The sequence below is a fragment of the Rahnella laticis genome (assembly GCF_015644585.1).
GTDB lineage: Bacteria > Pseudomonadota > Gammaproteobacteria > Enterobacterales > Enterobacteriaceae > Rahnella > Rahnella laticis.
In genome coordinates this window covers 517,291-574,961 of record NZ_JADOBI010000002.1, presented here as the reverse complement: position 1 = coordinate 574,961, position 57,671 = coordinate 517,291, and the positions used below count along the sequence as shown (strand labels likewise).

Annotated in this window: 45 protein-coding genes (1 of these 45 running past the window's edge); 30 read left to right on the top strand and 15 right to left on the bottom strand. The window is 53.9% G+C overall.

Annotation, left to right across the window (positions count from 1 at the left end; genetic code table 11):
- Positions 1–62 carry the 5' end (the start) of an LVIVD repeat-containing protein gene (locus IV433_RS05825; RefSeq protein WP_195813413.1) on the bottom strand. 1,186 nt of this gene lie to the left of the window's left edge, so only the first 62 of its 1,248 coding nucleotides appear in the window; its start codon is at positions 60–62; its stop codon lies beyond the left edge, outside the window.
- Between the two features lie 9 nt (positions 63–71).
- Positions 72–1,139, bottom strand: a complete 1,068-nt coding sequence (locus IV433_RS05820) for a sugar ABC transporter substrate-binding protein (RefSeq protein WP_195813412.1) — start codon at positions 1,137–1,139, stop codon at positions 72–74.
- 223 nt (positions 1,140–1,362) lie between these two features.
- On the opposite strand from IV433_RS05820, the gene IV433_RS05815 reads away from it, so the two are divergent.
- Positions 1,363–2,445, top strand: coding sequence for an oxidoreductase (locus IV433_RS05815; RefSeq protein WP_195813411.1), 1,083 nt, complete (start codon positions 1,363–1,365; stop codon positions 2,443–2,445).
- Positions 2,446–2,536: 91 nt separating this feature from the next.
- On the opposite strand, the gene IV433_RS05810 is transcribed toward IV433_RS05815, so the two are convergent.
- A complete protein-coding gene (locus tag IV433_RS05810) occupies positions 2,537–3,079 on the bottom strand; it encodes an NAD(P)H-dependent oxidoreductase (protein ID WP_195813410.1) in 543 nt (180 codons plus the stop codon).
- Between the two features lie 122 nt (positions 3,080–3,201).
- On the opposite strand from IV433_RS05810, the gene IV433_RS05805 reads away from it, so the two are divergent.
- The 13 genes from IV433_RS05805 to IV433_RS05745 all read left to right on the top strand — a co-directional run bounded on the left by IV433_RS05805 (position 3,202) and on the right by IV433_RS05745 (position 20,935).
- Positions 3,202–3,555, top strand: a complete 354-nt coding sequence (locus tag IV433_RS05805) for a winged helix-turn-helix transcriptional regulator (RefSeq protein WP_195813409.1) — start codon at positions 3,202–3,204, stop codon at positions 3,553–3,555.
- Between the two features lie 195 nt (positions 3,556–3,750).
- Positions 3,751–4,716 carry a VirK/YbjX family protein gene (locus IV433_RS05800; protein WP_195813408.1) on the top strand — a complete coding sequence of 322 codons (966 nt, stop codon included), beginning with the start codon at positions 3,751–3,753 and terminating at the stop codon, positions 4,714–4,716.
- 389 nt (positions 4,717–5,105) lie between these two features.
- On the top strand, positions 5,106–6,671 hold the full coding sequence (locus IV433_RS05795) for an MFS transporter (RefSeq protein ID WP_195813407.1): 1,566 nt from the start codon (positions 5,106–5,108) through the stop codon (positions 6,669–6,671).
- Positions 6,672–6,756: 85 nt separating this feature from the next.
- Positions 6,757–8,925, top strand: coding sequence for a right-handed parallel beta-helix repeat-containing protein (locus IV433_RS05790; protein ID WP_195813406.1), 2,169 nt, complete (start codon positions 6,757–6,759; stop codon positions 8,923–8,925).
- A gap of 66 nt (positions 8,926–8,991) precedes the next feature.
- A complete protein-coding gene (locus tag IV433_RS05785; RefSeq protein WP_152323925.1) occupies positions 8,992–9,672 on the top strand; it encodes an oligogalacturonate-specific porin KdgM family protein in 681 nt (226 codons plus the stop codon).
- 194 nt (positions 9,673–9,866) lie between these two features.
- Positions 9,867–11,087, top strand: a complete 1,221-nt coding sequence (locus tag IV433_RS05780) for a glycoside hydrolase family 5 protein (RefSeq protein WP_195813405.1) — start codon at positions 9,867–9,869, stop codon at positions 11,085–11,087.
- 322 nt (positions 11,088–11,409) lie between these two features.
- Positions 11,410–11,655, top strand: a complete 246-nt coding sequence (locus tag IV433_RS05775; RefSeq protein ID WP_195813404.1) for a hypothetical protein — start codon at positions 11,410–11,412, stop codon at positions 11,653–11,655.
- A gap of 319 nt (positions 11,656–11,974) precedes the next feature.
- A complete protein-coding gene (gene mgtA / locus IV433_RS05770; protein WP_195813403.1) occupies positions 11,975–14,680 on the top strand; it encodes a magnesium-translocating P-type ATPase in 2,706 nt (901 codons plus the stop codon).
- 113 nt (positions 14,681–14,793) lie between these two features.
- Positions 14,794–16,461, top strand: coding sequence for a Na/Pi cotransporter family protein (locus tag IV433_RS05765; RefSeq protein ID WP_195813402.1), 1,668 nt, complete (start codon positions 14,794–14,796; stop codon positions 16,459–16,461).
- Positions 16,462–16,491: 30 nt separating this feature from the next.
- Positions 16,492–16,845, top strand: a complete 354-nt coding sequence (locus tag IV433_RS05760) for a DUF2493 domain-containing protein (RefSeq protein WP_195813401.1) — start codon at positions 16,492–16,494, stop codon at positions 16,843–16,845.
- Between the two features lie 206 nt (positions 16,846–17,051).
- Positions 17,052–17,834: a trehalose-phosphatase gene (otsB, locus tag IV433_RS05755; protein ID WP_370530249.1), complete on the top strand. Its 783-nt coding sequence runs from the start codon at positions 17,052–17,054 to the stop codon at positions 17,832–17,834.
- A complete protein-coding gene (gene otsA, locus IV433_RS05750) occupies positions 17,831–19,237 on the top strand; it encodes an alpha,alpha-trehalose-phosphate synthase (protein WP_195813399.1) in 1,407 nt (468 codons plus the stop codon). The genes otsB and otsA overlap by 4 nt, the downstream gene beginning before the upstream one ends.
- A 72-nt stretch (positions 19,238–19,309) precedes the next feature.
- Positions 19,310–20,935: an alpha,alpha-trehalase gene (locus IV433_RS05745; protein WP_195813398.1), complete on the top strand. Its 1,626-nt coding sequence runs from the start codon at positions 19,310–19,312 to the stop codon at positions 20,933–20,935.
- Here the strand turns inward: IV433_RS05745 and IV433_RS05740 are convergent.
- Positions 20,926–21,816: a LysR substrate-binding domain-containing protein gene (locus IV433_RS05740; protein WP_195813397.1), complete on the bottom strand. Its 891-nt coding sequence runs from the start codon at positions 21,814–21,816 to the stop codon at positions 20,926–20,928. The genes IV433_RS05745 and IV433_RS05740 overlap by 10 nt on opposite strands.
- Positions 21,817–21,953: 137 nt before the next feature.
- On the opposite strand from IV433_RS05740, the gene IV433_RS05735 reads away from it, so the two are divergent.
- Positions 21,954–22,676, top strand: coding sequence for a sulfite exporter TauE/SafE family protein (locus tag IV433_RS05735; protein WP_229893261.1), 723 nt, complete (start codon positions 21,954–21,956; stop codon positions 22,674–22,676).
- Positions 22,677–22,742: 66 nt separating this feature from the next.
- Here IV433_RS05735 and IV433_RS05730 read toward each other — a convergent pair whose 3' ends face one another.
- Entirely contained in the window at positions 22,743–23,204 is a 462-nt protein-coding gene (locus IV433_RS05730; protein ID WP_195813396.1) for a GNAT family N-acetyltransferase, read from the bottom strand.
- Between the two features lie 160 nt (positions 23,205–23,364).
- On the opposite strand from IV433_RS05730, the gene IV433_RS05725 reads away from it, so the two are divergent.
- Complete coding sequence (locus tag IV433_RS05725; RefSeq protein WP_195813395.1) at positions 23,365–23,745, top strand: YebG family protein; 381 nt, start codon at positions 23,365–23,367, stop codon at positions 23,743–23,745.
- 127 nt (positions 23,746–23,872) lie between these two features.
- Here IV433_RS05725 and IV433_RS05720 read toward each other — a convergent pair whose 3' ends face one another.
- Together IV433_RS05720 and IV433_RS05715 are read right to left on the bottom strand one after the other, a co-directional pair.
- Positions 23,873–24,904, bottom strand: coding sequence for a methyltransferase (locus IV433_RS05720; protein ID WP_326838642.1), 1,032 nt, complete (start codon positions 24,902–24,904; stop codon positions 23,873–23,875).
- A 270-nt stretch (positions 24,905–25,174) separates the two neighbouring features.
- Positions 25,175–25,579, bottom strand: coding sequence for a GFA family protein (locus IV433_RS05715; RefSeq protein ID WP_195813394.1), 405 nt, complete (start codon positions 25,577–25,579; stop codon positions 25,175–25,177).
- A gap of 179 nt (positions 25,580–25,758) precedes the next feature.
- Between IV433_RS05715 and IV433_RS05710 the strand changes: the two genes are divergently transcribed.
- Positions 25,759–26,688, top strand: coding sequence for a nucleoside recognition domain-containing protein (locus IV433_RS05710; protein WP_195813393.1), 930 nt, complete (start codon positions 25,759–25,761; stop codon positions 26,686–26,688).
- A 19-nt stretch (positions 26,689–26,707) separates the two neighbouring features.
- Positions 26,708–28,144 carry a glycoside hydrolase family 1 protein gene (locus IV433_RS05705; protein ID WP_195813392.1) on the top strand — a complete coding sequence of 479 codons (1,437 nt, stop codon included), beginning with the start codon at positions 26,708–26,710 and terminating at the stop codon, positions 28,142–28,144.
- An 81-nt stretch (positions 28,145–28,225) separates the two neighbouring features.
- Here IV433_RS05705 and IV433_RS05700 read toward each other — a convergent pair whose 3' ends face one another.
- Positions 28,226–29,431: a CynX/NimT family MFS transporter gene (locus IV433_RS05700; RefSeq protein ID WP_195813391.1), complete on the bottom strand. Its 1,206-nt coding sequence runs from the start codon at positions 29,429–29,431 to the stop codon at positions 28,226–28,228.
- A gap of 306 nt (positions 29,432–29,737) precedes the next feature.
- Between IV433_RS05700 and IV433_RS05695 the strand changes: the two genes are divergently transcribed.
- Together IV433_RS05695 and IV433_RS05690 are read left to right on the top strand one after the other, a co-directional pair.
- The gene (locus IV433_RS05695; protein WP_370530243.1) at positions 29,738–38,278 is read left to right on the top strand and encodes a GH36-type glycosyl hydrolase domain-containing protein; all 8,541 of its coding nucleotides are present in this window, start codon (positions 29,738–29,740) and stop codon (positions 38,276–38,278) included.
- A gap of 180 nt (positions 38,279–38,458) precedes the next feature.
- Positions 38,459–38,977 carry a hypothetical protein gene (locus tag IV433_RS05690; protein WP_229893226.1) on the top strand — a complete coding sequence of 173 codons (519 nt, stop codon included), beginning with the start codon at positions 38,459–38,461 and terminating at the stop codon, positions 38,975–38,977.
- 7 nt (positions 38,978–38,984) lie between these two features.
- Here IV433_RS05690 and IV433_RS05685 read toward each other — a convergent pair whose 3' ends face one another.
- The gene (locus tag IV433_RS05685) at positions 38,985–39,632 is read right to left on the bottom strand and encodes a hypothetical protein (protein WP_195813390.1); all 648 of its coding nucleotides are present in this window, start codon (positions 39,630–39,632) and stop codon (positions 38,985–38,987) included.
- A 172-nt stretch (positions 39,633–39,804) separates the two neighbouring features.
- Here IV433_RS05685 and IV433_RS05680 point away from each other — a divergent pair, with 172 nt between their 5' ends.
- From IV433_RS05680 to IV433_RS05670, 3 genes are read left to right on the top strand one after another with little or no spacing between them, the layout of a single operon-like run.
- The gene (locus IV433_RS05680; protein ID WP_195813389.1) at positions 39,805–40,128 is read left to right on the top strand and encodes an antibiotic biosynthesis monooxygenase family protein; all 324 of its coding nucleotides are present in this window, start codon (positions 39,805–39,807) and stop codon (positions 40,126–40,128) included.
- Positions 40,121–40,513, top strand: coding sequence for an amino acid-binding protein (locus IV433_RS05675; RefSeq protein WP_195813388.1), 393 nt, complete (start codon positions 40,121–40,123; stop codon positions 40,511–40,513). The genes IV433_RS05680 and IV433_RS05675 overlap by 8 nt, the downstream gene beginning before the upstream one ends.
- Before the next feature lie 36 nt (positions 40,514–40,549).
- Positions 40,550–41,209, top strand: coding sequence for an ArsR/SmtB family transcription factor (locus tag IV433_RS05670; protein ID WP_255533962.1), 660 nt, complete (start codon positions 40,550–40,552; stop codon positions 41,207–41,209).
- A 52-nt stretch (positions 41,210–41,261) separates the two neighbouring features.
- On the opposite strand, the gene IV433_RS05665 is transcribed toward IV433_RS05670, so the two are convergent.
- The 4 genes from IV433_RS05665 to IV433_RS05650 all read right to left on the bottom strand — a co-directional run bounded on the left by IV433_RS05665 (position 41,262) and on the right by IV433_RS05650 (position 46,756).
- Positions 41,262–42,290, bottom strand: a complete 1,029-nt coding sequence (locus IV433_RS05665) for a substrate-binding domain-containing protein (RefSeq protein ID WP_195813386.1) — start codon at positions 42,288–42,290, stop codon at positions 41,262–41,264.
- Positions 42,291–42,320: 30 nt separating this feature from the next.
- Complete coding sequence (locus tag IV433_RS05660; protein WP_195813535.1) at positions 42,321–43,730, bottom strand: sucrose-6-phosphate hydrolase; 1,410 nt, start codon at positions 43,728–43,730, stop codon at positions 42,321–42,323.
- Entirely contained in the window at positions 43,730–45,100 is a 1,371-nt protein-coding gene (locus tag IV433_RS05655) for a sucrose-specific PTS transporter subunit IIBC (RefSeq protein ID WP_195813385.1), read from the bottom strand. Before IV433_RS05655 ends, IV433_RS05660 begins: the two co-directional genes overlap by 1 nt.
- 75 nt (positions 45,101–45,175) lie before the next feature.
- Positions 45,176–46,756, bottom strand: a complete 1,581-nt coding sequence (locus IV433_RS05650) for a carbohydrate porin (protein WP_195813384.1) — start codon at positions 46,754–46,756, stop codon at positions 45,176–45,178.
- Between the two features lie 254 nt (positions 46,757–47,010).
- Here IV433_RS05650 and IV433_RS05645 point away from each other — a divergent pair, with 254 nt between their 5' ends.
- The 4 genes from IV433_RS05645 to IV433_RS05630 all read left to right on the top strand — a co-directional run bounded on the left by IV433_RS05645 (position 47,011) and on the right by IV433_RS05630 (position 51,420).
- Positions 47,011–47,955, top strand: a complete 945-nt coding sequence (locus IV433_RS05645) for an aminoimidazole riboside kinase (protein WP_195813383.1) — start codon at positions 47,011–47,013, stop codon at positions 47,953–47,955.
- A 387-nt stretch (positions 47,956–48,342) separates the two neighbouring features.
- A complete protein-coding gene (locus IV433_RS05640; RefSeq protein ID WP_195813382.1) occupies positions 48,343–49,884 on the top strand; it encodes a peptide MFS transporter in 1,542 nt (513 codons plus the stop codon).
- A gap of 150 nt (positions 49,885–50,034) precedes the next feature.
- Complete coding sequence (locus IV433_RS05635) at positions 50,035–50,640, top strand: TetR/AcrR family transcriptional regulator (RefSeq protein WP_195813381.1); 606 nt, start codon at positions 50,035–50,037, stop codon at positions 50,638–50,640.
- A gap of 99 nt (positions 50,641–50,739) precedes the next feature.
- The gene (locus tag IV433_RS05630) at positions 50,740–51,420 is read left to right on the top strand and encodes a type 1 glutamine amidotransferase domain-containing protein (protein WP_195813380.1); all 681 of its coding nucleotides are present in this window, start codon (positions 50,740–50,742) and stop codon (positions 51,418–51,420) included.
- Between the two features lie 61 nt (positions 51,421–51,481).
- Here IV433_RS05630 and IV433_RS05625 read toward each other — a convergent pair whose 3' ends face one another.
- Positions 51,482–52,696, bottom strand: coding sequence for an MFS transporter (locus tag IV433_RS05625; protein WP_195813379.1), 1,215 nt, complete (start codon positions 52,694–52,696; stop codon positions 51,482–51,484).
- Positions 52,697–53,780: 1,084 nt separating this feature from the next.
- On the opposite strand from IV433_RS05625, the gene IV433_RS05620 reads away from it, so the two are divergent.
- From IV433_RS05620 to dcuR, 3 genes are all read left to right on the top strand, one after another.
- Entirely contained in the window at positions 53,781–54,098 is a 318-nt protein-coding gene (locus IV433_RS05620; protein WP_195813378.1) for an RcnB family protein, read from the top strand.
- 252 nt (positions 54,099–54,350) lie between these two features.
- Positions 54,351–55,970: a sensor histidine kinase gene (locus IV433_RS05615; protein WP_195813377.1), complete on the top strand. Its 1,620-nt coding sequence runs from the start codon at positions 54,351–54,353 to the stop codon at positions 55,968–55,970.
- Positions 55,967–56,686, top strand: a complete 720-nt coding sequence (dcuR, locus tag IV433_RS05610; RefSeq protein WP_195813376.1) for a two-component system response regulator DcuR — start codon at positions 55,967–55,969, stop codon at positions 56,684–56,686. The genes IV433_RS05615 and dcuR overlap by 4 nt, the downstream gene beginning before the upstream one ends.
- Here the strand turns inward: dcuR and IV433_RS05605 are convergent.
- Entirely contained in the window at positions 56,667–57,635 is a 969-nt protein-coding gene (locus IV433_RS05605) for an FAD:protein FMN transferase (protein WP_195813375.1), read from the bottom strand. The genes dcuR and IV433_RS05605 overlap by 20 nt on opposite strands.
- Between the last annotated feature and the right edge of the window lie 36 nt (positions 57,636–57,671).

Here is a 57,671-nt window from a genome sequence, read left to right as displayed (position 1 = left end):
CTGTGACCGATCAGCCGCATGTTGCGGCTGAATTCCGGTTGCGGAAGAGATTGAGTTGTCATGTTCCGGCCTTATTTCTTATTTTTGGCTTCGAGGGTGGCGAACCACGGGGCGATGAAATCATCCGATTTACCCCAGCCCGGAATGACTTTCGCCAGCGACGCGACGTTGACGGCATCCGGATTGCTGATCAGCAACGCCTGCGGAATGGCAGAAGCTTTGAAATCATAGGTAGCAGGCGTTTTCTCGCCGGCAATTTTATTGGCAACCAGACGCAGGTTAATCGCGCCGATCAGTTTCGGATCGACCGCCGCGCTCAGCTTCCACGGGCTGTTTGCCTCTCGCATCAGGCCGATATCCTGATTGGAAATGTCGATGCTGTAGAGTTTGATTTCCGTGCGGCCATTTTCCTGCAAGGCTTTGTACGCGCCCTGACTGAACGCATCCCACGTCCCCCAGATGGCGTCAATTTTGCCTTTCGGGTACTTCGCCAGAATCGCGCCAATTTTGTTGGCCGTGTCGCCCTGAACGTCCGAAGACACCGCGCCGACGGATTCGAGTTCGTGAATTCCCGGCTGGTCTTTCAGCAGCTTTTTATAGGCATCCTGACGACGTTCCATTGGCGGAAAACCGGCGACCCACAGTTTGACGATATTGGCTTTGCCGTTGAAATCCTTCACCAGCTGGCCCACGGACATTTCGGTTAACGACGCATCGTCCTGCTGGGTAACGGTTACGCCGGGAATGTCGCCGTTGACGGCGGTATCAAAAACCGACACCGCGATGCCGCTGGCGGTAATGCGCTTGAGCAATTCGGTGGAATACGGATCGCGTCCCTGAGACAAAATAATGCCGTCGTACTTCTGGCTGATGGCCTGATTGACGAAATCCTGGAATTTGGCGTCATCGCCGTTACTCAGAAACGTGCTGACCTGAAAACCTAACTTGCGGCCTTCCTGGATCGCACCGGAGACAAATTGCGTGGTGTTATCGTCCGAGCCCAGATTGCGGATCACCGCAATGCGCACCGGCCCTTTATGATCGGCAATGGCTTTTGGTATCGCGGCGGAGTCTGCCGCAAAAGCAGGAAAGACCGACAACAAACTTAATGCCAGCAATGAAGAGGTGAACAGTTTCATTTCAATTACCCTGTGTGTGGTTAATCATCATTCGAACGGGAAGACAATTCATGCAGGCCTTTGGGGAGGCTTTTAGAATGCGTTAATGAATTGATTGTCCGAGTTTTGATGACAGGGTAGTGATTGGCAACGAACTAAAAGGCATAAGTTAATGCCAAAGATTATTAGCCATCCGGATGTCCGGGCGTAGGATGTTAACAGCTTCTAATTTAAGGATTTCCCCATGAGCGATACTGATATCCGCGTGGTTACCGGCCCCGCAAACTACTTTTCATTCCCCGGCGCGATTGATCGTCTGGCGCAGTTTTACACACCGGAACAACTGGATAACGCGCTGTGGATTTACGGCGAACGCGCACTGGCAGCAGCGCAGGACTATCTGCCCGAAGCCTTCAGCGCATCGCAGGCGAAGCGCGTATTGTTCAGCGCCCATTGCAGCGAAACCGAAGTCCGGCGCATCGCGGCAATTGGCGGGGAAGACCGTCAGGTCGTGATTGGGATCGGCGGCGGCGCAGTGCTGGATACCGCGAAAGTCGTGGCCCGTCGCCTTGGATTACCGGTTGTTGCCATTCCCACTATCGCCGCCACCTGCGCCGCCTGGACGCCGCTTTCCGTGTGGTACAACGATGAAGGGCAGGCGTTGCGTTATGAAATTTTCAACGACGCCAACCATCTGGTGCTGGTCGAACCGCGCATTATTCTCAGTGCGCCGAAGGAATATCTGCTGGCCGGTATCGGCGATACGCTGGCGAAATGGTACGAAGCAGTGGTGCTCAGCCCGCAGCCGGAAATTCTGCCTTTAACGGTGCAGCTTGGCCTGAACACGGCGCTGACGACCCGCGACGTTCTGCTCAGCGAAAGTGAAGCGGCGTTGCAGGCGCAGGACGACAATCAGCTGACGCAATCTTTCCTCAACGTACTGGACGCAATCATTGCCGGTGGCGGGCTGGTCGGCGGTCTGGGCGATCGCTATACCCGCATTGCCGCCGCGCACTCAGTGCATAACGGTCTGACGGCGCTGCCACAAACCGACGCCTTCCTGCACGGTACCAAAGTGGCTTACGGCATTCTGGTGCAGAGCGCACTGCTGAATCAGCCGGAAGTGGTTCAACAACTGAAAGCGCTGTACCGCGTGCTGGATCTGCCGGTCAGTCTGGCGCAGTTGCAGGTGGATATTCATGACGAAGCGCAGATCTCACGCCTGATTGAACGCACCTTGCAGACTGGTGAATCCATTCATCTGTTGCCGGGAAATCCGAATGCAGAACAGCTGCGTCTGGCGTTTGAATTTGTGGAAAACTTTTAACTTATGGAAAACCTTTAATTTATGGATAATAAATAGTGCGGCGGTGTCTTAATATTCCGAAAATAAAAACCCGGCATTTTCCGGGTTTAATTTATAAAGCTGACGATAAAGACTGAAGATAGTCAATATAGCCTTTCGCGCTTTTCTCCAGTTCTTCTTGCGAAATTCCATCTTCCGCGCCGTAAAAAGCATAGAAGGGAAGGTAATTTGCCTCTACATATCTTGCCGTCATTTCGAAAGGCAAAAGTATTTCTGTTAACGAATGCTGATAACGTCCTTCAGGCGCAAAATCCTCTTCCTTAATACCGGCGCTCACGGCCAGAGAAAACTTCCGGTTTCTGAGCTTGTACCCGCTGGTGGAGCCGTACGCCCAGCCATAGGTGAAGACTTCATCGAGCCATTGTTTCAGCAGCGGCGGGCTGTTAAACCAGTACAGCGGAAATTGCAGAACAATGCTGTCGTGCTGTTCAATTAACTGCTGTTCTTTTTGGACATCAATAATCCCGTCGGGATAAGCCTGATAAAGATTATGGACTGTATATAAATCTGGGTATTGGGTTAATTCCTGCATCCATCGTTTATTGATAACAGATTCATTCAGATTTGGATGAATAACCACAATGAGCGTTTTCAAATAATATCTCCCTTTATTCGATGAAATAATTCAGTGCCTGTTTGATGTTTGCATCATAGGGAGCTTTAATTTAAAGTACAATACTGTCATTTATGATAGGTACTATACAAAAGGATAGTGTAATGAATGCAGAAGCGGTCGATATTTCCTGCGAGCTTCAGGAAGAAACAGGGTTCGCGTATACGCTTTCGCTGGTCAGCGGAAAATATAAAATGATCATCCTTTACTCACTGACCGGGGCTACGCCTGTGGTGCGTTTCAATGAGCTAAAACGCCGTCTGGGGAAAATTTCATTCAGAACGCTTAGCCTCACGCTGAAAGAGCTGGAGAGCGACGGTTTGATCATCAGAAAGGAATATCCGCAAATTCCGCCCAAAGTGGAATACAGCCTTTCTGAAAGAGGCCAGTCGCTGATCCCGGTTTTAGACATGATGTGTGAGTGGGGAAACGTCCACAGCAATGACTCGCTGAACTGACGGATAAACAGCGCCAGATTACATAGCCGGTGAATGTGCAGAAAAAGCGGGGCGCTGTGTAAAGAAATCGTAAAGTAAACCGCAGTTAAACGATATGCACTTAATCCTGAACCCTCAGTCCTCTTTAAATCCACGTTGTTAAAATGTTTAAAAATCGGGTGATACCGTGATTATTTCAGGCAGCGGAAATAAATCATGGAACACTCGTCCCTCAATCAAACCGAATCCCTTAACGAAACAACGACAAAAAATGCCAGCGGATTCAACCTGTTTATGGATCTGCTGAGTGGTGCGCGCGTGCCTGATAATTTGTGGCGCGACCGGATGTTCCGCGTCAAATATTTCGTTCGCACCTTATTACATCCTCTGGACACCCTGAAAGTTCTCGACAAGATGGCCGCAGAACCGGTCTGGCGCGAGGCATTTACCGTTCAGACCAAACTGCCGAGCAAAATTCACAAACCCTATTTGTACCTCGGTTTACCGTCTGCTGGTCGCGCAGACGCGCTGGTTGACCATTACGCATTCGTCAGCGGTCTGGAAAATGCGTCATTACGTAATACCTTCCTCAGCGCGATGGGCAATACCGTCACGCAATTTACCGGCAAAGACGGCGAGGCATTCCGCGTGGTGCTCGGTTCCATCGGTAAATCTGAGCGTGAAGGTGAAGCCAACATGTTCCTGTATATGGAAGACACATTGCTGGCAGCGCTGACGTTCAGCGTGGTACAACGCCCGGAAGGGCCGACGATCGTGGTCGGCGGTTTCCAGGGCGCACACCGTTCAACGCCGCATGAAGTGATTAAACAGGCGACCAAATCCTGTTACGGGCTGTTTCCTAAACGTCTGTTACTGGAAAGCCTGCAACGCATTGCAGAAATGACCGGTGTGAAACGCATTCTGGCCGTCAGCGATACCGGGCACGTTTTCCGCAGCCTGCGTTACCGTCACCGTAAGAAAAATGTGTTTGTCGCCAGCTATAACGAATTCTGGGGTTCCATCAGTGCGACGGTGTATTCATCGGCGTTATATGACGTTCCGCTGGAACTGCCACGCAAAACCATGGAAGAGATCCCGAGCAAAAAGCGTTCCGAATACCGTAAACGCTATACCTTGCTCGATGAACTCAGTGAAAGCACAGCGACACTGCTGAAAGCCTGATATTCCGGGCGATTTATGAATCAGAATGACCCGCTGTAGCCCGCAATAAGGCCAGGGAATGGCCTGTTTTACCCCTTTCATGCACGACCTTTCACCTTAAAATGAAAAGAAATTCTCAGATTTTTCTCCAGGTTAAGTCATGGTTTTGATTAGTAATAGTCAGCAAACCATTCAACTCCAAACTAATGCAAAATGAACATTCTCGCGAATTGTGATTTTTTGATGGACGGGAATGTTACACGTATCGCAAAATTGCCTGACAAATTACCCGCCGCGCTTTCAAATGTGAACTGATTCACATCTATTCATTCATTCCGCCTATATAAAACGCTATCTCTATAAAAACGAAACAGCGGTTCATATTTCTAAACTCTCTGGCGGAACGACACATGAACACAGAAAAACCAATTTTATTTAAACATCAGCTGGCGTATGGCGGTGGGAATTTACTGGGCAGCGGGGCGCTGGCGATTGCCGGGATCTGGCTGCTTTATTTCTACACCACGTTTTGCGGCCTGACCCTGCTTCAGGCTTCTGCCATCTTCTCAGTTGCCAGCATTATTGACGCCATCAGTAACCCGCTGATGGGTTACCTCTCGGATAACTTTGGTAAAACGCGCCTCGGCAAACGCTTTGGCCGCCGCCGTTTCTTCATTTTGCTCGGCGTACCGCTGATGATGTTCTACCCGCTGCTGTGGGTCGAAGGCTTCGGATTCTGGTATTACCTGTCCACCTACGTGCTGTTCGAGCTGATTTATACCTCGGTCATGGTGCCGTATGAAACGCTCGCGACCGAAATGACTACCGACTTCTCGGCCCGTTCTAAACTGACCGGCTACAAGGCGATTTTCGGTAAAGTGGCAAACTTCCTGGCAGCTTTCATTCCCGGCCAGTTCATCCTGATTTACGGCAAAGACTCCGCGCAGCCGTTCTTCTTCACGGCGCTGACGTACGGGGTGATCCTGTGCGTTGCCATCGGCCTGCTGTATTTATCATCCTGGGAACGCCCGGTGGAAGAGACCACGCCGGTTGACGAAACCAAAATGAGCCTCGGCAAAACCATGCTGACGCTGGTACGCGATATGAAGTCGACGTTCCACCTGCGCGTATTCCGTAAGCATCTGGGCATGTATCTGTGCGGGTTTGGGGCAGAATGGCTCTTCGCGTCGGTCTTCACCTACTTCATCATTTTCGTTCTGCAATATGACCCGACCATGGTCGCCGGGCTGAGCAGCCTGAACTCCATTCTGCAACTGTTCTCTACCGCGATTTTCATCGGTATCTGCGTGAAACACGGTTTCAGCAAGCCATACATTCTGGCGCTGGGCATCGTGGTGTTTTCCGTTCTTTGCTACAGCCTGCTGCATTTCCTGCACCTGCCGCAACAGTACGCGACCGTGGCGATGCTGACCATTACCGTGATTTTCGGTATCGGCACCGGCGGCGTTTACTACATCCCGTGGACGGTTTACACCTTCCTGGCTGATGTGGATGAAGCCTTTACCGGCCGTCGTCGCGAAGGGATCTACGCTGGGGCGATGACCTTCTCCGGCAAGCTGATGCGCTCGGTGATCGTGTTTGTGATGGGCGCCATTCTGAGCTTCTACGGCTTCCAGTCCAAATCGCATACCCAGCCGGAAAGTGCAGTGATGGCGATTGCGCTAGTGTTCTGCATCGGAGTCATCGGCCTTGCGCTGATGGCGATGCTGTTCAGTAACCAGATGAAACTGAACCGTAAAACGCATCTGGTGGTGCTCGGTGAAGTGGCACGTATCAAGGCGGGCGGCGCCATTGGCCATATCAAGCCGGACGCACGCGCGGTCATGGAAGAGCTGATCGGCCATCCGTATGAAGAATGCTGGGGCAACAGCGCGGTATGCCGCAAAATCTTCAACACGCCCGCCGTCAGCGTGGACGTGCCTAAACCGCTGACCGGCACCACGCAGCAGCCGTAATTTCAGAAAACCCTGTAAACAGAACTCACCGACAGGCCGGGATAACCGGCCAGCGACCCCGTATTTTTTAAGGATGAGAAAAACTATGTGGGAATACAAACTGGCTGTGGTCGCGCGCTCCTTCGGGATTTGTGCACACAGCGTAGCCGCCGCATTGCCTGAACCGGAAAATCTGCGCTGGCACAGCATCACATTTGGTCAGTCCACCGACGTCAATTTCGCCACCAACGTATTGCCGGAAAAAATCGGCATGAACGAAGTGCGTCTGGCAGATGATAAGCCCGTTCCCGCAACGGGTATTCCGCTGACCACGCCGTTTACGCTGGAAAGCCGTGGCGGCAAAGTGGGGAACAGCCACGACGGCCTGACCTATTTCTATACGCGTCTGCCCGCAGAGGCGAATTTTCAGCTGGAAGCCGATATCACGCTCGATCAGTTTGGCCCGGAAAACGGCGCGAAACCGGCCGGTCAGGAAGGCGCGGGATTACTGGTGCGCGACATCCTCGGCGCATCGCGCGAGCCGGTCACCAGACCGGGCATTGAGGAGTTACCGGCAGCCTCAAATATGGTGATGAACAGCGTGATGGCCGTGGGCGATAAGCCGCCGGTCGTGGCGTTGATTGCACGGCAGGGCGTCAGACAGCCGTGGGGAAATACCGGGATCGGCATTGTGCGCGAGGAATACCACCCGCTGACCACGCCCGCGCATTTCTCGCTGCGGCTGACGCGAACGGACAGCGGTTTTGATGTTGCCTATGCGCCGCAGGGCAGCGACCAGTGGACGGTAAAATCCGCTGAAGGCGCAGACCGGGTCACACAGCTGGATAAAACCGGGTATTACGTCGGCTTCTTCGCCTCGCGCAATGCCAAAATCACGATCAGTCACGCGAAGCTGACACTCAGCGAAGCGCATTCCCTGCCTTCTGCGGCTTACGTGACACCGTCACTGAAACCGCGCATTGAAATCATGTCCTCGCCGGTCATCGCGCGCCGCGACAGCGTATTTCAGCTGCGCACTAACGGCGACGGCCAGTTGCAGATAGATGAAGGTAATAAGCCGTTGTTACGGCAGAAAACCGTTCAGGGTGGAGAAGTGGTTGCCGTGCCGTTCCACGCCGGGCAGCCTTCCACCACGCTGAAAGTGACGTTCACGCCCGAAAGCGGAAAACCGCTGACGCAGGAATTTGCGGTTCGTATGGCGCTGGTCAGCAATCCTGATGCGCTTTATGTCTCGCCGCAGGGCACGGCTGAAAACGACGGTTCGCAGGCGCATCCGCTGGATTTCGCCAGTGCGGTAAATCTGTTAGCACCCGGCGGCACACTGTGGCTGGCGGACGGTGACTATCCGGCCAGCGTGATCCCCGCCACCGCCAGCGGCACTCAGGCAAAACTGAAAACGCTGCGTCCGCTGGGCGAAAATGCGGTGTTTAACGGTTTAAAACTCGAAGCCAGTTTCTGGAATGTGCAGGGCATTACCGTCACGCAGAAAAGTTTTCATATTGCCGGAAGTCACAACCATATCGATCGCGTTAAAGCCCATCACGCCGACGATACCGGCATCTGGGTCGCCTCGCCGGACGGCATTGGCCGGGCGTTGTGGGCCAGCCATAACCTCATCAGCAATTCTGAATCCTGGGGAAATCAGGATCCGGGGCGTAAAAATGCCGATGGTTTTGCGGTCAAAATGCGCGTGGGCGAGGGTAACCGGCTGGTGAACTGCTATTCGCATGACAACGTGGATGACGGATTCGACCTGTTCAACAAAATCGAAGACGGCCCGAACGGCAGCGTCACGATCGAAAACAGCTTGTCGGTTCACAATGGCAGCAACGGATTTAAGCTCGGCGGAGAAGGCCTGCCGGTGGCGCACCGCGTGCTTAACAGCGTGGCGGTGGAAAACGGTATGGACGGCTTCACCGACAACTTCAACCCCGGCGCGCTTTACGTTGAAGGCAACCGCGCGGTGGACAACAAACGCTTCAACTTCCTGTTCCGTCCGTCGCCGTACACCACTGCGGACAAGCAGGGTGTCTTCAAAGACAATATTTCATTGCGTAACGCGCCGGGAAAATATGACGATTCTGTCAGCGGAAATATCGATGAGAGTAATTATTTTTATCTGAATAACAAAAGCGCGAATACGCTGAATAAAGAATTGATGCCGGGAGAGTTTATTTCTCTCAGGCTGCCGGATCCGGTTACCCGTCTTTCTGACGGCGGATTTAATTACGCTGACTTTTTGAAACGAAAATAAAGCAGCGTGATGAATAACAAGCATTACTTATAAAATAAAAAACTCAATATCTCTGGGACTTAAAAAATGAAAAATAACAGACTGCTGATCTGCGGTCTGCTGCTGGCCAGCGCCAGCAGCCAGGCCGTAACGATCGATCTTCGCCATGAATGGCTCGATGACAGTAAACAACATAAAGACAGGGCGTTAGTTTCACACCGGTTTGCCAATGGTTTTGGTTTTTCACTGGAAGCTAAGTGGAAATCCGGTGGTGACAACCCCAATAAACCCTTTAATAATCTGGTGGATAACGGCACTGAAAGCACCATCAGCTATCAGTATAAAGTGACGCCCGCGTTCTTCCTGCAACCGGGTTTTACGCTCGAATCCAGCTCTGACAGCAGCATCTACAAACCGTTTTTAACCGCCGGATATACCTTCGACAGCGGCATTTACTTTAATGCACGCTATCGTTACGAATATACCCGTTATACCAAAGAAAATACCGAAGACCGTAAAACCAATCGCGGTGAAATCTGGCTGGGATATCGTCTTGCCGACTGGCGCTTTGAATATAACTATATTTATAAGCACAGTGACCAGATTTTATATGACAACGATAAATGGGATTATGAGCAGGATCTGAAGGTCGCTTATAATATTAATAAAAACTGGACGCCATATGTTCAGGTCGGTGATGTTTCTGTCAGAAAAACTACCGACGAACGTCAGACGCGTTTCCGTTTAGGGATTCAATATTCGTTCTGATAAATACCGGAATGAATGCCGGAATATGCCGCCGGTCAGTTTGCGCTGACCGGCATTTTTCGTTTCACTCCGTGCGCCCGTTCAAATTTCCGGTGAGGGAGCATGCGGTTTTGCCATGATTTCGCTAGTGTGGCGCATTCACGTAGATGATGACGTCACTACGAATCAAAAAACTGACTGATGAAACGGAATTTATGACTCTGAAAATCACACCTGCAAAACTGCCCTTAGCCGCCTTGTTACTCAGCATCCTGGTTTCAGCGCCAGCCAGCGCCGCCGATGAAATCGCTTTCTGGAATACGCCTGAATATGGCGGCAACAGTTTCAACCGCCTGCCGCCGGACGACGCGTATTTTTCGGCGCTGCGGGGCTATGGCGCAAGCTGGGTGCGCCTGTCTTACGACAAATGGAAACCCGCGCAGCGTGATTTCCTGCTGGGAGACGCCGACCATTATCAGGGGCTGGTGCCGGAAGATCTGGCCACGTTGAAAGCTGCGCTCAAACGTGCGCACGCCGCCGGGCTGAAAGTAGTGATCACGCCGCTGTCGCTGCCGGGGATGCGCTGGTCGCAGAACAACGGCAACAAATTTGACGGGCGGCTTTGGCAGGATAAAAAATACTGGCAGCAGAGCGCGGATTTCTGGCGTGACCTTGCCCGAGAGCTGAAAGATACGCCCGGCGTAGCGGCCTATAATCTCATCAACGAACCGGCCCCGGAGAAAAATGGCGGGGTGAAGGAACATGCGTCACAGGCCGATATGCAGCGCTGGTATCAGCAGCATCAGGGCACCGCGCGTGATTTACCGGCGTTTTATACCCTGCTGATTCAGGCCATTCGCGAGGTGGATCCGGTTACGCCGGTGATGGTGGACAGCGGCTGGTACGCTGCCGCCGACAGTTTCGGTTACTGGCCTGAGCCGCTCAAAGACCCGCGCGTGCTGTACAGTTTCCATATGTATGAACCCTATGAAGCGACCAGCGGACCCAATCTCAAACGCGACCGGCCTTTTACGTATCCGGGCGATGTTCCTTTCAGCGGAAAGCCTGAAAGATGGGATGCAAAACGCGTGGCGGATTATCTTCAGCAACCTTTCGACTGGGCGAAACAGCAGGGCATTCCTGCCAGCCGCATGGTCGCCGGTGAGTTTGGCTGCGTGAGGATGCTGAACGACTGCCGCCAGTATCTGGATGACGTGCTTTCCGTGCTCGACAAAAATCAGGCGCACTGGGCCTTTTACAGTTTTCGCGAAGACAGTTGGGACGCGATGGATTACGAACTGGGCAAAGGCAAAGTGCCGTGGTCATACTGGCAGGCGATTGAACAAAATAAGCCGGACAATCTGAAACGCCGCGCAACGCCGGAGTTCGAACCGATCAGCCGCAGGCTGGCAGAAAGTCTGCCATCGTCGAAATAATAAGGTTGTTGATGTTCGTTTATATTTCGCCGTAACCTCGCCCAAATATAAACGAACACTTTTAATAGCGGTTTACGGGTTGACAATAATATACAGCATGCGTAAATTGCACGTGCCGGATGTTGCGGCCTTTCCTCACTTAACATAAGAGACTAATGGACACTGTATCTAGTAGCTTCCCGAATGACGCTGAACCGGCGCTTCGGAATATTAAACATGAAATCGACTGTGATCATTTCATCGTTTGGGTGCGCCTCGCCAGAGCCTGATGCTCTTGTGTTATCTCACCTCAACCTGAGTGTTTACGGTCCCGGGGTGTGTTATGAACTTCAAATCAATCCTTTATCCTGATGTCAAAACCCTGACATCACTTCTGCGTGTCCGTCCGTCCCGAGACAGGGTTCTGGCTGCGCGCGGCAAAGACTCGCATTCAATTTTTTCTTCTAAAATCAGCAACATGAATCTTCGCGTGACCACCTGGCGCGTCAGTCCTGTGACCGGCCAGCTTGAACAGCGTTGCATCATGGCTGACAGCGAAGAACCTCAAAGTCGGTTTTCCCCCGCCTGATTTAGCCCGTGGTTTATCCCGCGCTGGATCTCGTCCTTATTACTGCCTGATCGTTTTCCGGCAGGAATATCGCTGATTTAATTCCGTTGGACTGTTTCGACTGTGTTATTTCAGAGAATAATTCCGCCCGGCGAAACCTGAAGCAGAAATAAAAGACAAACAATAAGGCTTGCTCTGTTTATCTTAAAATAAACAGCGGATAGCCCTGCATAAAATAAATGAAAATACCGATCGTTTCGACGATACGGGCAATATTCTGCCGCCTGAAATAAGGCTTACAGATATTACGCCCCTATTGTTGCGCGACAGGAGCACCACCATGACTGTACAAAACAACACCACACAAGAAAAAAAGAAACAACAGACGCTCTCCATGCGTGCCGCGCAGGAAGCGAAAAACGGCGTCGCGGTGACGCTGATTAACGTTAACGCCACCCGCGACGGCCTGACGGAAGCCAGTGCCGCCACGCGTCTGGAGAAAGAAGGTTACAACGAAGTCGCCCATGACAAGCCGCCTCACGCGCTGATTCAGATGGTGAAGGCCTTTAACAACCCGTTCATCTATGTATTAGCCGTGCTGGCCGTCATCAGCTTCTTCACCGATTTCTGGTTCCCGCTGCGCGCCGGAGAAGAAACCGATCTGACCGGGGTTTACATCATCGGCACGATGGTGGTGCTGAGCGGGCTCGTCCGTTTCTGGCAGGAATATCGCTCGGCGAAATCAGCGGAAGCGCTGAAAGCCATGGTCAGAACCACGGCCACGGTGCTGCGCCGTGACCGCATGGGAAAAGCCGGTTCGCTGCGTGAAATCCCGATGCGCGAACTGGTCGTCGGCGACATCGTGCAGCTTTATGCGGGCGATATGATCCCGGCGGATGTCCGTCTGATTGAATCGCGGGATCTGTTCATCAGCCAGGCCGTGCTGACCGGTGAAGCGTTGCCGGTTGAAAAGTACGACACGCTGGGCGACGTGGCGCAAAAATCGGCCAGCGACGTAAGTGCGGAAAATGAAAACCTGCTGGATATTCCCAACATTTGTTTCATGGGCACCAACGTCGTCAGCGGCACGGCGCAGGCCGTCGTCGTGGCGACCGGGGCAAGAACGTATTTTGGCTCGCTGGCGAAAGCCATTGTCGGCACCCGCGTGCAGACGGCGTTTGATCGCGGCGTGAACAGCGTCAGCGGGTTACTGATCCGCTTCATGCTGGTGATGGTGCCGGTGGTCTTCCTGATCAACGGCATCATGAAAGGCGAATGGTGGGATGCGATGCTGTTTGCCGTTGCGGTCGCCGTCGGGCTGACGCCGGAAATGCTGCCAATGATCGTCAGCGCCAATCTGGCGAAGGGCGCGGTGGCGATGGCAAAACGCAAAGTGGTCGTCAAACGTCTGAACGCCATTCAGAACCTCGGCGCGATGGACATTCTGTGTACCGATAAAACCGGCACGCTGACGCAGGACAAAATCATTCTTGAGCACCACATCGACACAAAAGGAGCAAAAGACGAATCCGTGCTGGCGCTGGCATGGCTGAACAGTTATCACCAGAGCGGCATCAAAAACCTGATGGATCAGGCGGTTCTGCACTTCTCCGAAAATGGCGTTTCACAATTCACACGGCCTCAGGGTTACAGCAAAGTGGATGAAATGCCGTTCGATTTCGTCCGCCGCCGTCTGTCGATTGTGGTGAAAGATGCGAAGGAAAATCATCTGCTGATCTGTAAAGGTGCGGTAGAGGAGATGCTGAGTATTTCCACCCACATGCAGGAAAACGGCGCGGTGGTGGAGCTGACTCCGGCACGCCGTGAGGCACTGCTGGCGCTGGCGAATGACTACAACCAGGAAGGGTTCCGCGTGCTGGTGGTGGCGACCCGCGACATCCGCAAAAGTGAGGCGAAAAAACAGTATGGCACAACCGATGAGCACGACCTGATCCTGCAAGGATTCCTGACCTTCCTTGATCCGCCGAAAGAATCTGCCGGCCCGGCCATTGCGGCGCTGCGTGATATCGGCGTGGGCGTGAAAGTGCTTACCGGCGATAACGCCGTCGTGACCAGCCGCATCTGTCATCAGGTGGGATTAGCTCCGGGCGAACCGCTGCTCGGGCCGCAGATTGAACGCCTCGATGACGCCACGCTGCGTGAGCTGGTGGAAGAGCGCACGGTGTTTGCAAAACTGACGCCGCTGCAAAAATCGCGGGTGCTGAAAGCGTTGCAGGCCAACGGCCACACGGTCGGATTCCTCGGTGACGGTATCAACGATGCACCGGCATTGCGTGACGCAGACGTCGGGATTTCCGTCGACAGCGGTACGGATATCGCCAAAGAATCTGCCGATATCATCCTGCTGGAAAAAAGCCTGATGGTGCTGGAAGAGGGCGTGCTGAAAGGGCGCGAAACGTTCGGGAATATCATGAAGTACCTGAACATGACCGCCAGCTCCAACTTTGGCAACGTGTTTTCCGTTCTGGTCGCCAGTGCGTTTATTCCGTTCCTGCCAATGCTGGCGATTCAGTTACTGCTGCAAAATCTGATGTATGACATCTCCCAGCTGGCGCTGCCGTGGGACAAAATTGACAAGGAGTTCCTGAAAAAACCGCGTAAATGGGATGCCAAAAACATTGGCCGTTTCATGGTGTGGATTGGGCCGACGTCGTCCATTTTCGACATGACGACGTTTGCCCTGATGTGGTACGTGTTCAGCGCCAACAGTGAACATATGCAGACGCTGTTCCAGTCCGGCTGGTTTGTGGAAGGGCTGCTCTCCCAGACGCTGGTGGTGCATATGCTGCGTACCCAGAAAATCCCGTTCATCCAGAGCACAGCGGCGTGGCCGGTGATGCTGATGACCGGGCTGGTGATGGCGGTCGGTATCTATGTGCCGTTCTCTCCGCTGGGGCCGATCGTCGGGTTACAGGCGCTGCCGTGGCAGTACTTCCCGTGGCTGGCCGGTACGCTGCTGGCGTACTGCTGCGTCGCACAGGGCATGAAAACGTTCTACATCCGTCGTTTTAAACAGTGGTTCTGATGTCCTGATTTCTCATTAAAACCTGACCGGTGCCGCAGCGCTTTGCGGCACCGTTTTAAGACTGAAAATAGCACCACGCTTCACAATGACAACCCTGAAAAAGGGGAGCGATTATGTTTGCAACAACCCAATCTGGCACCACCTTACTGATCAACCTGGCAGGCGCAATTGCCCTGCTGCTGTGGGGTTCCCACATGATTTCCTCCGCGCTGCAACGCGGATTCGGGACACCGTTACGCCACTGGATGGGGCGTCATCTTAAACATCGCGGGATGGCATTGCTGTCCGGCGTAGGCATTACCTGCCTTTTGCAAAGCAGCACCGCCGTCAGCCTGATGGCCACCTCGTTTACCGCCGCCGGAACGCTGAGCCTCGCGCCTGCGCTGGCCGTGATGCTCGGTGCCAACGTCGGTTCGACACTGGTGGTTCAGCTGATGAGTTTCAACACCGCGATTGCGGTTCCGTTGCTGATGCTGAGCGGATTTATCGTCTTTAAAATGCGCGACCATACCGGCTTTGAAAGCGCCGGTTGCGCGATGATTGGCCTCGGGCTGATGCTGCTGGCGCTGAGCCTGCTGGGCGCAACGCTCGGACACATCGAATCCACGCCGGTGTTCCGCGCTGTGATGTCCGGGTTACAGGGCGATACGCTGATCGCGCTGTCCGTGGCGGTGATCCTCACGTTAGTTTGCCATTCGAGCGTGGCGGTGATTTTACTGATCGCCTCGCTGGCAGCGACGGGCGTCATGACGCCGGTCACCGCCATGGTGCTGGTGCTCGGTGCGAACATCGGTGGCGCGCTGCCGCCGGTGCTGAATGCCGGAACAGCCGTCGCCCGCCGCCTGCCCGTGGGCAATCTGCTGATCCGCTGCGCCGGTTGCGTGGTGGCGCTGGCCTTTATGCCGTTGCTGGCGCGTCTTGCAGATAATTTTGCGCTGTCCACGCCCCAACTGGTGGTGTGGTTTCATACCGCGTTCAGCGCCGTGCTGGCGCTGGTATTTATCGGCCTGACGGGGCCAGTCGCCCGCCTGCTTGAGCGGCTTTTCCCGGAAGAGGCGCGAGCCGGTGATCCGGGTATGCCGGTGTACCTCGACGAAACCGGGCTGGATATTGCGTACATCGGTTTATCCAATTCCGTGCGTGAATCCCTGCGCGCGGCCGACATGCTCAACATTATGCTCGACCGCTTGCAGGTACTGTTTCAGAACCCGGAGAAGGGCAGCCGCACGGAAATCCGTCAGCTGGATCAGTCGCTGGATATGCTGAGTGCGGCGATCCGGGCGTATCTGGCCGATCTGGCGCACGACGGGTTGAGCGACGCCGATGCTGACCGCGCGCAGGAAATTTTGATGTTTGTGATTAACGTCGAACATGCGGGTGACATTCTCTCCAGCAGCCTGGCGGAGCTGGCTGCCCGCAGGACGCGGCGCGGCGAGACGTTCAGCGAGTTCGAGCGCAACAATATTGCGCTGCTGCATACGGAAATCCTCACCAGCCAGCGTCTGGCCGTGACCGCATTTCTGGGCGAAGACCACGACGCGGCGCATCAGCTGGTGGCGCGAAAAGAGGTGATTCGCCAGATTGAAGCCACCGCCAGTCGTGAGCATTTTAAAAAGCTGCGCGATGATAAAAATGCGTGGGCGGAATCCGGCGATATTTTCCAGCGTGTTTTACGCGATTACCGCCGCGTACATCATCATATTGCCGCCGTGGCTTATCCGGTTATTGACCGGCGGGGAGATGAATTACGGGCCATCATTGAAAATAACGCAGACGTGTAAATCCCATAATAAAAACAACAGGAAAAGTTCATGAGAGTGCTTATTTGTTCAGGCCGGTTTTATACCGGAATCAGTACGCTGACGCGGGTACTGGATTTATATTCGCAATCGCAAAATATCCGTGTACTGATCCACGGCGGACATCAGTCCTCCGGCGGTGCAATCGAGCGCTGGGCGCGGGATGCGGGCGTTCATATCGTGCGCTATCCCGCCAACTGGGCGGCGCACGGTAAATATGCAGAAATCCGCCGGAATATTTTCATGTTAGAAGACAGCCGCCCGGATATTATTCTGGCATTTTCTGGCGGAGAGGATACCGCCGATTGTATCGGGCTGGCGAAAAGCAAAGGAATTAAAGTGATTGAAATTGAACAGTATCTGTAATGACAAAAATTCCGGGAGTTAAGTGCAATTTTTTACGAATATTCGGGAAACCGGTTTCTGGATTATTCTGATAGTCCCTGCAAACGCTTTATAAGAGGTTATATTTATTCAATTGTAGAGAGGTTGCGCCGCGCTGTTTTCGTTAACAGTGAAAACGATTCAGCGCAACCGGCTACGTATACAGGAGATTAAAATTGACCACAGAACTGAAGGATACCACCACAGAGACGCCCCCGATCCCCGCCCTCAGTGGCGGGAATTATGCTTTCTTTTTTGATGTTGACGGCACGCTCGCCGAAATCTGCGCCGAGCCGGACGCCGTCACCATTCCCGCTTCCGTTCGCGATAATCTGAAAACGCTGGCCGCGGCCACCTCGGGCGCACTGGCGCTGATCTCAGGGCGTCCGGTTGAACAGCTTGACCAGCTTTCCGCGCCGCTCCGGTTACCGGCGGCGGGCGTGCATGGCGCCGAACTGCGCGACGCCGCAGGGAATCTGCACCGCGTGACGTTGCCTGAGGATGTGGCGCTTGCGTTGCAAAAACAGCTCGAGCAGGGCATGGCCGAAATGCCGGGCACGTTGCTCGAAGCCAAAGGTATGGCGTTTGCCCTGCATTACCGTCAGGCACCGGCTTTTCAGCAGCAGGTTCTGCAACTGGCCGAATCGGCAGTCGCCGCGTATCCCGACCTGATGCTTCAGCGCGGAAAATGCGTGGCGGAAATTAAGCCGCGCGGCAACGATAAAGGCTCCGCAATCACGACGTTTATGCAACAGGCACCGTTCGCGGGGCGTATCCCGGTGTTTGTCGGCGATGACCTGACCGATGAAAAGGGCTTTCAGGTCGTCAATGCCATGAAGGGGATTTCCGTGAAAGTCGGAGAGGGTTCCAGCCATGCGCGCTACCGTCTGAGACGCGTCAGCGATGTATATCAGTGGCTGGAAGCGTTACAACGTCACTTAACCACCAATAATAAGGAGACAACACTATGAGCCGCCTGGTTGTCGTATCTAACCGTATTGCTATTCCTGACGGGTCAAAATCCGCGGGTGGGCTTGCCGTCGGTATTATGGATGCGCTGAAAAACACGTCCGGGCTGTGGTTTGGCTGGAACGGAGAAATCAGTGAAATCTCCGGCGAAGAGGAAGATGATCTCAGTCTGGTGGAAGAGGACGGAATCACCTACGCCTCGGTTCCGCTCAATCAAAACGATTACGATCTGTATTACTGCCAGTTTTCGAATGCCGTACTCTGGCCAGCGCTTCATTACCGCATCGACCTGGTGGATTTCCAGCGTGAAGCCTGGGAAGGCTACTGCCGCGTCAATGATCTGCTGGCGAGAAGATTGCAACCACTGATAAAACCCGACGATATTTTGTGGATCCATGACTACCATTTGCTTCCTTTTGCCGCCGCGCTGCGCAAACTTGGCGTAAAAAACCGCATCGGCTTTTTCCTGCATATTCCTTTCCCTACACCCGAAATTTTTAATGCCGTGCCAACGCATAACGAACTGCTGGAGATGATGTCGCATTTCGATTTGCTGGGCTTCCAGACCGAAGGCGACCGTCAGGCCTTTCTGGATAATCTCGGCGAGCTGACCACCTTGCAGCCGTCCAATACCTGTCTGCATCAGGCGTTCGGCAATACGTTCCAGACCGGGGTTTATCCGATCAGCATTGCGCCAGACAGCATCCGCAAAATGGCGGAAGGGCCGTTGCCGCCGAAAATGGCCGCCATGGAACGCGAGCTGCGCGAGGCGAAAAACATTATTTCCTGCGAACGACTCGATTACACTAAGGGGCTGCCGGAGCGTTTTCTGGCGTTCGAGGCACTGCTGGAGAAATTCCCGCAGCATCGCGGCAAAGTGCGGTATTCCCAAATTGCGCCAACGTCGCGTGGCGATGTGCAGGCGTATCAGGATTTGCGTCACCAGCTTGAAACTGAAGTCGGACGCATCAACGGGAAATACGGCAGCCTGAACCAGACGCCGCTGTTCTATCTCAATCAGCATTTCCAGCGCAGTTTGCTGATGAAACTGTTCCGCCTGACCGACGTCGGGCTGGTCACGCCATTGCGCGACGGCATGAATCTGGTGGCGAAAGAGTACGTCGCGGCGCAGGACCCTGAAGACCCCGGCGTGCTGGTGTTGTCGCAGTTTGCCGGTGCGGCGAATGAACTGACGGCGGCGCTGATTGTCAACCCGTATGACCGTGACGACGTGGCCGCCGCGCTTGATAAAGCGCTGACGATGCCGCTGGGAGAGCGCCGTGAACGCTACAACGACATGATGGATGTCCTGCGTAAAAACGATATTACGCACTGGGGCGAAAGCTATTTGCAGGATTTGCTGGCCATTTCACCCCACGACGTCGCGCACAACGCCGTCGCCTGAGAAAAACTTCTCTAAACACAGCCCTGAACCAGGGCTGTGTCATTTTTAACGCAATGCAGAGGCTTGTCGCATATGCAAAACGCTAAATTACAGACGAACGAATTCCCTGAACTGGAACCTATTGAACTGATCCTCGACCGGATGATGGACGCCGAGCCGGAACCGGAAATGATCGAAGGCTTGCCGCCATCCGATGCCTTGACTCCGGCGGATCGCTACATGGAACTGTTCACCGCCGTACAGTCTTCGCACCTGTTTGAAGACAGCAAAACTTTCCCGGACTGCCCGCCGAAAATGGATCCGCTGGACATTCTGCTGCGCTACCGCCGGATAAAAAATCATCCCGGCTTTAACCTGCAACGCTTTGTTGATGCGCACTTTTCCTTACCGGCCCATCACGGCGATGAATACGTCAGCGATCCGGGCGACTCCCTGAAAGAGCACATCGATAAACTCTGGCCGGTGCTGACGCGCCAGCCGGAAGATCATGTACCGTGGTCGTCGCTGTTGCCGCTGCCACAGGCGTATATCGTGCCGGGCGGACGTTTCAGCGAAACCTATTACTGGGATTCCTACTTCACCATGCTGGGGCTGGCGGAAAGCGGCCGCAATGATTTGCTGCGCACCATGGCGGATAATTTTGCCTGGATGATTGAGATGTACGGGCATATTCCCAACGGCAACCGGACGTATTATCTCAGCCGTTCGCAGCCCCCGGTATTTGCCCTGATGGTCGAACTGTTCGAGGAGGACGGCGTGCGCGGTGCGCGACGTTATCTGGATCATCTGCTGAAAGAGTATGAATTCTGGATGGACGGCGCGGAATCGCTGATGCCCAATCAGGCGTACCGTCACGTGGTTTGCCTGCCGGACGGCACGCTGCTGAACCGCTACTGGGACGACAGGGATACGCCGCGTGATGAATCGTGGCGCGAAGACGTGGAGACGGCGAAGCATTCCAGCCGCCCGGCTAATGAGGTTTACCGCGATCTGCGCGCCGGTGCGGCCTCCGGCTGGGATTATTCCTCACGCTGGCTGCGCGATCCGGACAGACTGGCGAGTATCCGCACCACACAGTTTATTCCGGTCGATCTCAACGCATTCCTCTACAAACTGGAAAGTGCAATCTCGAATATCTCCGGCCTGAAAGGCAACCGCGAGACGCAGGCGCTGTTCCGTAAGAAAGCGGAGATCCGCCGCGACGCCATTACCCGCTATCTGTGGGATGACGAAGACGGATGCTTCCGCGATTATGACTGGCACCGTCAGCAACTGGCGCTGTTTTCTGCCGCCAGCGTGGTGCCGCTGTTCGTCGGGCTTGCGACGCACGGACAGGCCGAAAGAGTCGCCGCAGTGGTGCGCGAACGCCTGCTGACTTCCGGCGGTTTGCTGGCGACGGAGTTTGAAACCGGCGAACAATGGGATAAACCAAACGGCTGGGCACCGCTGCAATGGATGGCGATCCAGGGTTTCAAACTGTACGGCAATGACGCGCTGGGTGACGAAATCGCCCGCAGCTGGCTGCGCACGGTGAATCAGTTTTATCAGAAACATCACAAGCTGATTGAGAAATACCACATCTCCGGCAGCGCCGCGCGCGAAGGGGGCGGCGGCGAATATCCGCTTCAGGACGGTTTCGGCTGGACCAACGGCGTTGTCCGACGCCTGATCGGGCTGTATGGCGAGAATTACGAGTAAAGGTCTGACGCGCCCTGAATCACCAGCCAGCGCTCAAACTCCTGATGGAGCAGTGTTTTCTGCACGCCGACCGGCGTCAGGGCGTGATACTGGCAGGGCGCGACCGTGATCTGCGGGAACAGCGGCACAAGATTTCCGCGGCTGATTTCCGCAGATAACGTACTGACCGGCCCCAGCCCGACGCCAATCCCTTCAAGCATCGCGTGCAGCGAAACATGAAAGTGATCGTAACGCCGGAATCCGCTGAGCGGCGCGTTTTGCAAACCGGCAACCGCCAGCCACTGATTCCAGTGCCCCGGCCGCGTCAGGGTTTCAATCCTCGGACAATTCAGCACATCCTCCGGCTTTCGCAACGCAAAGCGTTTAAGCATCTCAGGCGAGGCCATCAGACAATGCGTGTCCTGCAAAAACGGAATCGCCGAATATTCTGTCGCGCTGATTTCGCGGCGGATCAGCAAATCATAATGCCCGACGATATGCAGCTGCTCAGTATTGGCAGTAGAGATTTGCAGATTAGCCTGCGGGAAACGGGCGTAGAAATCGTCCACACGCGGCAGCAGCCACTTCAGGCTTAACGTGGTCGGCACACTGACGTTAAAAACGTTGTTCCGCCCGCCGTTGCCGTAGCGCAGGGCGATATCCGATAACGTATCAAAGGCGCTGCCCAGCTCACGTGCCAGCTCCAGCGCATACGGCGTCGGCACCCGCCGCTGGCCTTCTTTGCTGAATAAATTCACCCCGAACCATTTTTCAACCACCTGAATATGGCGGCTGACTGCGCCGTGCGTAATACACAACTCCTGCGCCGCAGCAGTATAGCTGCCCGCATGGCAGGCAACGAAGAAAGCCCGTAAAGACGTCAGAGGAGGAAGGGCGTGCATGGCGACTCCTTTATTCACAACGTTTTAATCGCAACATTTTACTCACTGAAGTGTGACTTTTTATCACGGGTTCAGGTTTTTCCTTAACGCTATTATCGCGGCGGTGAATATCCCGAAAAGGAAAATACGACGTGATGATGTATGGAGTCATAATTGTGATTGGCGTTCTGGCGGGCATGATCAGCGGCATTGTCGGCACAGGTTCTTCTATCATGCTGCTTCCCGCGCTGGCTTATACTTTTGGCCCGAAAACAGCGATCCCTGTTATGGCCGTCGCGGCCATTGTGGGGAATATTTCGCGCGTCATCCTCTGGCGCAAAGACATCAACCTGAAAGCATTCTTTTTGTACGCCGTGCCGGGCATTCCAGCGGCCATACTCGGCGCGAACACGCTGTGGGCGCTGCCAGCGACGCTTTCTAATCTTCTTATCGGTCTTTTTTTCCTGCTGCTGATCCCGTTGCGACATTGGGCCAGAAAGAAAACGCTGTCGCTCAGTGACGGACAACTGGCGCTGAGCGGCGCGCTGGTGGGGTTTCTGACCGGCGTGGTGTTTTCGACCGGTCCGCTGACAATCCCGGTTTTTGCCGGTTACGGGCTGGCGAAGGGCGCGTTATTGTCAACGGAAGCGGCGGCGTCGTTTGCCATTTATCTGGCGAAAGCGTCCACTTTTCGTGCCATCGGCGCGATGCCGGGATCGGTTTTACTGAGCGGATTGCTGGTTGGCCTGACGCTGGTTGCGGGGATGATGATCGGCAAAAAGTTCGTGGTCAAAATGTCGGATAAAACTTTCCACCGCTTCGTTGACGGTATGTTAATGCTGGCGGGGCTGTCACTGTTTTGGGATGCCGTGAATCCGTAAATTCACGGTTACAACAGACGGGACAGTTTGCCAGTTTTCAGATAATCGCTACCGCAAAGATTGAACCTAGCTGTCTTTCTTCAGATAAATATCAGGCCGGGTTATCGCCCACGCATAATCTGGCCGGTTTACCGGTTCATAACCGAATTTTTCATATAACCATGGCGCGGTGGTGGTGAACAACACCATGCGGCGCACGCGCGCGGAAACCGGATGCGACTGGCAGCATTCCACCAGCCAGCCACCGAGGTTGTTACCCTGATATTCTTCCAGCACATAGACGTCGCACAGGTAAGCAAAGGTGGCGTAATCGGTGATGAGGCGGGCGAAACCGATTTGTTTTTCGCCTTCAAACAGACCAAAGTTGAGGCTGTGTTCCACGGAATCGCGCACGGTTTGCTCGTCAATTCCGGCAGCCCACGTTGAGCGGGTCAGGTAACGATGGATCGCCGGAATATCCTGCGCGGCTTTATCCGTGGTGATATGAAATGCGCCTTTTGTCCACTGGTATACGTCGGTTTCTGTCACTGTGTTCTCCGCGAGTTTCGGTTGTTTTAATGATCACCGTACGAATGTAGCGCAGGCCGGTCGAGATTTCATACAGTCGGGCTGTAAAAAGCTGGCCGAATGATGTATCCTGCACTCATCATTAATATGCTGTATATAATTACAGTATAAGGAGCGAGTCATGGCTGTTGAAACAAAATTTGTTGTCGTCAGAAAAGGTGAAGAGAAAATGACATTTGCCAATAAAAAAGATGCAGACGCTTACGACAAGATGCTCGATATGGCAGATACCTTCACCGAGTGGCTGTCACAGAGCGGGCTTGAGATCGACGAAGTGCTGGCGGAAAACATAGCGCTGCACCTCGCTGAGCAAAAAGATGCCGTTCAGCATATCCTGCGCACCAGTAAAATGCCGGAAGCCGCAGCGGTCGTCGTTCAGGAAACTGCTGAAGAAACCGCAGAGCCTGTCACCGCAGAAGCAGCTGAACCGGAAGCTGAGGCTGAAGCAGAAGAAAAAGCAGCACCCGCACCGAAAAAAGCCCGCGCTGTAAAAGCCGCCTGACATGTCTTTGTCATAAAGAGCGTCATAAAGAGCGGCATAAAGAACGCCAGAAACAGAAAGGGCACGCACCGGCGATATCCCGCGTGCCCCTTTGTCACTGCATTTTCTCAACGTTTCCTGCCAGAAATCAGCGAATTTCCGCTTCAACAATTGAGACGTAGCAGCCTGTATCAATAATGCGGTTCAGCCTGAGATCAGCACTCGCCAGCAGTGCTTTGATTTCATCTTCGGAACGCGTTTGCCCGCCATCAAAACTTGCCAGCAAAAGCAGATCGACTTCCTTGCCACCGTGCCAGGCGTTTCCGCGCGGAATGACCGGTTCCATGATGAGCAGCTTCGAACCGGCATGCATGGCATTGCGGCAGGTGCGCAGTATTTTACGCGCCTGTTCTTCCGGCCAGTCCATCGTGATGTATTTCAACATATAAAAATCCGCCGTCGGGCAGGATTCAAAGAAACTGCCGGGATGCAATTCCCAGCGGGAATCATCGCCCAGTTCACAGAGACGGTTTTTAGGTAACACCTGCGGCTGATCGAATAAAATACCGTGCAGTGTCGGATTATCTTGCAACACTTTTAATAATAATCCGCCCATGCCACCGGCAATATCCACGACGGTTGATTTATCAGGAAAATGATAACTCCGGACGATAAAGTTATTTTCAACCGAAGACATGGAAGACATTCCGCGATCAAAATCATTAATACCGTCATGCGCACTTTCCCGCGCCCAATATTCATAGAAATTCATGCCGTAACGATTTTTAAAGGCGGATTCGCCGCGAATATTTTCAATGACATTGCCGAGCGGAAGCCAGAGTGTTTCATGCGTCAGCATTAATACCGCTGCACGCAGGGAACCGGGGACGTCCGAACGTAAAAATTCAGCGGAAGGCGTCAGGGAAAACTCACCGTTTTCATGCTCCTTAAAGATATTCTTAGACGCCACCATCCGCATCACGCGGTAGAGTTGCCGCGGGTTGACGCCCAGTTCTTTGCCCAGCACATCGGGCGTTTTCGGGCCTTTGACCAGACAATCGGCAACGCATAACTCCGCCACGGCGCGCAATGACGCCTGAAAAGTATATCCCATTGCCTGCTCTAATAAATGCAAAGCAGCCGAATCACTTTCTGAAATAGCAACAGTTGTGTTAGTCACAATAATTCTCCACGCAAAATTGAAATGCGAATAAATTTGCAAAACTACGTTGCAATTTTATTTGTCCATAGAGAGAAATTATTCTCGGGGAAAACAGTAGGACAGAAAAAGAGAAACAACAATGTCAGGATAAATTCAGAAAAGATAAATCCGTAAAGATAACGGGCCGCTGTCATTTAAACGGGACGCGACTTTATTTGATAAAATAAAAATGGCGTTACAAGAACGCCATTTTATTCATTTCCCGTCGCTAATTCCTGAGCCCCGTATTTATTTCGGTTCGTAACGAATATATCCCGCCACGCCGCCTTTACCGCCATCTTTCGGATGATTAATGCCGTCGCTGACGCTGACTACCGGGAAGTCAAACGGCGATACGCCTTCGATGCAGGCGACATTAACGCCATAAAATTCAGGATTGGAACGGCGCTGGTGGAAGGTGTAAATCCCGCATACAGAACAGAAATAATGTGCGGCTTCGCCGGTGTTAAACCGGTATTCGGTGAGCTTATCCTTGCCCTTAATGACGTCCACTTCCTGAGCCGGGACGACGACCGCGCCACGCATACGGCAGAACGAACAATTGCAGCGGAGCACGTTGTTATAGCCATCGGTCAGTACGGCGCTGAAGACAACCGAACCGCAATGACATTGGGCGGACACTTTATCTGACATGGAAATCTCCTGAGATCATCCGGCAAATGAGCGGGTTAGCCGGTTCACCGTGTTGACTGTTTTCATCGAAGCTGACAGGCGTTCAGTTACGTTAGCCGCTTTTTTATCATTGCTCAACCGCATGACAACACGTCGGGTTGGCGCTATGTTACTGGCAATTTATTTTTGCGGAGCGGGTAATGGACATTATCGGGATCATTCTCTCGGCGGGGAAAGCCTCAGTTAACGTGGCGCTTTACACGCTGATCCCAATCATGGTGGTCATGCTGATCATCATGAAGTACCTGGAAGTTCGTGGCGTTCTCGACGGGATTGTCCGGCTGGTGACACCGGTTTTACGCCCTTTTGGCGTCACGGGCATGGCCGTATTTGCCCTGATCCAGCTGAATTTTGTGAGTTTCGCCGCACCGCTGGCATCCCTGGCGATGATGGAAAAGAGAGGGACGTCTGACCGCCATCTCGCCGCCACGCTGGCAATGCTTTTCGCCATGGGGCAGGGCAACGTGTTTTATCCGCTTATTCCTTACGGCCTGCACTGGGGCGCGGCGATTATCATTTCAATTGCCGGCGGGCTCGGCGCGGCCAGTGCGACGTACTATCTGTTTGGCCGCCGTCTTTCGGCCACCGCGCTGGAACGCGAGGGCAATCCGCTGGAAGACAAAGCCGGCAAAGGACTGATCGCCATCATTAATGGCGCGGGTTCGGATGCAATCCGTCTGGCGCTGGGTTCCGTGCCAATGCTGATCCTCTCGCTGACCGTGGTCGGTATTTTAAAAGAAGCCGGAGCGATTGAGTTTCTGACCCGTCTGCTCGGGCCGGTGTTGGGGTATTTCAGTATCTCGGACGTGTACGTTCTGCCCGCGCTGACCAAAATGCTGGCAGGCGGCACCGCCTATTACGGCGTGGTGTCTGACCTGATCCATCGCGGGCTGTTTTCCCCGCAGCAGGTCAATGCCTCCAGCGGTTTTCTGATCCAGACGCTCGATTTGCCCGGTATCGGTATTTTTCTGGGGATCGCCAGCCGCTTCGTCCGGTTGTTCCGCTATGCGCTGCCGGGCGCGATCATCGGCATCCTCATTCGCAGCATGATTCACGCATGGGTATTTTGACTGTTCAAGGGAGTTTTTTATGAAAGAGAAGTTTCCGCAAGGCTTTATGTGGGGCGGCGCAACGGCAGCCAATCAGGTGGAAGGCGCGTACGATCAGGACGGCAAAGGGCTGTCGATTGTCGATGCCATTCCTGGCGGTAAAGACCGGTTACGCATTGTTTCTTCGCCGGAATTTGATTTCACGCTGGATACCGCGAAACACACCTATCCGAACCACAAGGGCATCGATCACTACCATCGTTTTGAGGAAGATATTGCCCTGTTTGCGGAAATGGGTTTCAAATGTTACCGCTTTTCAATCGCCTGGACGCGTATCTACCCGAACGGCATCGAGCAACAGCCGAACGAAGCCGGTCTGGCGCACTATGACAAAGTGATCGACGCCTGTATCGCACACGGTATCGAGCCGGTCATCACTATTTCCCATTATGAAATGCCGCTGCATCTGGCGACCGAATTCGGTGGCTGGAAAAACCGTGAACTGATCGGCCACTTCGAGCGTTTTGCGCGCACGGTGCTGACGCGCTTTGGTCATAAAGTGAAATACTGGATGACTTTCAACGAGATCAACAGTGCGGCGCATTTCCCGATCATGAGCCAGGGGCTGACGGTCAAAACCGGCGCTCTGGAGGCGCAGGCCAAATTCCAGGCATGGCATAACCAGTTCGTGGCCAGCAGTCTGGCGGTCAAAATTGCCCACGAAACGAATGCTCAGATTCAGATCGGCTGCATGATCCTGTTCGCCACGAACTACGCCTATGACTGCAATCCGGTGAATCAGCTGGAAACCCTGAAAGAGTCGCAGGCGTTTAACTTCTACTGCGCGGACGTGCAGGCAGGCGGTAAATATCCGTACTACGCCAGACGTTTGTGGGAATCGCAGGGCGTCGTGCTGGACATTCAGCCGGACGATCTGGCGCTGATTAAACAGCACACGGTGGACTACATTGGTTTTAGCTATTACATGTCTTCAACCATCAACAAAACCAATCCCGACGCGGTGTCTGCGCAGGGCAATCTGCTCGGCGGCGCGCGTAACCCGTTCCTCGAAGCCAGCGACTGGGGCTGGGAAATCGATCCGGTTGGCCTGCGCATCGCGCTGAACCAGCTTTATGACCGCTACGAAAAGCCGCTGTTTATTGTTGAGAACGGATTAGGTGCCGTCGATAAGCCGGATGAAAACCACTTTATCGCCGATGATTACCGCATCAACTACCTGCGCCAGCATATCGCTGCAATGGCTGAAGCCATTGAAGACGGCGTGGAACTAATGGGTTACACGCCGTGGGGCTGTATCGATCTGGTGAGTATGTCCACCGGCGAAATGAGCAAACGCTACGGCCTGATTTATGTCGATCTCGATGACAAAATCTCCGGCACCGGCAACCGTTACAAGAAGAAATCTTTCCACTGGTACCAGAAAGTGATCGCCACCAACGGCGCAGATATCAGCTAAAACGGTGATGTGACAAATTACGAAAAAAACGGGCGGAGAAATCCGCCTGAATTTTTTTAATAACAAATTTTAGAAGCAACGTTATCCTATCTGTCTGGCGCGCCCTGCCAGCGGGGCAATCACCAGCTGTAGCGCGTTAACTGCCGTCAGCACAATCAAAGGCACCGTCCAGCCGTGGCTGACTTCGTGCAGCATGCCAAAAACTAACGGCCCCAGCGCCGCCACGCCATACCCCACGCATTGCGCCATCCCGGAAAGTGCTGCTGCCTGACGGTGATCGGTCGCCCGCAGATTAAATAACGACAGGCAAATCACCATGGAAGCGCCAGCGCCAAGACCGGCAATAACCAGCCACAGTAAGGGCAGAGCAGGGAAGACCAGCAGCCCCGCTAATCCGGTGAAAATGGCCAGCGAGGCGATGAAACTGATCCCGCGCTGATCGCGGTATTTTTTCAGCGCCGACATGCAGACCAGATTGGCCACAATCGCCACCGCCTGGTAGGCAAATAACATCCAGCCCGCGCTTTCCTGGCTGATGCCGTGTGAACTGGCGTAGGGCGTGAACCAGTCGATCAGGGTGTAAAAAACCATCGACTGAAGCGCCATAAACAATGAAACCTGCCAGCCCAGCATGGATTTCCACGGCGATCTCAACCGGCCAGAAGCCGCCTGCTGATGCGGTAATTCACGCGGTTGCGCATTTTTCAGCAGCGGCAGCCAGGCGACGGTGGCGATAAGGGCGGGGACAATCCAGATGCCGAGCGAAAGTTTCCAGCCAAAGCCGCTGACGTGCTGCAAAGGGGCCGCGATGCCGGAGGCAAGACTGGCAGTAATCGCCATGGTTGAAGCATACAGGCCAATATATTTGGCGGTATGCTGTTTGAAATCGCGCTTTATTAACGGCGGAAGCAGCACGTTTGCCGCAGCAATCCCGGTGCTGAGGATCACGGTTCCGGCCCACAGGCCGCTGGCATACGGTGTCACGCGCACCACAGAACCCAGCGTGATCAGGCAAACCGCGACCCATAAACTTTTCTCCAGCCCGGCTTTGTTTCCCGCCCACGAAGCCAGCGGCGCAACAGCCGCAAACAGGAACAGAGGAATAAAATTGAGCAGCCCGGCGGCTGAAGCACTCAGGCCAAACGTCGCGCAAATATCTGCCAGAACCGGACCGGTAGCGGTGATCGGAGAACGTAAATTCGCTGCCGTCAGCAGGATAAGAAACAGGAAAAAAGCAGAATTAGAAATAAACGAAGGACGCGCCGACGACGTCTGAGGCTGAGTCATAGATACACCGCACATTGAGCAGGATTATCCTGCAGAAAGTGCGTTGGTTGACGTTAACGCTTACGCAAAAGGGAGGGCACCCTGATGTCTGGCGGCGATATTACACAGAGATGTCCGGCCTGTAAATATGTTGTGACGCGGAAAATAAACCGGTGAAGCCCCGTAAAACGACTAGTATGAAAGGTGTTACCCGCAAAGGGTATTAAGCCGTTCTGCCTCCCTGACCTTTGTCCTTTCTTCTTTCTACGTGAACTCTTATTGCAGCTCAGGCAACTGCCTTCTCGGGTCCGCGTAAGGTATGTTGATGTGAAAAAAACTGTCATTAACTGGTTCAAAAGCAAACGCGCACCGCCTGTTATCTCCCTCACGCGGCGTCACCGCGCCAGCGCGCTGGAGCAACCGGTACCGATCCGCACGGAGCTTTTCTCGGCTGATCAGATGGAACGCTACGGCGGAAAACTGGCACTCTCGCACAAACTCTCTGGTAAAAAACTCCCGTATTACCTGCTTAAACGCCTCGATGATAATGAAAAAGTCCTGACCCGAAGTTGTCTGATTTTAAGCAATGGAGAGAAAGCGAGCATCACGCCCGCCGGTGAATGGCTGCTCGATAACTTTTATCTGATTGAAGAACAAATCCGCCTGGTACGTCAGTTGCTGCCGAAAAACTTCGGTAAAGGCCTGCCGCCGCTCGGCGCTCCGCATTTCTGCCCGCGTATTTATGACATCGCCACGGAAGTCGTCAGCCACAGCGACGGGCTGCTGGATATCACCACGCTCACCCGTTTTTTCACCACCTACCAGAGCGTGAAACCGCTGACGCTCGGTGAGCTGTGGGCATTTCCCGGCATGCTGCGGCTGGCGCTGATCGAGAATCTGCGCCGCGTCAGCATTGAAGTGGCGAATGCCCAGCAGGAACGCAATCTGGCCGATTACTGGGTCAATAAATTGCAGGACAGCGCCGAAAACGATCCGTCCGGTCAGATCATTATTATCGCCGATATGGCGCGCACCAATCCGCCGCGCACCAGCGCGTTTGTCGCCGAACTGGTGCGCCGCTTACAGGGGCATGGTTCGATGCTGGCACTGCCGCTGACCTGGGTGGAACAACGCCTGAGCGAAGTCGGGCTGACGCAGCGTGAAGTGATCGACAAGTTTAACCAGCAGCTGGCCGCTAATCAGCTTTCTGTCAGCAACAGCATTATGGGTTTACGTCAGCTGACCGAAATGGACTGGGCTGATTTTGCCGAAAATCTCAGCGTGGTGGAGCAGACGTTGCAGGGCGATCCGGCCGGAGTTTATCCGCTGATGCATTTTGATACCCGCGACAATTACCGCCATCAGATTGAACGTCTTTCGCGCAATTCCCGTCATGACGAAGCCTTTGTCGCCGCCCGCGCCGTGGCGCTGGCCCGCGAAGCAACCGGTTCTTATCAGCAACAACACGTCGGCTACTATCTGATTGATGCCGGGCGTAAAACGCTGGAGAAAGATCTCAACGCCCGTTTTTCCCTGATCACCCGCCTGCGCGCCAGACTGAGCCAGACGCCCCTGCTTTCGTGGCTCGGCAGTCTGTTGCTGCTGACCACCGCCGTTACCGCTGATGCGCTTTACCGCTCGGCGCATCCGGCGCTGCACTGGCTCTGGTGGGCGCTGCTGATCCCCGTTGTGCTGGTCGCCAGCCAGTTCGCACTGAATCTGCTCAGTGAAATCACCACCCGCAGCCGCACGCCGCAGCCGTTGCCGCGTCTGGAATTCGCCGGTGGGATCCCGGAAAACGCCAGTACGCTGGTGGTCATTCCCTGTCTGCTGGGCAGTCAGAAAAATATCGATGCGCTGATCAACAGCCTCGAGGTGTGTTATCTCGGCAACATGCTCGCGCACCTGAATTTCGCGCTGCTGAGTGATTTCCATGACAGCGATAAACGCGACAATCCTGAAAATGACGCGCTGCTGGTTTACGCCACCCGCCAGATCCAGTCACTCAACCGCCGTTATCCCGCCACGCAGGGCGCGCGGTTTACGCTGTTGCATCGCGAGAGTGAACTGAATACGGCGCAGGGCGTGTGGATGGGGTATGAGCGTAAGCGCGGCAAGCTGAACGCGCTGAACCGCTGGCTGCGCGATGAAGGCCAGCCGTTCTCGCTGATTGAAGGCAGCACGCAGGAACATCTGCGGCAGGTGAAATACGTGATTACACTCGACAGCGACACGGTTCTGCCGCGTGCGACGGCGCATCAGCTGGTGGCCGCGATGGCGCATCCGCTGAATCATCCGGTGTACAACGAAAAGCTTCAGCGGGTGGTTTCCGGTTACGCCATTCTCCAGCCACGGCTGGCGGAAGAAATCCCGGAGAACGGCCAGGGACGTTATGCCGCGTTATGCAGCAGCGTGCCGGGAAACGATCCGTACTCGTCCATGTCGTCCGATATCTATCAGGACTTATTCGGCGAAGGTTCGTTTGTCGGCAAAGGCATTTACGACGTGGATGTTTTCATCCAGGCCACAGAAAACACTTGCCCGGAAAATCTGGTGCTAAGCCATGACTTGCTGGAAGGCTGTTACGCCCGCTCCGGAATGCTCAGCGATGTGGTGTTATACGAGCAATATCCTGACCATTATCTGGCGGATGTGGCGCGTAAAACCCGCTGGATCCGCGGTGACTGGCAGCTTCTGAACTGGCTGGGACTACGGGTGACGCAGGAAGACGGCCAGCGCGCCCGCAATCCGCTGACCCTGCTTTCACGCTGGAAACTGTTTGATAACCTGCGCCGCAGTCTGGTCGCGCCTGCCTTATTAATCCTCATTTTCAGCACGCTGATTCTGGTGCCCAACAAGCTTTACTGGTTTGGCTTTATCAGCTTTATGTTGCTGTTCCCCGCGCTCGTTGCGCTGGTGCTGGATTTGTTCAATAAAGGCCCGCGACGCGCGCTGATCCCGCATCTGAAAAGCGTGTTTACGGCAACCGTCAGCCGGGTTTCGCGTATTTTTCTGCACCTGATGACCCTGCCGCACGAAGCGGTTTACTCCGTACAGGCAATTTTGCTGACGCTGTGGCGGCTGAACGTCAGCCATCGCAAACTACACGAATGGGCGAGCGTGAGTATTGGCGCGCAAAGCCGGGCGCATTCGCCGGAGTATTTTTATCGCCGGATGTGGGCCAACCCGCTGGTCGGTGTGGCGGTGATCTTAGTGGCGGCGTATTCCCATCTGCCGCTGCTGGCGTTCGCACTGCCGCTGGGCATTCTGTGGTTTCTCGCGCCGCGCATTCTGTGCTGGCTCAGCCAGCCCGCAAAACGCGAGATGCCGGATCTCAATGTCCTGCAACACGCTTTCCTGCGCCAGACAGCACGCCAGACCTGGGCTTTCTTCGAAGATTTCGTCACTGAAACCGAAAACTGGCTGCCGCCGGATAACTTCCAGGAAATCCCGCAGCCCACGATTGCGCACCGCACGTCACCCACCAATATCGGCCTTTCTTTGCTGGCCAATATTACCGCGTGGGATTTCGGCTATCTCACGCAAAAAGAGGTGCTCGAACGTACCAGCCTGACGCTGGATACGCTCGACAAGCTCGAACATTATCGCGGCCATCTTTATAACTGGTACGACACGCGCACGCTGGAACCGCTGAATCCGCGCTACATTTCCAGCGTGGACAGCGGCAATCTGGCGGGGCATTTACTGACGCTGAGCACCGGTTTACGGCTGTGGCGCACGCAGCCTGCGGCGGATATCGGGCGGTGGCTGGCCGGGCTGGAAGATACCCTGCAAATGGCCGAAAAGCAGACGCCATCGCCGGGGGTGAACAAACTCCGCCAGTTGATGCCACAAACGTCAGGTACGGAGGCGCTGGATCCTTTGCGGGAAATGCGCGCGCTGATCACGCCTGCCGATGGCGTCTGGCTGCAACGTCTGGCCGCACAAATTGACGCAGGTCTGGAAGAGTGGACCGAGTTTTATGGTGCGTTTACGCCGGAAGTGCAAAGCGGCGTCCTGCCTTCGCTGCAATGGCTGGCGCAACAGGATGCACGAAAGGAGCCGGGTTTATCCCGCACGATCGGGCTGGCGCGTCAGCGACTGGACATCATCAGTGAGCTGGAAAAACGCCTGAACGACCATGCGCGCATGGATTTCCAGTTCCTGTATGACAAAAACACGCATCTGCTGACCGTCGGCTATAACTGCGAAGCGCATAAAATGGACAGCGGGAAATACGATCTGCTGCCGTCGGAAATCCGCCTCACCAATTACGTCACCATTGCCACCAATCAGCTGCCGCAAAAAAGCTGGTTCGCGCTGGGCCGGTTATTCACGGTGATCGACAAACAACCGTCGCTGATGTCGTGGAGCGGCTCGATGTTTGAATACCTGATGCCACAACTGGTCATGCCTGCGTATCCGGACACGCTGCTGGTACAGATGTGCCAGACCGCCGTTGACCGGCAAATTGCCTGGGGCAGGGAGAACAAGGTGCCGTGGGGGATTTCTGAATCCGCCTATGCAGCGTTTGATCTCAACCAGAATTATCAGTATCACGCGTTTGGCGTGCCCGGCCTCGGGCTGAAACGCGGGCTTGCCGAAGACATGGTCGTCGCGCCTTACGCCACGCTGATGGCGCTGATGATCCGGCCACAGGAAGCCTGTCTCAATCTGGCTGAGCTGGAAAACCGCGGTGCACGCGGGGAATACGGCTTTTATGATGCGCTTGATTACACGCCGTCGCGCCTGATCCGCGGGCAGATTTACATCGTGGTGCGCTCGTACATGGCTCACCATCAGGGCATGGGTTTTCTGGCGCTGGCGAATGTGCTGCTCGGTGCGCCCATGAACGCGCGCTTTGCGGCGAATGCGGCATTCCAGTCTGCACGCCTGTTGTTGCAGGAGCGCGTGCCGGACGCCGTGGAGCTTTACAGCCCGCGCCGTCATTTCGAATCCCACGACAGCACGCTGCAAAAAGTGAATATCGAGCTGCGCGAATTCAGCAACGCCGACAGCCCGGCGCCTGAAGTTCAGCTGCTTTCCAATACGAATTATCATCTGATGGTGACGCAGGCGGGTGGCAGCGTCAGCCGCTGGAAAGACCTGACGCTGACCCGCTGGCGGGAAGATGCGACGCGCGATCACCGGGGTATTTTCTGTTATCTGAGTGATCCGGAATCCGGCACCGTGACCAGCAATACATGGCAGCCGCTCGGCAAACAAAAGGGCACGTATCACGCCGTGCTGACCGATGCCGGTGCCGAGTTCCGCCGCACGCACGGTTCGCTGACGATGCAAACACATATCGTGGTGTCACCGGAAGATGATGTCGAAATCCGCCGGATGACGGTCACACATCATGGCCGCCATGCCCGTGAGCTGGAAATTACCACCTATGCCGAAGTCGTACTGGCACCGGCAGCCAATGACGCGGCGCATCCGGCGTTCAGCAATCTGTTTGTGCAGACTGAACTGATGCCCGCGCAGGAAGGCATTCTGTGTCATCGCCGCCCGCGCGAGCCGGAAGAACAGTGCCCGTGGATGTTCCATATGATGGCGATCCACGGTTCCGTCGAGCGGGAAACATCATTTGAAACTGACCGCGCGCAGTTTATCGGGCGCGGCAATACGGCCTCAAACCCGCAGGCATTACGCCGTGCCGGGGCGCTCAGTAACAGCGCCGGAGCGGTGCTGGATCCGGTGATGGCAATCCGCCAGCGCATCCGCCTGAAACCCGGCGTGCCGGTCATCATTGATATGGTTTACGGAATTGCGGACACCCGTCTGCAAAGTCTGGGGTTGCTGGAAAAATACCGCGATCACCATATTGCTGATCGGGTATTCGAAATCACCTGGTCGCACAGTCAGGTGGTGCTGCGCCAGCTGAATGCCACCGAGGAAGACGCGGGGCTGTTTAACCGGCTGGCCGGGGCCATTCTCTTCGCCAGTCAGGAAATGCGTGGCGATGCGCAGGCGGTCAGCGCTAACCGTCGCGGGCAATCCGGCCTGTGGGGGCAATCACTTTCCGGCGACCTGCCGGTGGTTCTGCTGACCATGACCAGCAATGAAAATATCGGGCTGGTGACGCTGCTGATCCGTGCGCACCATTACTGGCGGCTGAAAGGGCTGAAAGTCGATCTGGTGATTATGTGTAATGATTCCGGCGGCTACCAGCAGGCGCTGCAAAACCAGATCCTCGGTCTGGTGGCATCCGGCGCGGGGTCCAGCCAGACCGATATTCCGGGCGGCATTTTTGTGCGTAATGGCGAACAGATGACGCAGGATGACCGCACGCTGCTGATGAGCGTCGCCCGCGTGGTGATCGACGACCGCCGCGGGTCGCTGGCCGATCAGCTGAATCAGCGCATGCAACCACCGCATGTTTCGCTGCCCGCTTTACTGCCGGTACGCACGCTAAACGACAGTCAGCCGGTCACTTCTCCTCCACGCGATCTGACGTATTTCAACGGACTGGGTGGATTCTCACCGGACGGGCGCGAGTATCAGATAGTCCTCAACGACGGAGAAAATACGCCTGCGCCGTGGTCGAACGTGCTCGCGAATGCGGATTTTGGCTCGGTAATTTCAGAAAGTGGTCAGGCTTATACCTGGTATGAAAATGCCCATGAATACCGCCTGACGCCGTGGGAAAACGACCCGGTCAGCGACAGTTCCGGCGAAGCGTTTTATCTGCGCGATGAAGAGACCGGCAGCGTCTGGTCTCCGGCACCTTTGCCGGTGCGCGGCCCCGGCGGCTACGTGACGCGTCACAGTTTTGGCTACAGCGTTTTCGAGCATACCGAACGGGGGATCAGCAGCGAAATGACGGTGCTGGTCGCTGAGCACGCGCCGGTCAAGCTGATCATGATGACGCTGACCAACGTTTCCGGCAGGCCGCGCAGGCTTTCGGTGACCGGTTATGTCGAGTGGGTGATGGCCGATTTGCGGGTGAAATCAGCCATGCATATTGTCACCTCGGCGGCGCACGTCGTGCAGGGCTGCGGCGTGCTGGCGACCAATCATTACACCAGCAACGGCTCACCGCGAACGGCCTTTTTTGCCGTGACCGGCGCACATTGTTCCGTAAGCGGCGACCGCCGTGAATTCCTCGGCAGAACCGGTTCCGCCGCATCCCCCGCTGCAATGAAAACGCAGCGCCTGTCGGATAAAACCGGTGCAATGCTTGATCCTTGCGGCGCGGTGCAGTCAGCAACCACGCTGATTGACGGCGATCAGCGCACCTTTATTTTTGCACTGGGTCTGGGGCAAAACGCCGGAGACGCCGAAGCGCTGATCCATCAGTTCTTCCAGGAAGGCGCCGCGCAGGCCGAGCTGGATCGCGTTCATCATCACTGGCATCAGGTGCTGGATAAAATTCAGATCACCACGCCGGATAAATCCGTCGATTTGCTGACTAACGGCTGGCTGATTTATCAGACCCTCGCCAGCCGCATACTGGCGCGCAGCGGCTATTATCAGTCCGGCGGTGCGTTTGGTTTCCGCGATCAGTTGCAGGATACGCTGGCGCTGACGCATGCCGCGCCACAACGCATGCGCGAACAGATCCTGCTGTGCGCCTCACGGCAGTTTATTGAAGGCGACGTCCAGCACTGGTGGCATCCGCCGACTGGCAATGGCGTCCGCACGCGTTGCTCGGACGATTATCTGTGGCTGCCGCTGGCAATCAGTCATTACATTGCCGTAACCGGCGATGGCGCAGTGGCGGAAGAAATCGTGCCGTACCTCGAATCGCGTCTGCTGGCTCCCGGCGAGGAATCTTTCTATGAACAACCGGTGGTCAGCAACACGCAGGAAACCCTGTGGGCGCACGGCGTCCGCGCACTGAAATACGGGCTGAAGATGGGCGAACACGGCCTGCCACTGATGGGCGCGGGCGACTGGAATGACGGCATGAATCTGGTCGGGCTGGGCGGGCGCGGCGAAAGTGTCTGGCTGGGCTTCTTCCTCTATGACGTTCTGCAACGTTATGGCGCGCTGGCGGAAGAACGTCAGGACGCGGAGGTCGCCACGCTTTGCCGCGAACACTCTGCGCGGCTCAGACAAAATCTCAACGATCACGCCTGGGACGGCGAATGGTATTTGCGCGGCTATTTTGACGACGGGCAAACGCTGGGTTCACATCTGAATAGCGAATGTCAGATTGACGCCATCGCCCAAAGCTGGTCGGTGCTTTCCGGTGCGGGCACGCCTGAACGCACCGCCAGCGCCATGCAGTCGGTGGATAAACATCTGGTCGATAATGACGCGGGTTTAATCAAACTGCTGACGCCGCCTTTCGACGGCAACGGCCCGAACCCCGGATATATTCGCGGTTATCTGCCGGGTGTTCGCGAGAACGGCGGGCAATACACGCACGGCGCGATCTGGGCAGTTATGGCCTTTGCGAAACAGGGCAATATCGAACGCGCGTGGGAACTGATGGCGATGATCAATCCGGTCAATCACAGCCTGACCGCAGAGGCGGTTGGCCGGTACAAAGCCGAACCTTACGTGATCTCCGCTGATATTTATTCGGTCGCCCCGCACAGCGGACGCGGTGGCTGGAGCTGGTATACCGGTTCCGCCGGATGGACGTACCGCCTGATCACCGAATCGTTGCTGGGTATCACGCGCAAAGGCGACACCATTTCCATTCACAGCCAGCTGCCGGAAAACTGGCCGGAAATCAGCGTCGCCTGCCAGCAAGGCAGCAGCCGCTATCTGATTAGGGTGTGCAAAAGCACGGAGGAATATCGCGTGACGCTGGACGGCAATCAGCTGGCGAATGACGAGATCCCGCTCACCGATGACGGGCAGGATCATCACGTTATCGTTGAGCTGGGAAGGGCGGATAAAAATGAATAAATGATCTGACTGAATAAATTCCCGGCAACACGCACCGCGTTGTTGCCGGATTTACCGGGGCTTTTTTGTACAAACACAGATCCTGTCTTAGAATAATTTTTATGGGCCTGATCACGCTCATATCAATGATTTAAATTTTTTAGATAAAATTATGTCTTTATAATCAAAGAGATTATCTAAATGATAAAAAATTCAAGCCGGGTTCTGTGTTTCTTTTTACTCCTCGTCGCCGTTGGTCTTCATGCGGATGAAATTAATTTATACTCCTTCAACACCGGTTCTTTTGTTTACCACCTGACCGGTAACTACGGGCAATACAACGAGTTTTTCGATAATAAATTCATGTCGGTAGAACGAAAATTCTCCGAAGACTCCAAATACAGCGCACTGGTCGGCACCATGAACAACAGCTTCGGTGACCGCTGTATTGCGCTCGGGCTGCGCCGCGACTGGATCCAGGGAGATTCCAACTGGGTATTTAAAGGCGTCTACGGTTATACCGGCGAGTTCTTTTTCGACGCCTTCAAACACTGCGGCGATGACGGCTCCTACGAGGACTTCAAAAAAGTCACCGGCATCGGATTTTCCCCGTACATCTACCATGCCATCCAGTACAACTTCACCAGCTATTTCGGCGTAGAGACCGGGATCATCATTCCTTCCGTGTTTGTGGTGAGCGTGCAGTGGAGTTTCAGGTAGCGATGAATTACAGCGGATCGTTTTCCGTCACTTCCTGAATTTTCCATACAGGTTCATTTTGGGAAACAATCCTGTACGTCGTTGACACACTCCAGGTCCCGCCGGTAACAAACTTTCCGAGTGTAACGAAATCAGTCAGTTTTCCGTCCTGACCTTTAAATGCGCGGTGGCCGGTGATGATATAGCCGTCAGAAGATTTCGCAGAGATCAGCCGTCCCATATCATCCGCTTTTAAATCAGGTTCTTTCTGAATAATGGTCTTGTTTAGGTAATGCGTTTTTACTCTGGCGACTTCATCATCACTGATCGCAACTGCCGCTGTTGCCGGGAAATGTTTTACCACATCACTGATCGTCAGGGTTGCAGGCGGCGGATTCACTTCCGTTAAGCCCTGCGCTTTCGCCCAGGTTGTCAGATAGCAATCGGTTAAGGAATTTTGAGCCGTCGACGCAAAACGGTCGGGCATGTTCTCGAAATCAGTGACGGTTTTCCCCGCGCGGCGAAGCGCAATAAAATCCTCGCATGTTGTGACGTTAACGACTGAATTGTCATTCAGCTTAAGCGTGATGGGTGTTGAATCGTCCTGTAATGGTTCGCTGAAAGCACTGGCAGACAGGCAAGCGAGAAAAATTCCGGCGATTAATTCAGTTTTCATCATCCCTCATAAATACGCAGCAAAAGAGGCAAACAGGACATGTACTTTACCCGTCAGCTTTTATTCTGAAAAGTGGGGCAGATAACAACATCAACATTTCGTCCGCCGCCGAAGTGTCACCCATTTTTGCATCTTATAGTGGGCTCCGAAGACATTCATACCGGAGCATTTTATGATCGCTGTACTTTTCGAGGCTGACGCCATTCCTGAACAACAGGACCGCTACTTTGAGCTGGCCGCAGAGCTAAAACCTCTGCTGGACGACGTTGAGGGTTTTATTTCTATTGAACGTTTTCAGAGCCTGAGTACACCGGGAAAAATTTTGTCGCTGTCATGGTGGGAAAATGAAGAATCGGTGCTGGCGTGGAAAAAGAATCTGAAGCATCAGGCCGCACAATCCGAGGGGCGGAACTCTGTTTTCTCTTTTTACCGGATCCGCGTTGTTGAGGTTCTCAGGGACTATTCATCTGAAAAAGGAGGTTATTCGCATGTATGATATTCACGTTATTCTCCGCAATGCGCCCGGTGAGCTGGCGCGTCTCGGTTCTGTCCTCGGCAAAAATGGCGTCGGCCTGGAAGGCGGCGGTGTGTTTACGGCAGGCGATGAAAGCCATGCGCATTTCCTGGTTGAAGACGGCGAGCGAGCACGCACGGTGCTGACGGCGGCCGGGCTGGACGTCCGGCAGGTCACAAAGCCGGTTATCAGAAAGCTGAAACAGGAACGCCCCGGAGAACTGGGTGCCATTGCCGCTGTCATCGCGCAGAACGGTATTAACATATTGGTGCAGTACAGCGATCACGATAACCGGCTGATTTTGCTTACCGATAACAATATATTGGCCACAGAGGTGACAGCAGAATGGGACGTACCGGCTGAATGAGTTTACCCAACGGATGATGACGGATTACAGCTTGAGCTGTCGTTATCCGCGGTTGCTTCGGCCATTGCTGACCCTTCGCGGGTCAGCATGCTTTGCGCGCTGATGGATGGCCGCGCGTGGACCGCGACAGAGCTGAGTTCAGTCGCCAATATTGCGGCGTCCACCGCCAGCGCGCACCTGACCAAACTCCTCAACAGCGATTTAATTACCTGCCTTTCGCAGGGAAGACACCGTTATTACCGGCTGGCTGGCAGCGATGTCGCCCATCTTCTGGAAACCCTGATGGGAATTTCCATGAAATCCATGAAATCGCCGCAGCCCAAAACGCCGGTACATTTGCGCGTCGCGCGAACCTGTTATGACCATCTGGCAGGAAAAATCGCGGTCGGGATTTACGAATTCATGCGTGACGAAGGCTGGCTGGAACCTGACGGTAATGCGCTGACGCCCGACGGAAAGCAGCATTTTGAAGATTTAGGCGCCATTCTGAACCCGAACACCCGGCGCAAAAGCAGCTGCGCGTGTCTCGACTGGAGCGAGCGACGTTTCCATCTCGGGGGCGATTCCGGTGCGGCTTTACTGGCCGCTTTTGAGCGAAAAGGGTGGCTGAACAGAACGCCGGGTTATCGCGAAGTCACGTTTACTGAAGAAGGGAAAAGGGCGTTTTTACGTATTTTCCGCATTGATGTGAAGTGATGAGTTCAGGCGCATTCCTCAGGTCAACAGATTCATGCGCGCAGGATGATATTCAGTTTGTGGTTTCCGCAGAATCTGGATGCCGCCAGTGAAGTTTCGGCGCTAAATAACTTTGAACCTGCTCAGTCGGCTGTTCATTGATCAGGCTGATAATCATGTCAAAACAATGAATTGCCAGCGCTTTGCAATCCTGCGCCACGGTATCAATCTTCACCGTGAGTGAGTCATAAAGATAGTGATCGTCAAAACTGCACAGATGAATATCGCTCCCGAGCAGTTTGTGCTGGCTCATATAGCGCAATACCCCTTCCATCAGCCCGCAGGACGCGACATACAGCGCTTTGGGCGGACGCCCGAGCCGGGCACAAAGATTGGCAAACATTTCATAACCTGAGCTGGGATGATAATTACCGTACATAATCCACTCAGGATTCAGGCTGACACCCGCACGCTCAAGCCCCAGCTGATAACCGGCAAGACGGTCGCGCGTGGGAGAAATGCGTGGCTGGCCACCGAGAAAATAAAATTCATCCGGATGCTTTTTTGCCACCCGTGCGACCAGTTCAGCCGAGGATTCGATGGCTTCGCACACGACCAGTGGCAATTGCGTTTCCTGCAAATGACGGTCAAACAGAACCACCGGTAACTGCTGGCTGATTTTCACATATTCCGCATCGCTGAGCATACTGGACGCTACGATCAGTCCGTCGACCTGGCGCTGGATAAGGTTGTTCACCACCATGGTTTCCTGACTGGTGTTCTCATCCGTGCAGGCAATCAGCAGTTGCATACCGTTCTCGCGGCAGAGCGTTTCAAGCTCGTTGGAACAGGCCGCAAAACCGTAGTTGGTCATTTCCGGGACAACCAGACCCAGCGTGAAGCTGCGGGTGACGTTAAGTGAACGGGCGTGGATACTGGGCTGATAATGCTGCTCGGCGGCCACCGCAAGCACGCGATCGCGCGTCGTATCGGAGATGCGAAACTTCTTGCTGTGTCCGTTAAGAACCTGGCTGGCAGTCGATTTCGACACGCCAGCCAGCTCTGCTATGCCACTGATAGTGATGCGTTTGGTCTTTTTCACTGCGCCATATTCTGTTGTCCGGAAAGGCTTTTATTCTAACACGCAATCGGCTAACAGCCAGTGGCGCAGCGCAATCGGGTAATGACCGCTGAAGTTTAATCTGGCCGGTAATACAGGGAAATAGCGTGAAGTCATCACCGCTTCGCCGTCGTTGATGAAAATCTCAATGCTGGAACTGTCACACAGCACCGTCAGTTTGCGTAACGAACCGTGCCAGACACGTTCTTCCGGCAATCCGGTGCGCCGGTTTTTGCGCGTCAGATGCAGACAATCACCGTCCCATCTCAGCAGCAGGTCTCCGCTAAAATCAGCGCTGAAGGCCTGTACGGTTTCAATTTCCACTTCAGCACGGGTAACATCCCAAACCGGTGCGTCGTCCGCCAGCCCTTGCCACTCCTGCATGTCGCCGCGAAGAGCCTGCAATTCACGGGCAGGGCGCTGAATAATTTCACCGGCCACAAGCGTCAGTTCGCGCGGGCAGGTCAGGGTATGCAGCCAGCCGTTTTCTACCGTTGGCTGATAAAACTCATCGCCGTCCGGGATACCCATCCAGCCGATAAGCAACCGGCGACCATCGTCGGTTTGCGTCGTTTGCGGCGCATAAAACTCAAATCCCAGATCCAGCTCCGTGAATTCACCATGCGGAAACTTCGCTTTTTCAGTATCCAGATGCCCGACAAAATAGCCCGACTGGAAGGTATTCAGATAACGGTCGGCTTGCGCAGGCAGACCTTGCGGACAGCAAATCAGCACGTCCTGACCGTCCAGTCTGAATAAGTCCGGGCACTCCCACATGTAACCGAAATCCCCTAATCCGTTCAGATTTGATCCGGCAATTTCGCCCAGAAATTCCCAGCTGAGCAGGTCGTCAGAGCGGAGCAATAAGACTTTGCCCTGAAGGCTGAGATCTTGCGCGCCCAGCACCATGAACCAGTGGCCGCCTTTTCGCCAGACTTTCGGATCACGCACATGACCGGTATAGCCTTCCGGTAAATCCAGTACCGGGCCGGTTTTATCAAATTCACCTTTCGCATTTTCACGCGCCAGACACTGAAACGCCGTGCGGCTGCCATCAGGGTATTTCACGTTGCCGGTATAGATGAGCGTCAGGTGACCGTGATCGCTGACCGCAGAGCCGGAATAACAGCCGTGGGTTTCGTAGGCTTCCGATGGTGCCAGCGCCAGCGGTTCGTGCCGCCAGTTCAGTAAATCCGCCGAACTCCAGTGCCCCCAGAATTTCGCGCCATGCGCACAGGCCAGCGGATTCCACTGATAGAAAACATGGTAACGGCCTTTATGCTGAATAAATCCGTTCGGATCGTTGAGTAATCCTACCGGTGGCGCAAGATGCCAGCCGGGCCGGTAAGGGTCCGACGCTGCTTTGACCTGCCCTGCAACCACGCTGCGCAGGGCTTGTTTGAGCAAGCTCGTTTCCGTCATCATTCACTCTCCGTTTTGTATTTCAGCAACAACGACAGCAGGAATGCGCTGCCAAAAGCAATCACCAGGCCAATCAGATAGCTGAGGATCGAACTGGCCTGTACGATCGCCAGCCCCGGAATACCGGTCAGGCCGACGGCCGTCATATTCACATGCATCGCCACCACCCAGGCTCCGCCCAGCGCACCACCCGCCAGCGCGGCGAGGAACGGCTTCATGAAACGCAGATTGATCCCGAAAATTGCCGCTTCGGTAATGCCCAGCATGGCCGAGAAGGCCGAAGGCACGGCGATGGCTTTGATTTTGGCATCCTTCGTTTTGAAATAAACCGCCAGACAGGCACCGCCTTGCGCCACGTTCGCCATTGACCAGATCGGCAGCAGGAAGTTAACGCCAATGTTCGGATTCCCCAGCAACCCGGCTTCAATCGCATGGAAACTGTGATGAATCCCGGTGATCACAATCACGGAATATAATCCGCCAAATACCAGCCCGGCGAACCAGCCTGCATGCGCGATCAGCGTGCTGAGCACAAACGAAATTCCGTCACCCAGCGCACGACCGGCGGGGCCGATAATCAGGAACGCGATGAATCCCGAAATGATCACCGTCAGGAACGGCGTGAGGATTAAATCCAGTGCATCAGGGATGATTTTTCGCAGGCGTTTTTCAATGAAACTCATGAACCAGACCGCCAGCAACACCGGAAATACCGTGCCCTGATAGCCGATCATCGCAATTTCAATCCCAAAGAAGTTCATGGTGTGGAAACCGCTAGCAACACCCCAGGCATTGGTCAGCGCAGGGTGAGTCAGAATGCCGCCGAGCGTGGCCCCCAGGAACGGATTACCGCCAAATTCCCGCGCGGCGGTAAAACCAATCAGGATCGGCAGAATGATAAATGCCGCCGAGCTGAACATGTCGAGCATGATAAAAATCGCGCTCTCAGGATTGGCCCAGCCGTAGGTTTTCACCATGCCGAGCAGGCCCATCAGGAGACCGGAAGCGACAATTGCCGGGATAATCGGCACAAAAATGTTGGATAACACGCGGGCAATACGCTGGAACGGATTCAGTTTTTGCGCCGCAATATCCGCCGCTTCAGACTTGCTCGACTCGCTGATGCCCGCCACTTTGATGAACTCGGCGTAAACCTTATTCACCAGACCGGTACCAAAAATAATCTGTATCTGGCCCGCATTGCTGAAACAGCCTTTCACGCCTTCAACTTTTTCTATGGCACTTTTATTGATCAGGCTGTCATCGGCCAGCACCAGACGCAGGCGTGTCGCGCAGTGCGCCGCGCTGGCGATATTGTCTTTGCCGCCGAGTAATGGCAGCAATTCCGTCGCAATTGCATTGATGTTCATTTTGTCCCTTACCATTTTTATTATCGACATCGCCCGGTTTAACCGGGCGCGTCCTGGTGAATCACACCCTGTTTTTTAGAACCAGGTTTCCATCTGGATACCAAAATTCCACTGTCCGCCGGCGGTAAAACCATCCGTGCCGAACGAATCGCTGGAAGAATAGCGGTCGAGCTCTTTGCTCCAGTCCATATAGCTGGCGAAGAAGCGAATTTCCGGGCGGCTCAGCATGTCGCTGATATCGCCCACTTTGAAGGTTGGTGCAAAGGTCAGTTTGTAGAATCCGCCTTTCACTTTGTTGTAATCGTTGTAGCCCTGCGGGTCGAGATCCATGTACTGATAGCTGCCTTCATAGGCCAGTTCAAAGTTTTCGGTGATCCGCTGGATCAGGCGGGTGTTGAAGGTCACCCATTTGTAATCATCGCCGGAGATGTAGCGGTCTTTACTCTGCTGCGCCAGAACGGCAGGGGCGATGCTCCAGTTTTTGCTTAACGGCGTGATCCCGTAAGTTGCCAGGCGCAGCGTGTTGGCGTCACCGGTCAGATGACCGTCTGAACCCAGCGCTTTAACTTCTGCACCCAGGCCATGACCGTAAAGCAGTGCGGTCGTGGATGTCCCGTCGCGCAGCCCGTAGAAGCTGTCCCCGTGGTACGCCAGCATGGTGTGGAAGCCGGTATCGGCGGCATTCGTGATGCCCTGAGTGCCGGTATTTTCGCGATCCTGATTATTTTTGGCGCGCAGGCCGCTGAGCATCCACTGGAAAGGCCCGGCGTAGTTGTTCGCCGTAACAATGTAGTTCTCAATCCGCGTATCGTCTTTGTTCTTATTTTCGAGATCGTCAAAGTTACGCCCGTAAAGTGAGAAGTTACTTTTCAGGTTGTCTCCCCATTTGACGTCATAGATACCGCCACCGGTTCCGGCAAGGAAGATGATGTCGGAATCGAGAAAGTGAATGTCGAAATTATCCCGGTCAAATCGTTTACCCGCCCACAGCGTCGAAGCTTTCCACGGGCCGCTGAACGTCGGCAAAGAGCCTAATTCCACAAACGCCTGGCGGATGTTCAGATCGCTGGTGGCACCGGTCCAGTCGTTATAACTGCGCTGGCCGTCCGCCAGCATGACTTTGTAGCGGGAGGTCGCGCCGCTGGCCATGGTCTGGTTATGTTCCAGATTTAATTCAACGTAGGTGTTGTTTTCGTTGCCCAGACGACCCACCGCACCGCCGGTTTGCCCGGCCGGGGTCACGTACGGGCCACTTTCCGTTGATGTGCCGGAATCATTCATGATCACGCCGGAACGCGCATAACCTGAGAATTTGAAACCTTCAGGTGCACTGCTGGTCTTGTTGTTAATGCTGGCTAACGATTTCGTGCGTTCAGCCACTTCGGCCGTTTTTTGCTGATTTATTTCCGCATTCCTGGCCACCTGACGGGTTTGTTGTTCATTGCTGGCGGTGCGTGTTTCCAGCGTTTTCACCTGTTTTTCTGCTTCAGTGGCGCGGGCTTCGGCTTTGGCGGCGCGGTTCTCGGCGAGTTGCAGTCTTTTCTCCAGAGCATTCAGGCGGGCCTCAATGGCACTCACCGACGTATCCGCTCCCTGCGCGGCGCCTGAAAGAATTAATCCAATAGCAACAGCAAGATAGCGAGGTTTCATCATCATTTTTATCCCTCAGGGTAAGTGTAATTATTATGAGAAAACCATTTTTGCTAAATTGCTAAACTGGTTTTCCAGTGCACAATAATCACCCGCGCCTGATTTAATCAATGATGTTTTACCGTCAGATCCCGTATTTGTGATCCTCTTTGCAAATTATCACTAAACTCGGATAATTCATTTGTACTTGATTAGCTAAACCGGTTCTTCTATTTTACCTAACCCTGTAGCCAGAGAGGGATCGAATAGAGGGAATGAAAATGAAAAATCGAATTTGGGTACTGGGCGATGCGGTGGTGGATTTAATTCCGGAAGAGGATGGCCGCTTACTGAAATGTCCGGGAGGCGCGCCCGCTAACGTCGCCGTGGGGATCAGTCGTCTGGGCGGAGAAAGCGCCTTTATCGGGCGGGTAGGGGATGACCCGTTTGGGAAATTCCTGAAGAAAACGCTGAGCGCTGAGGGCGTAGACACAGAGCACATGCTTCTTGACGTCAGCCATCGCACTTCAACCGTGGTGGTTGAAAACGATGCCGACGGAGAACGCTCTTTTACCTTTATGGTGCGTCCGGGTGCAGACTTATTCCTTCAACCGACGGATATTCCTGCCTTTAAAGCCGGGCAGTTTCTGCACCTGTGTTCCATTGCTTTATCCGCAGAACCCAGCCGATCTTCCGCCGTGCTGGCAATGGCACAGATGAAAGCCGCGGGCGGCGTCGTTTGTTTTGATCCGAATATTCGCCACGACTTATGGCCGGATGAAAATCAGCTACGCGATTGCCTGAATCAGGCGCTGTCGATGGCCGATATCATCAAGATTTCCGAAGACGAGCTGGAATATCTGACAGGTGAAGCGCTGCTTTCCGAGGGAATTCTGCGTTTATGCGACCGTCATAATCCTGAACTTTTGCTGGTCACACAGGGCAAAAATGGCGTGTCGGTATACCGCAAAAAAGATGCGTCGTTGATGCAATATCCGGCGCCTGAAGTGAAAGCCCTGGATACAACCGGCGCGGGCGATGCGTTTGTCGCCGGATTACTGGCCGGACTGGCGCAACACTGGCCGCTGAATTCAGAAAGCGACTGGGAACAGACACTCCGTCAGGCGCTCGCTTGCGGGGCACTGGCAACGACGGCCAGAGGGGCCATGACGGCATTACCGGATCGTGCAAATCTGGAGACGTTTTACGCTCTGGGGTTCTCGTAAAGGGAAACGGATAACGCAGATTTCCGGCTCACATCACTGAAACCGGCTGATCAGAACAGACGCGCGGTCATGGCGTCTGTTCTTTTTTGAATGATAAACACGGGCATTTTGTGCAATAAGATTTATCTATAAATCATAGGGTTGTTTTCTGAATGCATTAAATCACCTCGCCCTATTCATGCCAATAACCCCTCTCTTTTTGCCGATTTAAAATCTGTAAAAGTAGACAACTGTCGACTTTTCATCTTAAAGTCCCACGGTTGGCGCTAGTCCTAACTGGTATTTTGCTACCCATAATAATAGCTGATTGTCGTAGAGCGGCCGTCCAGATGCCGCCGGACATTTCGGTATTCACAAGCACGACTAAAGACTTTCTCTGGAGAATTTATGCATTCCTCTGTTAACAAAAACGAGAGCCGGACGTTCTTCGGCCATCCGTATCCGCTGGGTTCATTGTTCTTTACCGAAATGTGGGAACGGTTTTCGTTTTACGGGATCCGCCCTTTACTGATTCTGTTCATGGCCGCGACCGTTTACGACGGCGGCATGGGGCTGGCGCGCGAGAACGCATCGGCAATCGTGGGTATTTTCGCGGGTTGTATGTATCTCGCCGCATTACCGGGCGGCTGGCTGGCGGATAACTGGCTCGGGCAGCAAAAAGCGGTCTGGTACGGTTCTATTCTGATTGCGCTCGGCCACCTGGCGATTGCGTTGTCTGCGTGGTTTGGCGACAACCTGTTCTTTATCGGCCTGATGTTTATCGTCCTCGGCTCCGGCCTGTTTAAGACGTGCATCTCCGTCATGGTCGGCACGCTGTATAAAAAAGGGGATACGCGCCGCGACGGCGGTTTCTCACTGTTTTATATGGGCATTAACATGGGTTCATTTATCGCACCGCTGATTTCCGGCTGGCTGATCAAAACCCACGGCTGGCACTGGGGCTTCGGTATCGGTGGTATCGGGATGCTGGTTGCGCTGATTATTTTCCGCGTTTACGCCGTTCCGGCGATGAAACGCTATGACAGCGAAGTCGGTCTGGATTCCACCTGGAACAGCCCGGTGGCTAAGAAGAAAGGCGTCGGCGGCTGGTTGCTGGCGCTGGCAGCCGGTGTGGCGGTTATCGTTACGCTGATCGCACAGGGCATTATCGTCATCAATCCCGTCGCACTTGCCAGCATGCTGGTGTACGTCATTGCGGCCTCGGTCGTGCTCTATTTCATCTATCTGTTCGTGTTCGCCGGTCTGAATCGCAAAGAACGCGCCAGACTGCTGGTGTGCTTCATTCTGCTGGTTTCAGCGGCGTTCTTCTGGTCCGCGTTTGAGCAGAAACCGACCTCATTCAACCTGTTTGCTAATGACTACACCAACCGCATGATCGGCGATTTTGAAATCCCTGCCGTGTGGTTCCAGTCCGTCAATGCGCTGTTCATCATTTTGCTGGCCCCGGTATTTAGCTGGGCATGGCCGAAACTGGCACAGAATAACGTGCGTCCGAGCAGCATCACTAAGTTCATCATCGGTATTTTGTGCGCCGCGGCGGGCTTTGGGATCATGATGATGGCTGCGCAGAATGTGCTGAGCAACGGCGGAGCAGGGGTATCCCCGCTGTGGCTGGTGGGCAGTATTCTGATGCTGACGTTGGGCGAACTGTGCCTGAGCCCGATCGGGCTGGCGACCATGACACTGCTGGCACCGGAAAGAATGCGCGGCCAGATGATGGGGCTGTGGTTCTGCGCCAGTGCGCTGGGTAATCTGGCGGCAGGCCTGATTGGCGGCCACGTGAAAGCCGACCAGCTGGACGTTCTGCCAGATCTCTTCGCGCGTTGTTCTATTTCGCTGCTGATCTGTGCTGCGGTGCTGTTCGTGCTGATCATTCCGGTACGCAAAATGCTGGAAAATTCACAAACGAAACCCGCGACCAATGCGTGATAAGGCATAACGCTATTCTCAATAAATAGCGGAACAACAGGGTAAAGATGAAAGAGGCAGATCTGACGATCGGCCTCTTTTTTTGGGGTAAAAGATAATTCATTTAATTTACTTGTAGACGACTGGTCTAATCGCTGATAGTTTAGCCCCATGACGACAGCAACTCAGCACCATAACAATGATGTCCGCGAGCACATTCTCGAGACTGGCCAGCGAATTATGGCCGGGAAAGGGTTTTCGGCGGTCGGACTCAATGAAATCCTCAAGGACGCAGGTGTGCCTAAAGGATCTTTCTACCATTATTTCGGTTCGAAAGAGGCCTTTGGCGCGGCGATGCTTGAGCGCTATTTTGATGATTACCTGGCGCAGCTTGACAGCACGCTGAGCCAGCCGGGCCTGAAGATGTCGCAGCGCCTGATGAATTACTGGCAACAATGGCAGGAATCACAGTCATTTTATGACTGCCAGGGTAAGTGCCTTGCCGTGAAACTTGGCGCAGAAGTGGCGGATTTGTCCGACAGCATGCGTTTAACCTTGCAGGCAGGGACCTCAGGGATAATATCGCGGCTTGCGCATGCGTTAGAATCAGGCATCGCGGAAGGCTCCCTGACTCTTGATGATGAACCCGCTCGCGTCGCGGAGAGCCTTTATCAGCTCTGGGTCGGTGCCAGCATTATGGTTAAGATTGTCCGCAATACCGGCCCGTTTGATTCGGCCATGAGCATGACGCAGCAAATTATTCATACCGCCCCCTGACGGGGGTGTATCACAAACGGTTAACCGTTTTTTTATTTACCCAATATCTAGACGACTGGTCTACTTGGTCATTTTACCCCACAACACCGGAGATTTACGATGAAGATTCTTATGGTTTTAACCTCACACGACCAACTGGGCAATACCGGACGTAAAACAGGTTTCTGGCTCGAAGAGCTGGCTGCGCCTTACTATGCGTTCAAAGATGCGGGCGCTGAAATCACGCTGGCTTCGCCAAAAGGCGGTAATCCGCCGTTAGATCCGAAAAGCAATGAACCTGATTTCCAGACTGAGCAGACTCATCGTTTCGAAGCCGATGCGGATGCCGTGGCGCTACTGGCTGCAACGGTTCGCCTCGACATCGTTTCACAGGCCGATTACGACGCTGTTTTCTATCCGGGCGGTCACGGTCCTTTGTGGGATCTTGCAGAAGAAAAAAACTCCATCGCACTCATCGAAGCATTCCTGGCGGCGAACAAACACGTTGCTCTCGTTTGCCACGCTCCCGGCGTACTGCGTCATGTAAAAACACCGGCCGGCAAACCGCTGGTAGAAGGCAAAAAAGTCACCGGCTTTACCAATACAGAAGAAGAGGCGGTTGGCCTGACGGACGTAGTGCCGTTCCTGGTGGAAGACGAGCTGATTGCGAAGGGCGGGGACTATTCCAAAGGCGCAGACTGGAGCTCGTATGTCGTCCGCGACGGCCTGCTGATCACCGGGCAAAACCCGATGTCCTCAACGGAAACGGCAGAAGTGCTGATTAAACAACTGAAGGCGTAAGCGGCTAAAAAATGAAGGTGGCAGGGCGAACCTGTCACCTTCAGTTTGAGATGTTTACACGTTATTCAGAGGTCTGAACTGAAGATTTACGGCGTGATGACAATGAGATACCTAACCCCAGCGCGGCAATTGCTACAACCGGAATACCTATCATCCACGGCAGGGAAAAAGCCACCGCGAACAGCGCAGTTCCCGTTGCTGGCCCCACAGAATCGCGCAAATCACTGACTACCGACAGCGCCGCCATATACGTCGCACGCAGTCTGACCGGCGCCAGCTGATTGACGGCGGCAGGCATCAGCGGGCCGACCATCATTTGTGACAGAGAATAGAAACAAACGGCCACGACCAGAGCCAGAATATGCGGGGAGGTTAAAAGTACCCCGAAAGCCAGGATCAGCGTCAACCCCGCACTGAGCACGATGAACAGAGGTGAGCGTCGGGAAAACATTTTAGTCAGGGTGATCTGCCCGAAAGTATTGAGCACCGCGCCAAAGGTGAACAACAAGCCGACATCCGTGTTGCTCATTCCCAGCTGATTATGGGCATAGAGCGGTAAAATGGCCTCAACCCAGCTGCCTGAAACGCCCAGCAGCAGAGTCCAGAACAATAAAATGGCAAGCCGCCGGTCGCGAAAAGCGGGCATCAAAGCCGCAAAACCTTCATCTTCTTCCTCGTCATCCGGTTCATCGCCATGTTCCCGGGTTTCTGGCAGGCAAAGAATCAGCAGAACGGCGCCACACAACAGAGCAATCCCGCTGGCCATAAACACGTCGCCCAGGCTGCTTTGCACGATGACAGCACCCAGCAGCGGGCCCGCAATCCCGCCAGCATATGAGCAGACGCGTGCAATACTGAATTGGTGACGATGCTCGGAAGCCGCTGTTACGTCAGCGATTAGCGTGTATATCGTGGGGTGTAAGACAGATTCAAAAATCCCGATGACCAGCAGAACCCATGCGGCTTCAATGACACCATGCGAGAAGTAGAGCGCAATGAACCCAAGACCAACGCCGGTAGCCGAGAGTACAAGCACCGGCCTGCGGCCAATGCGGTCAGCAATGCCGCCAATAAACGGCGCAGCAATCAGTTCGCCACCCGCATAACAGCCAAACAGTAAGCCGATCAGCCCGACCGGAATTGCCGCCGTGTGTTGCGCCCAAAGCGGAAAGAATGGCACCATCAGGCCGTCTGCAAAACCAGCCAGAAAATAGAGGATGAATCCCAGAACTTGCGGATTTCGAAATGAAAAAAGAGGGAGAGAAAATTTAGACATTTATCGTTACCTGCACATCAGATTGCCCGCAGTTAAGCGGGAGATGCGCGTTGGTTAACGTAAACGCTTACGACCTTCAGAAGGCACTGCCAAAATAATCAAAGCTGATGTGATTTTCAAGCCCGGCATCAACGCTGCGTACAAGAGATCGAAAGATTTTGATGAGATTTGGGATAAAATGGGATCCGCGATTTGGTGCGCATAATCATGATTATGTTAAATAAGAATACCAATAACGAACCTGCCATCACTCAACCGTCTCTCCTGCATGTCCCATCCTGCGTGATGTTCCCTTCCAGCACTTTTCTCCCGTCAGATATCAAAATCATTAAACCGGTTTTGGATGCCTGATGACGCGTCGAATGTCCCGCTGATGTAGGTTCCGTCTCTGAAAATGACCACTTCGTCTACCCTCACAGGATGAGCACAGTCGGCACACTGGATGGAATGCACGACTTCTGCGAACGGAGAATTCACCGCGGCAATAAAACGGTCTGAGCCACATTGTTCACAAACAATCCTGATATCCGGCATGGAATGAACTCGGCATGAGAAAAAAAAGAGTGCACTCAAGATAACATAACCAGAACAATCTTATTGTGGATATTGCAGACACATGAAACCAGAAACTGCAGCGTAGCGCGTTTTATCACGCTTTAGGAAAGAAATTGATTTGCGGTGCAGGATATTATGCCGACCAGACAAATAAAAAAAGCCCGCATTAGCACGGGCAAGCACATATTCGGACACAAGGGATAAATGCAGTGGTTATCTGTAGCGAGATACAGATAACTCAATCATAGCTCTCCGGCTGAAACCCGCTGCGTAACAGGCTGTACAGGTTCAAAAATAAGAATTTTCCGCGTTTTTCAGAAACCAGAGTCTGAATGAAGTGGAAAAAGCGGTACCTGCACCCTGCTTCATTTGCATTTAGACACAATAAAACGCCCCGTCCTTTGGTGATTTTCTCGTTATTATTCTGTCCTACAAAAAAGCACAGGTTTCGGCTTTACTGCTCACACAATGGATTGGCGGCATATCACCGAGGCAGGCATTACGTTGATGGTTTTAAACGGGATAATCTATGCGTCATTCTAAAATTGTTATGTTATCAGCTCTGGTTGTTTCTTCCTTATTGCCACTGGGCAATACAGCGTTCGCTGCGTCAAACTCTCATGAAATCAAATCGTTCTACGATGATTCCAAACTTTACTCGATTGGCGATCAGGTTCCGGCGCTGTACCGCACCAAGCCTTATGAAATCATCGGCTGGCAGGAACGTCATCTTCCTGCGCCGGATGCAGGCACCCACTGGACGTATATCGGTGGCAGCTACGCGCTGATCACCGACACTGACGGTAAGATCACTAAAGCCGAAAACGGCGATATCTACTTCCAGTAAGACGTTTTACGTTCGTGTCTGTAAGGCCTGAAGAGATTCAGGCCTTTTTCTTTACAGCATTGGAAGACACGCCGCAAAACGCACTTTAGAAAGTATTAAATAGCGGTAAGATCAAGCGAATAGACTTATCATTATGGCTGAACAGGGTTAGTTCATCGTTCATGCCAGGGTCAGTACATCGGCGCAGGACGTTTAACGCGAACTATTAATTATCATTCATGAGCATTCTGCTCTTTTCTTTTTGGGGCTCCCATGAGCGACTCGCAGCAACGTCAATCAGTGCGCAAGCACCCCATGAAACTCAGCACTTCCGTCATTCTGATGATCAGCGCCGTGATTGCTTCCGTGCTGCTGGTTGTCCACCTGCTCTATTTTGTCCAGGTCAGCGATACCACGCGTGATGGTGTTAAGGATAAAGCGCTGGCAGTGGCGAGAACGCTCGCAGATTCCCCCGAAGTGAAACACGCCCTTTCCCTTTCTCCTGACAGCGGGATAATCCAGCCGATCGCCAGCGCCATGCAAAAGCGCAACGATCTGCTGTTTGTCGTGGTCACGAATATGGACGGCATCCGTTTCTCACATCCGAATACAGATGTGATCAGTCATCATTTTATCGGTGATGACATCAATCCCGCGCTGCTCGGCAACGAAAATGTCTCTATAAACAAAGGGACGCTGGATAAAGCATTGCGCGTCTTTACGCCGGTGTATGACGATCATCACAAGCAAATCGGCGTGGTCGCCATCGGGATTTCGCTGGTAAAAGTCACAGAACAAATTAATAAAAGCCGCTGGAGCATTCTCTGGACCGTGCTGTTTGGCATGATGGTTGGCGCACTGGGCACCTGGTTCCTGGTCAAAATGCTGAAACGCATTCTGTTCGGGCTGGAGCCTTATGAGATTTCGACACTGTTCGAACAGCGCCAGGCGATGCTGCAATCTATCAAGGAAGGTGTGATAGCCGTTGACCAGGACGCACATGTGACGCTCATCAACCAGACCGCCCGCCAGATATTTCAGGAAACCGCCACGGACGTGGAGCCGGATGTGGATTCCCTGCCGCTTATCGCCAACCTGCGCGATGTGCTCAATACCGGCGTTCCTCGCCGTGACGAAGAGATTAACTACAAAGGCCGTTTGCTGCTGAGCAATACCGTGCCGGTGCGCAATAACGGCGTCATTATTGGCGCAATTTGTACCTTCAGGGACAAAACGGAAGTCAGCCAGTTGATGCAGCGCCTGAGTGGCATGGTAAACTACGCCGATTCGCTGCGGGAACGCTCGCATGAGTTTATGAATAAACTCCATGTGATACTCGGTTTGCTGCACATGAAAAGTTACACGCAACTGGAAGATTACATTCTCAAAACGGCCAATAATTATCAGGCTGAAATCGGGTCCCTGCTGCTGAAAATCAAGTCTCCGGTTATCGCCGGATTCCTGCTGAGTAAGATTAACCGCGCCTCGGATACCCGGCATTTGCTGACGCTCAGCGACGACAGCCTGTTGCCTGATAACAACAATGAAAATCAGGTCGCGGCGCTAATCACCGTGCTGGGAAATCTGATTGAAAATGCGCTGGATGCGCTTGGTGACCAGCCGGACGGCGAAGTCAGCGTGCTGTTGCATTATCAGAATGGCTCGCTGGCCTGCGTTGTGAGTGACGACGGACCGGGGATTACACCGGAGAACGTCGAGGCAATATTTGAAAAAGGTGTTTCATCCAAGGGTGATCAACGTGGTATGGGGTTGTTCCTTGCAAAACAGCAAGTTGAAAGCCTCGGCGGAACCATTAACGTGGAATCCGAACCCGATGTTTATACCCAATTTTTTGTACAACTTCCCTGGGATGGTGAGAGGACAAGTTCTTGATCAATGTGCTGATAGTTGATGATGATGCCATGGTAGCCGAGCTTAACCGCTGCTACGTGGGCCAGATTGAAGGCTTCGCGTGCTGCGGCACGGCGTCGACGTTACAACAGGCGAAAGACCTGGTTTTGAATTCAGAACTGTCTATTGACCTGATTTTACTCGATGTTTACATGCAACAGGACAACGGCCTGGATTTACTTCCTGAGCTGCGCGATGCCCGCCGTCCTATCGACGTGATCGTGATTTCATCCGCTGCCGATGCTGAAACCATCAAAAAATCGCTGAATTACGGCGTTGTGGATTATCTGATCAAGCCGTTCCAGTTTTCCCGTTTCGAGGAAGCACTGACGGGCTGGCAGCAGAAAAAAACGCTGATGGATAACCAGCAATATTACGAGCAGTCGGACGTTGACCGGTTAATTCATGGCAATAACCCGGCGTCGGCAGAATCCAAAAAGCTGCCGAAAGGCCTCACGCCACAAACGCTGCGCACGCTGTGCCAGTGGATTGACGAGCATCCGACGATGGAATTTTCTACCGACGAACTCGCCAGTTCAGTGAATATTTCGCGGGTCTCTTGCCGTAAATACCTGATATGGCTGGCACAGATGAACATCCTCTTCACCAGCATTCATTATGGCGTGACCGGCAGACCGGTTTATCGCTACCGCTTACAGGCCGATCATTACTCGCTGCTTAAGCAATACTGCCAGTAATGTGATAGTCCGGGTCCAGCGGCGTGAACGTAAACTGCCGCTGCGACGAGAAGATAATCTGCTGGTCTTTCGTGACAAAAACAGCCTCAATGTGCGGGAAATTCTGCAAGTACCTGAGGCTTTTTTCCACGCCCATGCCGTAAAGCAACGTGGTGTAGATATCACCATCAATCGAATCATCGGAAATAATGGTCACGCTGAGAAGCTCGTTATCCAGCGGATAGCCGGTTTTCGGGTCGAGAATATGATGATAACGCTGGCCGTTTAGCTCGAAATACCGTTCGTAAATGCCCGATGTCACCACCGATTTGTTCGTCACGTTTATCACGCCAATCAGCGACTCCGGCTCAGAAAATGGCTTTTTCAAACCAATCGCCCACGCGCCTTCTGCCCCCGCGCCCAGTGTTTGGACATTGCCACCCAAATTGATCAGCGCCTGAGCAACCCGCTGTTCCCGCAAAAAATCCCGAACCACATCCGCAATATAGCCCTTGGCAATCGCGCCAAGATCGATTTCCATCCCCGCTTTATGCAGAAAAACGGACTGCGATCCTTCGTCGAGGATCACGTCATGCGGATCCGTGATCTTCAGCAGCGCCTGTAAGTCAGTGGCCGCAGGCACGCTGTTGCCGCTGAAACCGATTTTCCAGCGCTTAACCAGCGGGCCGATGGTGAAATTAAAACTGCTGTTTTCCAGTACGCTCACGGCTTTCGCCCGGCTGATCAGGTCAAACACCGGTTTGCTGACGGCAACGGCGTGATCGCCTGCCGCATGGTTAACCGACATCACTTCAGATTGCTGGCGGTTAACCGTCAGTTTGTTTTCCTGAAGTTTGATGAGCCGGAAAACGTTTGAGGCCAGGGTTTCATTATGTTCAAACAGCTTGAGAAGAATGGGCGAACCCATCAAAACGGCGGAGTAAGCATAAACACGATCATCTGGCGTCATCAGATTTATCCAAAAACAGGCCTTAACACAGACCTT

Bases quoted from the DNA above. Each gene is read 5' to 3' on its own strand.
- IV433_RS05820 (WP_195813412.1), bottom strand. From the start codon at position 1,139: ATGAAACTGTTCACCTCTTCATTGCTGGCATTAAGTTTGTTGTCGGTC.
- IV433_RS05815 (WP_195813411.1), top strand. From the start codon at position 1,363: ATGAGCGATACTGATATCCGCGTGGTTACCGGCCCCGCAAACTACTTT.
- IV433_RS05805 (WP_195813409.1), top strand. From the start codon at position 3,202: ATGAATGCAGAAGCGGTCGATATTTCCTGCGAGCTTCAGGAAGAAACA.
- IV433_RS05800 (WP_195813408.1), top strand. From the start codon at position 3,751: ATGGAACACTCGTCCCTCAATCAAACCGAATCCCTTAACGAAACAACG.
- IV433_RS05795 (WP_195813407.1), top strand. From the start codon at position 5,106: ATGAACACAGAAAAACCAATTTTATTTAAACATCAGCTGGCGTATGGC.
- IV433_RS05790 (WP_195813406.1), top strand. From the start codon at position 6,757: ATGTGGGAATACAAACTGGCTGTGGTCGCGCGCTCCTTCGGGATTTGT.
- IV433_RS05785 (WP_152323925.1), top strand. From the start codon at position 8,992: ATGAAAAATAACAGACTGCTGATCTGCGGTCTGCTGCTGGCCAGCGCC.
- IV433_RS05780 (WP_195813405.1), top strand. From the start codon at position 9,867: ATGACTCTGAAAATCACACCTGCAAAACTGCCCTTAGCCGCCTTGTTA.
- IV433_RS05775 (WP_195813404.1), top strand. From the start codon at position 11,410: ATGAACTTCAAATCAATCCTTTATCCTGATGTCAAAACCCTGACATCA.
- mgtA (WP_195813403.1), top strand. From the start codon at position 11,975: ATGACTGTACAAAACAACACCACACAAGAAAAAAAGAAACAACAGACG.
- IV433_RS05765 (WP_195813402.1), top strand. From the start codon at position 14,794: ATGTTTGCAACAACCCAATCTGGCACCACCTTACTGATCAACCTGGCA.
- IV433_RS05760 (WP_195813401.1), top strand. From the start codon at position 16,492: ATGAGAGTGCTTATTTGTTCAGGCCGGTTTTATACCGGAATCAGTACG.
- otsA (WP_195813399.1), top strand. From the start codon at position 17,831: ATGAGCCGCCTGGTTGTCGTATCTAACCGTATTGCTATTCCTGACGGG.
- IV433_RS05745 (WP_195813398.1), top strand. From the start codon at position 19,310: ATGCAAAACGCTAAATTACAGACGAACGAATTCCCTGAACTGGAACCT.
- IV433_RS05740 (WP_195813397.1), bottom strand. From the start codon at position 21,816: ATGCACGCCCTTCCTCCTCTGACGTCTTTACGGGCTTTCTTCGTTGCC.
- IV433_RS05735 (WP_229893261.1), top strand. From the start codon at position 21,954: ATGTATGGAGTCATAATTGTGATTGGCGTTCTGGCGGGCATGATCAGC.
- IV433_RS05725 (WP_195813395.1), top strand. From the start codon at position 23,365: ATGGCTGTTGAAACAAAATTTGTTGTCGTCAGAAAAGGTGAAGAGAAA.
- IV433_RS05715 (WP_195813394.1), bottom strand. From the start codon at position 25,579: ATGTCAGATAAAGTGTCCGCCCAATGTCATTGCGGTTCGGTTGTCTTC.
- IV433_RS05710 (WP_195813393.1), top strand. From the start codon at position 25,759: ATGGACATTATCGGGATCATTCTCTCGGCGGGGAAAGCCTCAGTTAAC.
- IV433_RS05705 (WP_195813392.1), top strand. From the start codon at position 26,708: ATGAAAGAGAAGTTTCCGCAAGGCTTTATGTGGGGCGGCGCAACGGCA.
- IV433_RS05700 (WP_195813391.1), bottom strand. From the start codon at position 29,431: ATGACTCAGCCTCAGACGTCGTCGGCGCGTCCTTCGTTTATTTCTAAT.
- IV433_RS05690 (WP_229893226.1), top strand. From the start codon at position 38,459: ATGATAAAAAATTCAAGCCGGGTTCTGTGTTTCTTTTTACTCCTCGTC.
- IV433_RS05685 (WP_195813390.1), bottom strand. From the start codon at position 39,632: ATGAAAACTGAATTAATCGCCGGAATTTTTCTCGCTTGCCTGTCTGCC.
- IV433_RS05680 (WP_195813389.1), top strand. From the start codon at position 39,805: ATGATCGCTGTACTTTTCGAGGCTGACGCCATTCCTGAACAACAGGAC.
- IV433_RS05675 (WP_195813388.1), top strand. From the start codon at position 40,121: ATGTATGATATTCACGTTATTCTCCGCAATGCGCCCGGTGAGCTGGCG.
- IV433_RS05660 (WP_195813535.1), bottom strand. From the start codon at position 43,730: ATGACGGAAACGAGCTTGCTCAAACAAGCCCTGCGCAGCGTGGTTGCA.
- IV433_RS05655 (WP_195813385.1), bottom strand. From the start codon at position 45,100: ATGAACATCAATGCAATTGCGACGGAATTGCTGCCATTACTCGGCGGC.
- IV433_RS05650 (WP_195813384.1), bottom strand. From the start codon at position 46,756: ATGATGATGAAACCTCGCTATCTTGCTGTTGCTATTGGATTAATTCTT.
- IV433_RS05645 (WP_195813383.1), top strand. From the start codon at position 47,011: ATGAAAAATCGAATTTGGGTACTGGGCGATGCGGTGGTGGATTTAATT.
- IV433_RS05640 (WP_195813382.1), top strand. From the start codon at position 48,343: ATGCATTCCTCTGTTAACAAAAACGAGAGCCGGACGTTCTTCGGCCAT.
- IV433_RS05635 (WP_195813381.1), top strand. From the start codon at position 50,035: ATGACGACAGCAACTCAGCACCATAACAATGATGTCCGCGAGCACATT.
- IV433_RS05630 (WP_195813380.1), top strand. From the start codon at position 50,740: ATGAAGATTCTTATGGTTTTAACCTCACACGACCAACTGGGCAATACC.
- IV433_RS05625 (WP_195813379.1), bottom strand. From the start codon at position 52,696: ATGTCTAAATTTTCTCTCCCTCTTTTTTCATTTCGAAATCCGCAAGTT.
- IV433_RS05620 (WP_195813378.1), top strand. From the start codon at position 53,781: ATGCGTCATTCTAAAATTGTTATGTTATCAGCTCTGGTTGTTTCTTCC.
- IV433_RS05615 (WP_195813377.1), top strand. From the start codon at position 54,351: ATGAGCGACTCGCAGCAACGTCAATCAGTGCGCAAGCACCCCATGAAA.
- IV433_RS05605 (WP_195813375.1), bottom strand. From the start codon at position 57,635: ATGACGCCAGATGATCGTGTTTATGCTTACTCCGCCGTTTTGATGGGT.